This is a genomic window from Curtobacterium sp. TC1, from assembly GCF_019844075.1.
Lineage (GTDB): Bacteria > Actinomycetota > Actinomycetes > Actinomycetales > Microbacteriaceae > Curtobacterium.
This window is the reverse complement of sequence record NZ_CP081964.1, coordinates 339,897-393,453: the sequence shown is the minus strand read 5'-3', so window position 1 is coordinate 393,453 and position 53,557 is coordinate 339,897. Positions and strand designations below refer to the sequence as shown.

At 71.6% G+C, this 53,557-nt stretch carries 62 protein-coding genes (2 of these 62 only partly in view); 22 read left to right on the top strand and 40 right to left on the bottom strand.

The features are described from left to right. From KZI27_RS03040 to KZI27_RS03000, 9 genes are all read right to left on the bottom strand, one after another. Positions 1–359 carry the 5' portion of an MDR family MFS transporter gene (locus KZI27_RS03040; protein ID WP_222659268.1) on the bottom strand. It extends 1,345 nt beyond the left edge of the window, so only the first 359 of its 1,704 coding nucleotides appear in the window; its start codon is at positions 357–359; its stop codon lies beyond the left edge, outside the window. After that, the gene (locus KZI27_RS03035; protein ID WP_261784041.1) at positions 356–976 is read right to left on the bottom strand and encodes a TetR/AcrR family transcriptional regulator; all 621 of its coding nucleotides are present in this window, start codon (positions 974–976) and stop codon (positions 356–358) included. The genes KZI27_RS03040 and KZI27_RS03035 overlap by 4 nt, the downstream gene beginning before the upstream one ends. Before the next feature lie 52 nt (positions 977–1,028). Further along, positions 1,029–1,511 (bottom strand): GNAT family N-acetyltransferase, encoded by a 483-nt coding sequence (locus KZI27_RS03030; protein WP_261784040.1) that lies wholly within the window; start codon positions 1,509–1,511, stop codon positions 1,029–1,031. Between the two features lie 40 nt (positions 1,512–1,551). Beyond that, entirely contained in the window at positions 1,552–2,241 is a 690-nt protein-coding gene (locus KZI27_RS03025; protein WP_222659267.1) for an HAD family hydrolase, read from the bottom strand. A 55-nt stretch (positions 2,242–2,296) separates the two neighbouring features. Next, positions 2,297–2,938, bottom strand: coding sequence for an MBL fold metallo-hydrolase (locus KZI27_RS03020; protein WP_222659266.1), 642 nt, complete (start codon positions 2,936–2,938; stop codon positions 2,297–2,299). 57 nt (positions 2,939–2,995) lie between these two features. Continuing rightward, entirely contained in the window at positions 2,996–3,421 is a 426-nt protein-coding gene (locus KZI27_RS03015) for a MarR family winged helix-turn-helix transcriptional regulator (protein WP_222659265.1), read from the bottom strand. Between the two features lie 78 nt (positions 3,422–3,499). Continuing rightward, entirely contained in the window at positions 3,500–4,072 is a 573-nt protein-coding gene (locus KZI27_RS03010) for a DUF3618 domain-containing protein (RefSeq protein ID WP_222659264.1), read from the bottom strand. After that, positions 4,069–4,515: a phage holin family protein gene (locus KZI27_RS03005; protein ID WP_258373306.1), complete on the bottom strand. Its 447-nt coding sequence runs from the start codon at positions 4,513–4,515 to the stop codon at positions 4,069–4,071. Before KZI27_RS03005 ends, KZI27_RS03010 begins: the two co-directional genes overlap by 4 nt. Further along, the gene (locus KZI27_RS03000; protein WP_222659263.1) at positions 4,512–5,306 is read right to left on the bottom strand and encodes a hypothetical protein; all 795 of its coding nucleotides are present in this window, start codon (positions 5,304–5,306) and stop codon (positions 4,512–4,514) included. The genes KZI27_RS03005 and KZI27_RS03000 overlap by 4 nt, the downstream gene beginning before the upstream one ends. A 148-nt stretch (positions 5,307–5,454) precedes the next feature. Here KZI27_RS03000 and KZI27_RS02995 point away from each other — a divergent pair, with 148 nt between their 5' ends. Both KZI27_RS02995 and KZI27_RS02990 read left to right on the top strand, forming a co-directional pair. Continuing rightward, on the top strand, positions 5,455–6,210 hold the full coding sequence (locus KZI27_RS02995) for a glycosyltransferase family 2 protein (protein WP_222659262.1): 756 nt from the start codon (positions 5,455–5,457) through the stop codon (positions 6,208–6,210). 94 nt (positions 6,211–6,304) lie between these two features. Further along, entirely contained in the window at positions 6,305–6,982 is a 678-nt protein-coding gene (locus KZI27_RS02990) for a hypothetical protein (RefSeq protein WP_222659261.1), read from the top strand. 50 nt (positions 6,983–7,032) lie between these two features. Here KZI27_RS02990 and KZI27_RS02985 read toward each other — a convergent pair whose 3' ends face one another. Continuing rightward, complete coding sequence (locus tag KZI27_RS02985; protein WP_222659260.1) at positions 7,033–7,650, bottom strand: helix-turn-helix domain-containing protein; 618 nt, start codon at positions 7,648–7,650, stop codon at positions 7,033–7,035. Between the two features lie 58 nt (positions 7,651–7,708). Between KZI27_RS02985 and KZI27_RS02980 the strand changes: the two genes are divergently transcribed. Then, positions 7,709–8,686, top strand: coding sequence for an NAD(P)/FAD-dependent oxidoreductase (locus KZI27_RS02980; RefSeq protein ID WP_222659259.1), 978 nt, complete (start codon positions 7,709–7,711; stop codon positions 8,684–8,686). Here the strand turns inward: KZI27_RS02980 and KZI27_RS02975 are convergent. The 6 genes from KZI27_RS02975 to KZI27_RS02950 form a co-directional block, all read right to left on the bottom strand. After that, positions 8,671–9,336 (bottom strand): pentapeptide repeat-containing protein, encoded by a 666-nt coding sequence (locus KZI27_RS02975; protein WP_222659258.1) that lies wholly within the window; start codon positions 9,334–9,336, stop codon positions 8,671–8,673. The genes KZI27_RS02980 and KZI27_RS02975 overlap by 16 nt on opposite strands. A 34-nt stretch (positions 9,337–9,370) precedes the next feature. Continuing rightward, positions 9,371–9,781 carry a DUF6314 family protein gene (locus tag KZI27_RS02970; RefSeq protein ID WP_222659257.1) on the bottom strand — a complete coding sequence of 137 codons (411 nt, stop codon included), beginning with the start codon at positions 9,779–9,781 and terminating at the stop codon, positions 9,371–9,373. 9 nt (positions 9,782–9,790) lie between these two features. Next, positions 9,791–10,144: an SHOCT domain-containing protein gene (locus tag KZI27_RS02965; RefSeq protein WP_222659256.1), complete on the bottom strand. Its 354-nt coding sequence runs from the start codon at positions 10,142–10,144 to the stop codon at positions 9,791–9,793. Between the two features lie 183 nt (positions 10,145–10,327). Continuing rightward, a complete protein-coding gene (locus KZI27_RS02960) occupies positions 10,328–11,416 on the bottom strand; it encodes an NAD-dependent epimerase/dehydratase family protein (RefSeq protein ID WP_222659255.1) in 1,089 nt (362 codons plus the stop codon). Next, a complete protein-coding gene (locus KZI27_RS02955; RefSeq protein WP_222659254.1) occupies positions 11,416–12,609 on the bottom strand; it encodes a zinc-dependent alcohol dehydrogenase in 1,194 nt (397 codons plus the stop codon). Before KZI27_RS02955 ends, KZI27_RS02960 begins: the two co-directional genes overlap by 1 nt. A gap of 124 nt (positions 12,610–12,733) precedes the next feature. Further along, complete coding sequence (locus tag KZI27_RS02950; protein ID WP_222659253.1) at positions 12,734–13,621, bottom strand: aminoglycoside phosphotransferase family protein; 888 nt, start codon at positions 13,619–13,621, stop codon at positions 12,734–12,736. 22 nt (positions 13,622–13,643) lie between these two features. Here KZI27_RS02950 and KZI27_RS02945 point away from each other — a divergent pair, with 22 nt between their 5' ends. Beyond that, the gene (locus KZI27_RS02945; protein ID WP_222659252.1) at positions 13,644–14,012 is read left to right on the top strand and encodes a nuclear transport factor 2 family protein; all 369 of its coding nucleotides are present in this window, start codon (positions 13,644–13,646) and stop codon (positions 14,010–14,012) included. Between the two features lie 36 nt (positions 14,013–14,048). On the opposite strand, the gene KZI27_RS02940 is transcribed toward KZI27_RS02945, so the two are convergent. The 8 genes from KZI27_RS02940 to KZI27_RS02905 all read right to left on the bottom strand — a co-directional run bounded on the left by KZI27_RS02940 (position 14,049) and on the right by KZI27_RS02905 (position 19,877). Then, a complete protein-coding gene (locus KZI27_RS02940; RefSeq protein WP_222659251.1) occupies positions 14,049–14,699 on the bottom strand; it encodes a DNA alkylation repair protein in 651 nt (216 codons plus the stop codon). 110 nt (positions 14,700–14,809) lie between these two features. Further along, positions 14,810–15,907: a type I restriction endonuclease gene (locus KZI27_RS02935; RefSeq protein WP_222659250.1), complete on the bottom strand. Its 1,098-nt coding sequence runs from the start codon at positions 15,905–15,907 to the stop codon at positions 14,810–14,812. Between the two features lie 148 nt (positions 15,908–16,055). After that, positions 16,056–16,457: a helix-turn-helix domain-containing protein gene (locus KZI27_RS02930; protein WP_222659249.1), complete on the bottom strand. Its 402-nt coding sequence runs from the start codon at positions 16,455–16,457 to the stop codon at positions 16,056–16,058. Beyond that, entirely contained in the window at positions 16,454–16,663 is a 210-nt protein-coding gene (locus tag KZI27_RS02925) for a ribonuclease PH (protein WP_261784038.1), read from the bottom strand. Before KZI27_RS02925 ends, KZI27_RS02930 begins: the two co-directional genes overlap by 4 nt. Before the next feature lie 170 nt (positions 16,664–16,833). Beyond that, positions 16,834–18,030: a peptidoglycan DD-metalloendopeptidase family protein gene (locus tag KZI27_RS20350; protein ID WP_315971206.1), complete on the bottom strand. Its 1,197-nt coding sequence runs from the start codon at positions 18,028–18,030 to the stop codon at positions 16,834–16,836. A 123-nt stretch (positions 18,031–18,153) separates the two neighbouring features. Further along, a complete protein-coding gene (locus KZI27_RS02915) occupies positions 18,154–18,630 on the bottom strand; it encodes an SRPBCC domain-containing protein (protein ID WP_222659248.1) in 477 nt (158 codons plus the stop codon). Next, the gene (locus KZI27_RS02910; protein ID WP_222659247.1) at positions 18,627–19,043 is read right to left on the bottom strand and encodes an ArsR/SmtB family transcription factor; all 417 of its coding nucleotides are present in this window, start codon (positions 19,041–19,043) and stop codon (positions 18,627–18,629) included. Before KZI27_RS02910 ends, KZI27_RS02915 begins: the two co-directional genes overlap by 4 nt. Before the next feature lie 78 nt (positions 19,044–19,121). After that, positions 19,122–19,877: an AraC family transcriptional regulator gene (locus KZI27_RS02905; RefSeq protein WP_222659246.1), complete on the bottom strand. Its 756-nt coding sequence runs from the start codon at positions 19,875–19,877 to the stop codon at positions 19,122–19,124. 76 nt (positions 19,878–19,953) lie between these two features. Here KZI27_RS02905 and KZI27_RS02900 point away from each other — a divergent pair, with 76 nt between their 5' ends. Next, complete coding sequence (locus KZI27_RS02900) at positions 19,954–20,772, top strand: sulfite exporter TauE/SafE family protein (RefSeq protein ID WP_222659245.1); 819 nt, start codon at positions 19,954–19,956, stop codon at positions 20,770–20,772. Positions 20,773–20,876: 104 nt separating this feature from the next. Then, positions 20,877–22,679, top strand: coding sequence for a gamma-glutamyltransferase family protein (locus tag KZI27_RS02895; protein ID WP_222661135.1), 1,803 nt, complete (start codon positions 20,877–20,879; stop codon positions 22,677–22,679). Between the two features lie 117 nt (positions 22,680–22,796). Here KZI27_RS02895 and KZI27_RS02890 read toward each other — a convergent pair whose 3' ends face one another. Beyond that, positions 22,797–23,840 carry an NAD(P)-dependent alcohol dehydrogenase gene (locus KZI27_RS02890; protein WP_222659244.1) on the bottom strand — a complete coding sequence of 348 codons (1,044 nt, stop codon included), beginning with the start codon at positions 23,838–23,840 and terminating at the stop codon, positions 22,797–22,799. Positions 23,841–24,127: 287 nt separating this feature from the next. Here KZI27_RS02890 and KZI27_RS02885 point away from each other — a divergent pair, with 287 nt between their 5' ends. The 3 genes from KZI27_RS02885 (at position 24,128) to KZI27_RS02875 (ending at position 26,490) form a co-directional block, all read left to right on the top strand. Then, positions 24,128–24,568, top strand: a complete 441-nt coding sequence (locus KZI27_RS02885; protein ID WP_111085865.1) for an OsmC family protein — start codon at positions 24,128–24,130, stop codon at positions 24,566–24,568. A 94-nt stretch (positions 24,569–24,662) separates the two neighbouring features. Next, positions 24,663–24,911 (top strand): hypothetical protein, encoded by a 249-nt coding sequence (locus KZI27_RS02880; RefSeq protein ID WP_222659243.1) that lies wholly within the window; start codon positions 24,663–24,665, stop codon positions 24,909–24,911. 58 nt (positions 24,912–24,969) lie between these two features. After that, a complete protein-coding gene (locus KZI27_RS02875) occupies positions 24,970–26,490 on the top strand; it encodes a threonine/serine exporter ThrE family protein (RefSeq protein WP_222659242.1) in 1,521 nt (506 codons plus the stop codon). 8 nt (positions 26,491–26,498) lie between these two features. Here the strand turns inward: KZI27_RS02875 and KZI27_RS02870 are convergent, their stop codons facing one another. Beyond that, entirely contained in the window at positions 26,499–27,182 is a 684-nt protein-coding gene (locus tag KZI27_RS02870) for a TetR/AcrR family transcriptional regulator (protein WP_222659241.1), read from the bottom strand. Between the two features lie 173 nt (positions 27,183–27,355). On the opposite strand from KZI27_RS02870, the gene KZI27_RS02865 reads away from it, so the two are divergent. Further along, entirely contained in the window at positions 27,356–27,673 is a 318-nt protein-coding gene (locus KZI27_RS02865) for a hypothetical protein (protein WP_222659240.1), read from the top strand. A gap of 91 nt (positions 27,674–27,764) precedes the next feature. Here the strand turns inward: KZI27_RS02865 and KZI27_RS02860 are convergent, their stop codons facing one another. Then, positions 27,765–28,706 carry an SDR family oxidoreductase gene (locus KZI27_RS02860; protein ID WP_222659239.1) on the bottom strand — a complete coding sequence of 314 codons (942 nt, stop codon included), beginning with the start codon at positions 28,704–28,706 and terminating at the stop codon, positions 27,765–27,767. A 198-nt stretch (positions 28,707–28,904) separates the two neighbouring features. Here KZI27_RS02860 and KZI27_RS02855 point away from each other — a divergent pair, with 198 nt between their 5' ends. Further along, positions 28,905–29,636, top strand: a complete 732-nt coding sequence (locus KZI27_RS02855) for a hypothetical protein (protein ID WP_222659238.1) — start codon at positions 28,905–28,907, stop codon at positions 29,634–29,636. A 1-nt stretch (position 29,637) separates the two neighbouring features. Here the strand turns inward: KZI27_RS02855 and KZI27_RS02850 are convergent, their stop codons facing one another. The 4 genes from KZI27_RS02850 to KZI27_RS02835 form a co-directional block, all read right to left on the bottom strand. Further along, the gene (locus KZI27_RS02850; RefSeq protein WP_222659237.1) at positions 29,638–30,420 is read right to left on the bottom strand and encodes an endonuclease/exonuclease/phosphatase family protein; all 783 of its coding nucleotides are present in this window, start codon (positions 30,418–30,420) and stop codon (positions 29,638–29,640) included. Between the two features lie 35 nt (positions 30,421–30,455). Further along, the gene (locus KZI27_RS02845; protein ID WP_222659236.1) at positions 30,456–31,949 is read right to left on the bottom strand and encodes an LCP family protein; all 1,494 of its coding nucleotides are present in this window, start codon (positions 31,947–31,949) and stop codon (positions 30,456–30,458) included. A 174-nt stretch (positions 31,950–32,123) separates the two neighbouring features. Next, positions 32,124–32,774: a GntR family transcriptional regulator gene (locus KZI27_RS02840; protein ID WP_222659235.1), complete on the bottom strand. Its 651-nt coding sequence runs from the start codon at positions 32,772–32,774 to the stop codon at positions 32,124–32,126. A gap of 12 nt (positions 32,775–32,786) precedes the next feature. After that, complete coding sequence (locus tag KZI27_RS02835) at positions 32,787–34,913, bottom strand: MMPL family transporter (RefSeq protein ID WP_222659234.1); 2,127 nt, start codon at positions 34,911–34,913, stop codon at positions 32,787–32,789. 92 nt (positions 34,914–35,005) lie between these two features. Between KZI27_RS02835 and KZI27_RS02830 the strand changes: the two genes are divergently transcribed. Next, positions 35,006–35,419: a MarR family winged helix-turn-helix transcriptional regulator gene (locus tag KZI27_RS02830; protein ID WP_222659233.1), complete on the top strand. Its 414-nt coding sequence runs from the start codon at positions 35,006–35,008 to the stop codon at positions 35,417–35,419. Positions 35,420–35,497: 78 nt separating this feature from the next. Further along, complete coding sequence (locus KZI27_RS02825; RefSeq protein ID WP_222659232.1) at positions 35,498–36,538, top strand: LCP family protein; 1,041 nt, start codon at positions 35,498–35,500, stop codon at positions 36,536–36,538. An 88-nt stretch (positions 36,539–36,626) separates the two neighbouring features. Here KZI27_RS02825 and KZI27_RS20345 read toward each other — a convergent pair whose 3' ends face one another. The 6 genes from KZI27_RS20345 to KZI27_RS02795 all read right to left on the bottom strand — a co-directional run bounded on the left by KZI27_RS20345 (position 36,627) and on the right by KZI27_RS02795 (position 41,762). Further along, on the bottom strand, positions 36,627–37,319 hold the full coding sequence (locus KZI27_RS20345; RefSeq protein ID WP_222659231.1) for a transglycosylase family protein: 693 nt from the start codon (positions 37,317–37,319) through the stop codon (positions 36,627–36,629). A 302-nt stretch (positions 37,320–37,621) separates the two neighbouring features. Further along, positions 37,622–38,773 (bottom strand): 23S rRNA (uracil(747)-C(5))-methyltransferase RlmC, encoded by a 1,152-nt coding sequence (gene rlmC, locus KZI27_RS02815; protein WP_222659230.1) that lies wholly within the window; start codon positions 38,771–38,773, stop codon positions 37,622–37,624. 7 nt (positions 38,774–38,780) lie between these two features. Then, the gene (locus tag KZI27_RS02810) at positions 38,781–39,659 is read right to left on the bottom strand and encodes an SMP-30/gluconolactonase/LRE family protein (protein ID WP_261784035.1); all 879 of its coding nucleotides are present in this window, start codon (positions 39,657–39,659) and stop codon (positions 38,781–38,783) included. A 37-nt stretch (positions 39,660–39,696) separates the two neighbouring features. Then, positions 39,697–40,317, bottom strand: coding sequence for a DedA family protein (locus KZI27_RS02805; RefSeq protein WP_222659228.1), 621 nt, complete (start codon positions 40,315–40,317; stop codon positions 39,697–39,699). Between the two features lie 66 nt (positions 40,318–40,383). Beyond that, on the bottom strand, positions 40,384–41,043 hold the full coding sequence (locus KZI27_RS02800) for a FadR/GntR family transcriptional regulator (RefSeq protein ID WP_222659227.1): 660 nt from the start codon (positions 41,041–41,043) through the stop codon (positions 40,384–40,386). Beyond that, positions 41,040–41,762: an SDR family oxidoreductase gene (locus tag KZI27_RS02795; RefSeq protein ID WP_261784033.1), complete on the bottom strand. Its 723-nt coding sequence runs from the start codon at positions 41,760–41,762 to the stop codon at positions 41,040–41,042. The genes KZI27_RS02800 and KZI27_RS02795 overlap by 4 nt, the downstream gene beginning before the upstream one ends. Before the next feature lie 45 nt (positions 41,763–41,807). On the opposite strand from KZI27_RS02795, the gene KZI27_RS02790 reads away from it, so the two are divergent. After that, complete coding sequence (locus KZI27_RS02790; protein ID WP_222659226.1) at positions 41,808–42,557, top strand: SDR family NAD(P)-dependent oxidoreductase; 750 nt, start codon at positions 41,808–41,810, stop codon at positions 42,555–42,557. A gap of 4 nt (positions 42,558–42,561) precedes the next feature. Here the strand turns inward: KZI27_RS02790 and KZI27_RS02785 are convergent, their stop codons facing one another. Beyond that, positions 42,562–42,969: a MarR family winged helix-turn-helix transcriptional regulator gene (locus tag KZI27_RS02785; RefSeq protein WP_261784259.1), complete on the bottom strand. Its 408-nt coding sequence runs from the start codon at positions 42,967–42,969 to the stop codon at positions 42,562–42,564. Positions 42,970–43,050: 81 nt separating this feature from the next. Between KZI27_RS02785 and KZI27_RS02780 the strand changes: the two genes are divergently transcribed. The 7 genes from KZI27_RS02780 (at position 43,051) to KZI27_RS02750 (ending at position 50,387) form a co-directional block, all read left to right on the top strand. Continuing rightward, a complete protein-coding gene (locus KZI27_RS02780; protein ID WP_222659224.1) occupies positions 43,051–43,995 on the top strand; it encodes a zinc-binding alcohol dehydrogenase family protein in 945 nt (314 codons plus the stop codon). A gap of 109 nt (positions 43,996–44,104) precedes the next feature. Further along, a complete protein-coding gene (locus KZI27_RS02775; RefSeq protein ID WP_222659223.1) occupies positions 44,105–47,017 on the top strand; it encodes a Na+/H+ antiporter subunit A in 2,913 nt (970 codons plus the stop codon). Beyond that, the gene (locus KZI27_RS02770; protein WP_123310844.1) at positions 47,014–47,424 is read left to right on the top strand and encodes a Na(+)/H(+) antiporter subunit C; all 411 of its coding nucleotides are present in this window, start codon (positions 47,014–47,016) and stop codon (positions 47,422–47,424) included. The genes KZI27_RS02775 and KZI27_RS02770 overlap by 4 nt, the downstream gene beginning before the upstream one ends. After that, the gene (locus KZI27_RS02765) at positions 47,421–49,112 is read left to right on the top strand and encodes a Na+/H+ antiporter subunit D (RefSeq protein WP_123310846.1); all 1,692 of its coding nucleotides are present in this window, start codon (positions 47,421–47,423) and stop codon (positions 49,110–49,112) included. The genes KZI27_RS02770 and KZI27_RS02765 overlap by 4 nt, the downstream gene beginning before the upstream one ends. After that, positions 49,109–49,693, top strand: a complete 585-nt coding sequence (locus KZI27_RS02760; protein WP_123310848.1) for a Na+/H+ antiporter subunit E — start codon at positions 49,109–49,111, stop codon at positions 49,691–49,693. Before KZI27_RS02765 ends, KZI27_RS02760 begins: the two co-directional genes overlap by 4 nt. Further along, entirely contained in the window at positions 49,690–50,034 is a 345-nt protein-coding gene (locus tag KZI27_RS02755; protein ID WP_222659222.1) for a sodium:proton antiporter, read from the top strand. The genes KZI27_RS02760 and KZI27_RS02755 overlap by 4 nt, the downstream gene beginning before the upstream one ends. Further along, positions 50,031–50,387 (top strand): cation:proton antiporter, encoded by a 357-nt coding sequence (locus KZI27_RS02750; protein WP_123310850.1) that lies wholly within the window; start codon positions 50,031–50,033, stop codon positions 50,385–50,387. Before KZI27_RS02755 ends, KZI27_RS02750 begins: the two co-directional genes overlap by 4 nt. 3 nt (positions 50,388–50,390) lie before the next feature. On the opposite strand, the gene KZI27_RS02745 is transcribed toward KZI27_RS02750, so the two are convergent. Next, entirely contained in the window at positions 50,391–51,656 is a 1,266-nt protein-coding gene (locus tag KZI27_RS02745; RefSeq protein ID WP_222659221.1) for an MFS transporter, read from the bottom strand. Positions 51,657–51,862: 206 nt separating this feature from the next. Between KZI27_RS02745 and KZI27_RS02740 the strand changes: the two genes are divergently transcribed. Then, positions 51,863–52,909 carry an aldo/keto reductase gene (locus KZI27_RS02740; protein ID WP_222659220.1) on the top strand — a complete coding sequence of 349 codons (1,047 nt, stop codon included), beginning with the start codon at positions 51,863–51,865 and terminating at the stop codon, positions 52,907–52,909. 9 nt (positions 52,910–52,918) lie between these two features. On the opposite strand, the gene mgrA is transcribed toward KZI27_RS02740, so the two are convergent. After that, on the bottom strand, positions 52,919–53,557 hold the 3' portion of the coding sequence (gene mgrA / locus KZI27_RS02735; RefSeq protein WP_222659219.1) for an L-glyceraldehyde 3-phosphate reductase. It continues 405 nt past the right edge of the window; only the last 639 of its 1,044 coding nucleotides appear in the window; its start codon lies beyond the right edge, outside the window; its stop codon occupies positions 52,919–52,921.

The window sequence follows — 53,557 nt, the reverse complement described above, 5'->3', positions numbered from 1 at the left end:
ACGAGCTGCGTGAAGTCAACGGCGAAGGCACACCCGGCCGACGCGATGGTGAACAGGGCGATCGCGATGAGGAACAGGTTGCGGCGCCCCAGGACGTCACCGAACTTGCCGTACACGGGCATCACGATGGTCGAGGCGAGCAGGTACCCGGTCGTCAGCCACGCCTGGTGTGCGACGCCGCCGAGTTCGCCGACGATGGTGGGCATCGCCGTCGAGACGATGGTCTGGTCGAGGCTGGAGAGCAGCATCCCCGCGATGAGCGCGGAGAAGATGATCCAGATCCGGCGCTGCGTCAGCAGCAGCGGCCCGTCGGTGCCGGGGCGGGCACGCTTGGTGGTGCCCGGCGCGGTTGCGCTCATGAGGTGTGTTCCCGTTCGGTCGTGGTGACCGCCCTGAGCAGGCGGAGGTTCTCGGTGAGCAGCGCGTCGAACGTCGGGCCGGTGGCCTCGTCGAAGGCGTCGTCGAAGTAGGTCTCCGCCGTCACCTTGAGCAGCCCCGCGGCAGCCTCGGTGACGAGGCGCGCACGGCGGTCGGCGGGATCATCCCATCCGAACCGCAGCCGCACGGCGTCCGTGATCCGGGCGAGCTGCACGTCGGTCGCCGACAGGAACCGCGCGACGAGCGCCGGCTCCCGCTCGAAGACCCGGCGCACCAGGACCTCGTCCGCACGATCGATGCCCACGCGGTGGAACTGGTCGATCGCCAGCGCGACGATCGAGTCGAGCGGGTCGAGTCCGCCGGCCACGATGCCGCCCGCGGCGTACCGGTCGATCGCCTCGACGTCGGCGTGCAGCTCGATGCCGAGCACGGCGTCGTCCTTCGATGCGAAGTGGTTGAAGAACGTGCGACGCGACACTCCGACGCTCTCGCAGAGCTGTTCGATCGTGAAACCGCTCAACCCGTGCTCGACCGTCGCCCGACGTGCCTCGCCGATCATGCGTCGGCGCAGCGCGCGGGTGCGTTCGGTGGTGCTCACCGAGCAAGAATTGCACTATCCACCTGAAAGTGCAATCGGAAGAGCCGTACCCCTACAGCGCCTTCTCGAAGCAGAACGACCACGGCATCGTCGCCGCGTACGGCGCGTAGACGGGGATCGGGTTCCACCCGGTCTTCTCGTACAGGGCGACCGCGTCGGGCTGCTTGTCGCCGGTCTGCAGGATCAGCCGGGGCGCACCGAGCTCGCGACCGATGCGCTCGCACTCGTCGAGCAGCGCGGTGGCGGCACCCTTGCCACGGGCCGAGGTCAGCACGATCAGGCGCTTCAGCTCGACCTCGTCACCCAGGCGCCGGATCGCGATGTGGCCGACGGCGTCGCCGGACTCGTCGAGGGCGAGGACCGAGGTGACGACGGTCGACGGGTCGACGGACAGCGCACGGCCCCGCTCGGCCGTGATCGCCGGGTCCTCGTCGCCGTTCGACGAGCCGTAGCGTTCGTGCATCTCGTCGTCCATGCGGGCGCGGAGCACCACGCCTCGGGGGTCGTCCCAGGACACGCGTTCGATCGTGATCACGGTCGACGATCCTGTCACGGATGCCGACCGCGGTGCACGCTCACGCACGCCTGCCCAGCGCGGCGATCGCACCGTCCCCGGACCGCAGCGCGGCGAGCACGGCAGCGGCGTCGTCGTGGACCTCCGCAGCACCGGCGCCGCGGAGTTCGTCGCCGCCGATGCCGCCGGTCATCACCGCGACGGAGGTCACGCCGACGCGTCCGGCCGACTCGACGTCCCACATCGCGTCGCCGACCATCACGGCGGCGTCGGCACGCACTCCAGCCCGGTCCAGCGCCACCTCGATGATCCCCGGGTCCGGCTTCGCCTGCTCGACGTCCTCGGAGCTCGTCACCGCGGTGAGCCACTCCTCGGCGTCGAGCAGTTCACGCAGCCGCGTCAGCTCGTTCTCCGGCGCACTCGTCGCCAGGACGACGGCGTGCCCCGCCTCGGCGACCGCACGGAGCAGGTCGCGGGCCCCCGGCAGCAGCCGCAGCTGGGGCATGTGCTCGGCGAAGTAGGCGGTGTTGAACTGCTTGACGGTCTCGCGCGTCTCGTCGGAGGCGTCCGGCAGCAGCGTCTCGAGCAGCTTCGCCGAGTCCATGCCGATCGCTCGGTGGATGCGCCACGCGTCGACGGACTCGCCCGCTGCGCGGGCAGCGCGCCACCAGGCGTCGATGTGGGCGTAGTTCGAGTCGACGAGCGTGCCGTCGATGTCGAAGAGGACTGCGGTCGAGGGAGCGTCGGACATCCCTCCATGCTGCCCGGGAGGCACGGATCGCCTCCCAGGAGCACGGTCGGGTCCGTCAGACGGTGATCGATTCCCCCGCGGGCAGGATCAGGACCGGCACCGGTCCGAGTCCGTCCGAGCCGAGGAACCGCGCGGTGGACTGCTGGCCGAGGTCGCTCAGCATCGCCTCGTGGATCTGGACGGCACGCTCCGGCGCCACCGATCGGACGTAGTCGACCGCGGCGGCGGTGCTCGTCCACGGACCGCTGGTCGGCAGGAGCAGCGTCTGCACGGGGACACCCGGCTCGAGGTACGCATCCCCCGGGTGGAACACGGCACCGTCCACCAGGTAGCCGACGTTCGCGATCGTCGGGATGTCACGGTGGATGACCGCGTGCTCCTCGCCGAAGGCCCGCACCGAGAACGAGCCGATCTCGAACGCGTCACCGGCGTGCACCGCCCTCACGCGACCGTCGTGGTCGCCGAGCTGTTCGACGACCGACCCGGGAGCCCGGACCACGAGGGCGTCGTTCGCGTCGAGCCCGGCACGGACGGCCTCGACGTCGAAGTGGTCGGGGTGCTCGTGGGTGATGAGGACGGCGGCGGCTGCGCGGACGAGGTCGGCGGCCTCGGGCGTGAACACCCCCGGGTCGATGACGAGCGTGGTGCCGTCCTGCTCGAGGACGACGGTGGCGTGGTTGTACTTCGTCAACTCCATGTCGACAACAGTACAACCATGTTGTACTTCTGATCGGGGATCTCGGTGAGGAAGCGCTCAGTCGGCGCGCCGGGCCAACCGTTCGAAGATGCCGGGCAGGCGTTCGAGGGCCGCACGTTCCTCGTCGTCGAGTTCCTCACGGATCGCCGTCGCCAACCAGTCGGCCCGCGCCGTCATGTCCCGGCGGAGGACCTCACGGCCCGTGTCGGAGATGCGGATGACCGACACGCGCCGATCGGTGTCCGACGCCGTCCGCTCGACGTACCCGAGGTCCGCGAGCTCCCCGACCGTGCGCGACTGCCCCTGGTGCTTCACCGCTCGGCGACGAGCCAGCTCCGCGATCGGCATCGGCCCCTCGCGCTCGAGGAACCCGAGGGTCGTCGCGTGGGCGGTCGGCAGCGAGTCCGCCTCGCGCTTCGCAGCGCGCACGACGCGACCGATCGCGTGGCGGAGCTCCACGGCGAGTTCGTCGGTCCGGTCCATGCCCGGAACGCTACCGCGTGACGGACGGGCGGCCCGTGGCGGAGTCGCCACGGGCCTCCCGTCCGTCTCCCGATCGCGTCAGCTGCTGCGGACGTCGTCCGCGGCGCCCTTCGCGTGCTCCTGCACGTCCGACGCGGCGCCCTGCGCCTCGTCCTTGACGGTCTGGGCGGCGTCCTGCGCAGTGCCCTTGAGATCCTGCGCGTGCCCCTTCACGGCGTCCCCGAGCTGCGACCCGGCGTCCTTCGCCTGCTCCTTGACCTCGTCGACCAGGGGCGCTGCCTTGTCCTTGAGTTCGACGGCCACCTCCTCCTCCTTGTCGCTCGCGGGGATGAGCGACGACACGAGCCAGCCGGCACCGAACGCGATGAGTCCGATCGCCAGCGGTGCCCCCTTGGCCTGCTCGACCCCGCGCTGGGCGACGTCCTTCGCCTGGTCCGCGGCACTGGACGCCGAGCCCGAGGCGCTCGACTTCGCGGAGTCCGCGGCGCCCATCACGGATTCGCGGACGCCCTGGAACCGGCTCTTCACCTTCTCGGTCTGGCGGTGGGCGATCGACGACGGGCTGACCTTGTCGGCCAGGGCGTCGACGTCGGAGCCGAGTTCGCCGCGGGTGCGCTCGATGTCGGCGCGGATCTCGTCTGGGGTGCTCATGGCTTCCTCCCGGTGGTGGTGGGCTTGAGTGTTTCGGGGACTTCCTTGGCGGTGGCGACCGTCTGGGGCAGGCCCGTGATCTCCTTGGCCGCAGCGCGGCCACGGAGACCGAGGACGACGGCGACGATCGCGTAGACCGCAGCGACGATGAGGGCGGACCACGCGTTGCCGACGGCGTACCCGATGGCCCACCAGGCTGCGATCGAGACGAAGAGCAGCGAGAAGAACGCGGTGAGTCCGGCGCCGCCGAACATCCCGCCCGCCTTGCCGGCCTTCTTCGCCGAGTCGGTCAGCTCCGCCTTCGCGAGGGCGATCTCCTGCCGGAACAGGCTGGAGAGGTCGCGCGAGACGTCGGACAGGAGTTCGCCGAGCGGTGTCGTGGCGGCCCGTTCCTCAGGTGTCGGCTCACCCGGCGAGGTCGCACCCGGCACGGTGTGGCTCACAGGGCGCTCCCGGGGCCGGTCCCGGTGCCGGTGTGGGTCGCGGTGGGCCCGTCCCCGGCTTCCTTCTCGTGCTTGGCGTCGGCGGCGAGCGCCTTCGTCAGCCGACCGGCGAGGATGCCGGCGCCGGCGGCGATCGCGATGAACGTGCCAGGACGCTTCGCGGCGAAGGTCTTGACCTCGTCGAGGAGCGAGCCCGGGTCCCGGTTCTCGAGGAACCCGGCGGCCGAGGTCGCACGACCGGACAGGTCGCGGACGACCTTCGCCGCCACGCCCTGGTCCTCGTCGTTCTCGGCCATGCGGCCGAGCTGCTCGCCGAGGCTGCGGAGGCCTCCGGCGGCGCGCTCCTGCTGCTCGCCGGCCTGCTGCTTGAGGTTCTCCGACGCCTGGCCGTAGAGCTGCTTCGCGTGGTCGGTCGCCTCGGAGGCGACTTTCGCGGCCTGCTCCTTGGCGGTGCCGGCGACGTCGGAGGCCTTCGCCTTCGCGTCACCGGCGACGTCCTGCGCGGCACCCTTCGCCGCGTCGGCCTTGCCGGAGCCGGCGTCGGCAGTGGTGCTGGCGTCGGAGGTGGAGCCGGCGTCGGCGGTGGTGCCGGTGTCGGCCCGGCCGGGGCCCTCGTCGTCGCCGAACGGGTCGTACGCCTGCGCGACGTCCGGGTCCGTCGGTCCGGCTGCGGGCACGCCGCTCGCGAACGACGGCACGGTCACGCCGGGACGGACCTCGTGGCCGTCGGAGGCGGCCGTGCGGTCGTGGATGGGCGTCCCGGAGTCGTTCCCGGGTGGGTTCGTGGTCATGGTCGGCCTTCCGGTTGTCCGTCACCACCGGCGTGCACCGGCGGCGTTGCGTGACCGAAGGTGCGCGCTCCGCGGTGTGCCCGAGCGCAGGAACGCCACGGAACGCGGACCGGCTGTCCGCACAGCGAACCTCCGGTTGGATCGGAGGATGGTCCGCGTCTCCGTCGTCATCCCCGTGCGCGACGACTCCGCACACCTGCGACGCTGTCTCGACGCCCTCGCGGTGCAGACGCTGCTCGCCGACGAGGTGGTCGTGGTCGACAACGGCAGCCGGGACGACAGTGCAGAGGTCGCCCAGGCAGCGGGGGCGGTCGTGCTGACCGAACGCATCCGTGGCATCGCCCGGGCATCGGCGCGCGGCTACGACCGGGCCTCCGGGGACGTCCTCGTCCGGCTCGACGCCGACTCCGTGCCGCCGCCGGGGTGGATCGCCGACGCGCTGCGACTGCTGGCCGATCCGGAGGTCGTCGCGGTGACCGGTCCCGGACGCCCGCACGACGGTGGTCCGCTGATCGGTCAGCTGTGGGACGCCGTGTACATGCGGCCGTACTTCGCGCTCATGTGGGCCGCGCTCGGCCGGCCACCGTTGTTCGGGTCCGCGATGGCCATGCGGCGGTCGACCTGGGACGCCATCCGTGGCCGAGCGCACCGCGAGGACCCCGAGGTCCACGACGACGTCGACCTGAGCATGCAGCTCGACCCGGCCTGGCGGGTGGTGGCCGACCCCGCGCTCACGGTGCAGGTGTCCGCGCGACCGTTGTCGGGCCTCCCCTCCGCCCTGCTGCGGACGCGACGCGCCTTCCACACGTTCCGCGTGAACGGGCGACGCGCGAACCCGGTGCGCCGGTGGGCGCGGCGGGTGCGCGCTGCGCTGCGCGTGCGGCGCGGGTGGCGCACCCGCTGACGGGTCACGGAACGGTGACGCTCGCGGACGCCATCGGCTCCGCCGCCTATGTTCGGATGCGCGGCGACGTCCGCACGACGAACGAGGGGGAACGATGCCGCGACGAGCGCGCACGACGACATCCGGGATCACGGCGACGCTGACGGCGGCGCTGGCGATCGGACTCGCCCTGTCGGGCTGCGCCCAGAGCGCTCCAGCGGGGCCGGGTACGCCGTCCGCGACGACGGCGGAGGGCACGGGCACGCCGAGCGCCAGCCCGAGCAGTACGCCGGAACCCACCTCCACGATCACGCAGGTCCCCGGGGTCGACTACGACGGCGGCACGGTGCCGGCGAGCTGCACCGATCTCATCACCCCCGGCAAGTGGGACAAGGCCTTCGCCTCCGCTCCGCTGAACGACCCCTCGGTCGTCGGCGACCCGGTCGCGATCCCGAAGAGCGCCTTCACCCCCGTCCTGCAGGCCGACGGCAAGCGTCTGTACTGCGTGTGGCGGGACCCGCAGGCCGACATCTCGTACCTGTCGATCGCGGTCGACGTCGTGGACTCGGCAACCGCGAGCGCAGCGCTGCAGAAGCTGCCGGACGACGGCTACGACTGCGGCAACGAGGCCGAGGGCTACCAGTGCCAGAAGGTGTCGAAGAACGAGCAGTACCCCGTCACCGACGGGGACACCTACTTCACGCGGGGTGACATCGGCATCCACATCCAGCAGTCGAACATCGAGACCTCGGGGCTCCTCGACGACGTCATGGACCACGTCTTCACGGCGTAGACCGAGCGGGCCAGCGGGCCAGTTGGCGCGCGGCCGCGCTGGCCTGCCGGTCAGCGCGCCGGCCTCGACCGCACGTGCGCGCGCTCGCCCTGCGGCCCGTACAGGCACAGCACCTCGGTGACCGAGTCGGTGACGTTGCCGATCCAGTGCGGAGTGTGCGTGTCGAACTCGGCGACCTCACCCGGCCCGAGGTCGAGGTCGTGCTCGCCGAGCACCAGGCGCAGCCGACCGGACAGCACGTAGAGCCACTCGTACCCCTCGTGCGTCTTCAGCGAGGGCTCGCCGCCGGGCTCGTGCGGCGGGAAGAGCTGCTTGAACGACCGCACGCCACCGGTGCGCTTCGTCAGGGGCACGACGACCCGCCCGCCGTGCACCTCGGGCTTCATGTGCACCCGGGGGTCGCCCGTCTGCGGCGCTCCGACCAGGTCGTCGAGCGGCACCTGGTACGCCCGCGCCAACGGGAGCAGCAGTTCGAGGGTCGGCTTGCGCTGCCCCGACTCGAGCCGCGAGAGCGTGCTCACCGACACTCCCGTCTGCTCGGACAGCGCGGCGAGCGTGACGTCGCGGTGGGCACGGAGTGCGCGCAGCCGGGGACCCACCCCGTCGACGACCTGCGCGGTCGTGCGGGGGACGACGGGTTCCTGCGGGCCGTGGGGCATGCTGCCCATGTTGCCACATCAGCAAGGTTCTTTGCCGTCCGTACCGCAGGGACCGCATGCTCCTTCCATGCGTGATCACTACGACGTCATCGTCATCGGCGGAGCAGCCGCCGGCCTCTCCGCCGCCCTCGTCCTCGGGCGTTCCCGCCGTTCCGTCCTCGTCGTCGACGCGGGCGAGCCCCGCAACGCGCCGTCGGCCGGCGCCCACAACTACCTCGGACGCGAGGGCATCGCACCCGCCGAGTTGTCCGCGATCGGTCGCGACGAGGTCGCCGCCTACGGAGTCGAGGTGACGGCCGGGAGGATCGTGGCCGCGTCCGCCACGACGGGCGACGGCACCGACCCGGTCGGCTTCTCGGTCACGCTGGACTCCGGCGCGGCCGTCACCGCCCGCAGGCTCGTCGTCGCCTCCGGCGCCGTGGACGTCCTGCCGCAGGTCCCGGGGCTCGCCGAGCAGTGGGGGCGCGGGGTCGTGCACTGCCCGTTCTGCCACGGGTGGGAGATCCGCGACCAGCGCATCGGCGTGCTCGTGACCACTCCGAACGGCGTGCACCACGCGCTCATGTTCCGGGCGCTGAGCGAGCACGTGACCGCGTTCGTCACCGATCCGGCGCTCGTCGACGACACCGCCCTGGCCGGTTTGCGGGCCCGCGGGATCGAGGTCGTGGACGACACCGTCACGCAGGTCCGCTCGTCGGACGGCACACTGACCGGGGTCACGCTCGGCTCCGGCGAGGTCGTCGAACTCGATGCCCTGGCCGCGGCGAGCACCGCCGAGGCGCGCGTGGACTTCCTGTCCGACCTGGGTCTGGTCGCGACCGACCAGTTCACGGGCGACTTCCGGTACGCGAGCGCGCTGGCGATCGACCCGGCCGGGCAGACGTCGGTGCGCGGGGTGTACGCGGCCGGCAACGTCGCGAACCCGATGGCGACGGTCATCGCGTCCGCAGCCGCCGGAGTCCAGGCCGGAGCGGCCGCGCACGGCGACCTGGTGCAGGCCGACCTCGCCGCCGCGCTGGCTGCGGGCGGTCAGTCGACGCGGTAGCCCGCCTGCGCCGCCAGCAGCGGGGCGAGCGTGTACAGCTGGTCGGCACCGATCGTGGCGCCGCGGAACCCCTCGAGGCGCTCGACCCGGTCGAGGTCGGCGCCGCGCAGGTCCACGTGGTCGATGCGCGTGTTCGACCCCTCGGCGTCGCGGATGCTGCTGCCCTCGAACGACACCCGGAGCAGCTTCGCGTCCGCGATGTCGAGCTCGTCGATGACGCAGTCGCGGAACACCACGTCGGTGAGCGTCGATCCGCGCAGGTTCACGAACCCGAACTTCATCCCGACGAACTCGACGCCGCTCAGCCCGGAGTCGTACAGCTCACCGGAACCGATGCGACCGCCGGACACCCGGACCTCGCGCCACGAACTGCTCGATGCCCGCAGCACCGGGGCGTCGAGCGTGTCGATGACCGAGTCGTGGACCCGCAGCCCGCGGAAGTCGGCGCCGTCGCCCCGCAGGGTGTCGATGACGCACTCCTCGATCTCGAGGTCCGGCAGCCGCTCGCCGGCCAGGTCGAGCACGTCGATGCGCTTGCCCTCGATGCGGTCACCGGTCAGGACGTCGCCGGGAGCCGGGGCCCAGTCCTCGAGGTCCGTCGGTTCGGTCAGGGTGATGCGCGGGGCGTCGGTGCCGGAGGAGCGTGCCATGGACTCAGTCTGGCGCGTGCCGCTGACGTCGTGGTCACGCCGGCGACCGCGTGAGCACGCTGTCGAGCCGGTAGTCCTTCGCCGGACCCCGGGCTTCCCAGCGTACGGTCCACCGCTGCTCGTCGCCGTCCAGTGCTCCGGTGTAGTCGTCCGGTGCACAGGCGTGGGTCACGCTCGTACCCCACACCCAGTCGTGGAACACCCGGCCGTCGGCGAAGTGCACGGTCCACGCGTGGTCATCGGCGCGCCGGACGGTCAGCGTCCGAGACACCGGGGTCGTGCGGCCGTCGAACGCCATCACGCCCGCTTCGTCCCAGCGGACCTCGTCTGCGGCGACCGCGGTGAGGGTCGTGGTGCCTGCGACGACGCCCCGCACACCGGCACGCCGGTCGTCCAGGGTCCGGCGGAGCACCCACTCCCCCAGCAGGTCCGTCGGCAGCAGCACCGACCCAGGTTAACCGCGCAGGGCCTCGGCTCGCGCCGCCCGGTGTTCCTCGTCGGAGATCACACCGCGAGCGTGCAGGTCGTCGAGTTCGGCGAGCCGCTGTTCGAGCGGCTTCTCTGGCGCGAGGGTGCGGCTCCGCATCGCCTGGTACGCGATGTCCTTCTGCAGGGTGAGCGGGTTCTGACCACGGTCGGCCATCCGCTTGCCGCGGTAGAGCGACAGGACGACGATCGTCAGGGTGGTGAGGATGGCCAGGGCTGCGACGACTCCGAACGCGATGCCGAACCAACCGCCGAACAGGTCGGACATCCCCGAGCCGCCCGGTCCCTCGAGTTCACTGAACGCCGACCAACTGAGCACCATGGCGCTCCCCCTTCTCACAACGACGAGCGAATCGTAGCGCGCCCCGAGCGCCCGTTCCTTCCCAGAACACCCGCGATGGAACGTGGAAACGGGCGTACCTGGTCGAAACTTCCGACCAGGTACGCCCGAAAACACCCGGTACGCCCGAACCGACCCGGCAGCGCCAGCCCCCGCCCAGCCCAGCTACCCCCGGAGCGGGTCCGACGCGGCCACGTGCGCACCGTCCGCGAACCCGGCCACGAGCGCACGCAACGCGTCTTCGGAGGTGTGCCGGGCCTCCCATCCGAGCACCGACCGGGCTCGGTCGGTCCGCATGATCGGCACGCCGGCCGCGATGTCGATCCAGCCGACGTCCGTCGGCTGCAACCGCAGCCGCCACGTGAGCGTCACGATCCCGCGCAGCAGTCCGAGCGGCATCCGGACGGCACCGAGCATGCCGAAGGCCCGGGCCAACCGCGGCGGGTTGAGCACGGGCGACGCGGCGATGTTGAACGCACCGCCGGCCCGCTGGTCGACGGTCCGCCAGTAGGCGTCCGCGACGTCGTCGGCGTGCACCGCCTGGAACACGAACGGGTACGGCAGGGGCAGCACCAGCCACCGGATCCACCGCACGATCGACATCGGCACGAGGTGCCCGAGGAACAGCCCGCGGATCTCGGCGGCGGCGTCCCGCTGGAAGATCAGGCCCGGGCGCAGCCGCGTGACGACCACGGACGGATGGGCTGCTTCGAAGGCGTCCATCGCCGACTCGTTCGCGGCCTTGTGGATCGAGTACGTCGCCGTGGGGATGCCGTCGGTCGGCCAGCTCTCGTCGACCGGGGTCCGCTTGCCCGCGGCGTCGACGCCCCGGTAGGTCCCGACCGACGACGCGACGACGACCTGCGGCACCCCTGCTCGCGCCACGGCCGACAGCACGTTCGCGGTGCCCGTGACGTTCGTCCGGTACTGCGCGGGGATGTCGTGCGTCGGTTGGAGCGCCCACGCCAGGTGGATCACCGCGTCGGCGCCGGTGAAGATCGCGGTGAGCTGGCCGATCGCGTCGGAGGCCCCGACGTCGACGGCGTGCCAGACCGCGGAGCCGTACGGCTCCGCGTGCACGTCCGGCAGCCGCCGGGCGACGCCGACGATCTCGACGCTGCCGTCGTGCCGGCCGTCGTCGGACGCGGGTGCTGCCTCGCCACCCGCCGCACGCGCGGCGGCCCGGGCCTCGGCGAGGCGGCGGAGCACCGCCGTCCCGACGTTGCCGGTCCCGCCGACGACGACGATCCGCATCAGGCGGCGGCCAGGGCGGGGTCGAGTACGACCTTGACGCAGCCGTCCTGCTTCTTCTGGAACACCTCGTACATGTGCGGGGCGTCCTCGAGCGACACCCGGTGCGTGGTGAGGTCGAGCGTGCCGAGCGGGTCCGAAGGGTCCTGCACGAGCGGCATGATGTCGTCGATCCAGTGCTTCACGTTGCACTGTCCCTCGCGGACGGTGATCTGCTTGTCGAACATCGTCATCATCGGCATCGGGTCGGCCATGCCGCCGTAGACGCCACTCAGGGACACGGTGCCGCCGCGGCGGACCAGGTCGATCGCGGCGTGCACAGCAGCGAGCCGGTCGATGCCCGCGGTCTCGATCGCCTTCTTCGCCAGCGCGTCGGGCAGCAGACCGGCAGCCCGCTGGGCGAAGCCTGCGACGGGGTTGCCGTGCGCCTCCATGCCGACGGCGTCGACGACCCCGTCGGGGCCGCGACCGTCGGTCAGGTCGACGAGCTCCGGCACGGTGTCCTTCGACAGGTCGAAGACCTCGGCGCCGTGCTTCGCCCCGAGGTCGCGTCGGACCTGTTCGGGCTCGACGGCGAGCACGCGGTAGCCCAGGTGCTTGCCGATGCGGGCGGCGAACTGGCCGACGGGGCCGAGGCCGAGCACCGCGAGCGTGCCGCCCTCCGGCACGTTGGCGTACTGCACGGCCTGCCACGCCGTCGGCAGGATGTCGCTGAGGAACAGCCACCGGTCGTCGGGCGTGCCGTCGTCCGGGATGACGATGGGGCCGTAGTCCGCGTGCGGGACGCGGAGGTACTCGGCCTGGCCGCCGGGGACCTGGCCGTACATCTTCGTGTAGCCGAACAGCGCCGCACCCGATCCGTACTCGGTGACCTGGGTGGTCTCGCACTGCGACTGCAGGCCGTTCTTGCACATCCAGCAGTGGCCGCACGAGATGTTGAAGGGGACGACGACACGGTCGCCGACCTTCAGGTTCGTGACGGCGCTGCCGACCTCCTCCACGATGCCCATGGGCTCGTGGCCGAGGACGTCGCCCTTGTCGATGTACGGGCCGAGGACCCGGTACAGGTGCAGGTCTGAGCCGCAGATCGCCGTGGACGTGATCCGCACGATCGCGTCGGTCGGTTCCTGGATGGTCGGGTCGGGGACGGTCTCGACGGACACCTTCTCGGTGCCCTGCCAGGTCAGTGCGCGCACGTCGCGTTCCTCTCGTGGTCGCTTCGAGCCGGCCGGGAGGCGCGGTTCGCTTCTGCCTCCTCGGTACGCGCCCGTCCCGTGGTGCGTTCACAGCCCCACGCACGGCCCCGGGCGCGCCGCCGCGTCAGAGGACGGGATCCGCGAGCACCGCGGCGAGCACGCGTTCGTGCTCCGTGCGGTCGCCGGGCCCGGCACTGCCGGCGAGCATGATGAGTGCCTTCCACAACGCCCAGCCACGAGCCCGCGCCCACGCATCGGCGTCCAGTCCCACCGCCTCGCGGAACACCGGGCGCGCCGCCGGGTCGAGGAACGTCCACGCGAGCACCAGGTCACAGGCCGGGTCGCCGACCCCGCACGTGCCGAAGTCGATCAAGGCGGTGAGCCGTCTCGCGTCGTCCACGAGGAGGTTGCCCGGCGCCACGTCCCCGTGGAACCAGACCCCCGGACGGGCCCACGCGGTGGCGACCGCGTCGTCCCAGATGCGCTCGCACGCGGCACGGTCGACCTCGGGTCCCAGGGTGTCGAGTGCCGCGACGACCTCGACGCCGTACACCGACGGGTGCTCGCCGCGGTGGAACGAGTGCGCGCCGGCGGTCGGCCCCCCGGTGGCGGGGAGACTCCGGAGCTGCCGGAGCACCGCACCCACCTCGGCGGCGAAGCGCTCGTGGTCGAGGTCGACCGCACGCGCGGCCACCGTCCCGTCGAGCCACCGCATGACCGACCACGGGAACGGGTACCCCTGGCCGGGTTCGCCCAGGCCGACCGACTCGGGCACCGCGAGGTCCAACCGTCGGGCCAGGTACGGCAGGACGGCCTGTTCCTTCTCGACCGCGGGCACGTAGCCGGCGGCGCTCGGCAGCCGGACCGACAGCGCGTCACCGAGTCGGTACGTGCGGTTGTCCCAGCCCTGGTGCTCCACCTCGTGCACGGGCAGGCCGCTCCACTCGGGGAACTGCGCCGCGACGAGTCGTTCCACGAGTGCGACGTCGATCCGGGGCACCTCGGTGTGCATCGCCCCAGGTTAGGCTCCGGGCATGGCCACCGTGTCCGAGTTGCTGACCGCGAACCTCCACGACGTCTTCGGCAACCGAGACGCCACCTCCCGCCGTGCCGCGATCGAGCGGACGTACTCCCCCGATGTCGCCTTCACCGATCCGGAGGGCACCGCCGTCGGCTGGGACGCCCTCGACCAGAAGGCCGGCGAACTGCTCGATCAGGTGCCCGGCGCGTTCCAGTTCGTCGAGGAGGGCCGCCGCTACGCCTCCGAGACGCACGGCGCCCTGGCGTGGGGCTTCGGTCCGGTCGGCGCCCCTGCGGTGCGCGGCATCGACGTGATCGAGGTCCGCGACGGCGTCGTGGTCTCCCTGACCACCTTCTTCGCCGAACCGCTCGAGACCGACTGAACCGCGGGGGCGGCCGGCCACCTGCTCCGGCTGCTGTCAGCCGCGCAGGCGGTCGCGATCGGGCGGAGACAGGTGCTCGGTCGCCGTCTGGCGAGCCGCAGGGGTCAGGAACCGTCCGCTCTTCTCGAGGAACGCCACGAGCGCCGGCTCCGACGCCCGCTTGCCGGTCTCCCGCAACACCCACCCCAGCGCCGACTGCACGGTGTCACTCCGCTCCCGCACCAGGCGTCCGGCGATCCCGAGCGGCACCTCGGCGTCGCCCTGCTTCACGAACGCCAGGGTCGCCACGATCGCGATCCGCCGCACCATCGCCACGTCGGACTTCACGAGCGCGAACAGCGGGCCCGTCGAGCTGCCCACGAGCGGTGCGCCGACGAGCTCCTCGGCCGCCAGGTCGACCAGTGCGGGGTCGTCGAACCGCTCGGCCTTCGCCGCCGACAGGTACTCGTCGGTCAGCTCCGGATCGGGGTGCTCGCGCATGGCCTGCACCAGGAGCAGCACCGCGATGAGCTTCGCCCCGTCGTCCTCGCTCCACAGCAGCGCCGACCGCTCACCGTCGTCGAGCCCCTGGAACTGCCGTACGACCCGACGCGCCGCCGCGACGTCGCCGTCGGTGCGTGCGAACGCCGCGAGTACGGCTTCCGCATCGGCCCCGTCGCCAGCCCCGGTCCCGCCGCGCGATGTCATCCCGTCAAGCGTATCCGCGCCGCCTGGCCCGCACTTCGTGAGCAGGAACGGTCGGATGCCCGAAGGCGACCCGACCATCCCTGCTCACGAAGATCGACTCCGACTGCTCGTCAATTCGCGAAACGCTGAGCAGCTCCTCGGATCGTCTCGGCGTGGAGGTAGATGTCGTCGAGGTTCTCGATCGGGTGCTTCGTCTCGACCTTGTTCTCGTCGAACAGGCCGAGGTACTTCTGCTTCTTGCCGTTGAACCACAGGCGGGCGATCGGCTTGCGGTTGTTGTCGTCGAGCAGCACCGCGAAGTACGACTTCTGGTCACGGTGTGCGATGCGGTCCGGCTTCACCTCGCTGCAGGCGATGGCCTTGACGATCTGGTAGCCCTCGAGCTCCTCGAGTGTCGTCTCGATCTCAGTGTCGCGATCGAGGTCACCCTCGGCCACAGCGGCGCTCGTGACCGACTCAGCCGGTGCCTCTGCGCCGATGGGCGCGCTGTACGAGGCACCGAGGGCGGTCTTCAGGCGGTCGTTGACCTGCTCGTTGAGGAACTGCTTCGAGGCCTTCGCGACGAGCGCCGTGAACTGCGTCCGCGCCTCCTGCGTGAAGCGTCCGTCGTAGACACGCGATGTGAAGAGACGCACGAAGTCCTCTTCCGGCTCGCGGAACTGCGCAGCGATTGCTCGCTTGATCGAGCCGACGTACTTGAGTTCCTCCGCAGCACTGATGACGGAGTCCAGGTCGAAGACGTCCTTCGTGAGCTTGCTGAGCTCGGGAAGGAGGGTCTCATCAATGTCGGCGAGGTCCAGCACGAGGAACGGACGATCGTCCATCTTGTTCGGCGCGTCGAGGTCCGTGTAGAAGTTGTAGACCTCGCCGTTCGTCAGGACCGCGATTCGGGCGTTCGTGACGGAGAAGTAGCGGAACAGCTGCGAGGCGTGCTCGATCTTCAGCGGCTCGGTCGACTTCTTGCACTCGATGAGGATCTGCACCTCGCCGTCTCGCATGATCGCGTAGTCGACCTTCTCGCCGCGCTTGACGCCGACGTCGGCCGTGAACTCGGGCACGACCTCGAGCGGGTTGAACACGTCGTACCCAAGGATCGTGGAGATGAACGGCATGACGAACGCGTTCTTCGTCGCCTCTTCGGTCTGGATGGCCTCGCGCTGGTTCTGCACCTTGGTCGCGAGCGCAGCGAGACGTTCTTCGAACTCCATTGTTTCTCCCCTGTGATCAATCCAACGCTAGTTGACGACCTGTCATCAAACGACGGCTCGTTCGCCCCACTTCGTGGGTCGCGAGCTGAGCTCGTCACGAGAAACATCAGCATTGCACACTGGGGAGCCGCCGCGCCGAGCGCTGCGGTCAGGAGGCCGCGAGCGCCACGGGTTCCCCCTCGCGCACGAGCTGGTGCACCCGTTGGTACGAGACCCCCAGCACGACCGCGATGTCGCGCAGGGTCATGCCGTCGTCCTTGAGGGAGATCGCTATGGCCCGCCGAAGCGACAGCGCCCTCGCTTCCTTGACCTCAGCCTCGGCACGGAGTGCTACCGCTTCGTCGAGCGACTGGGCGAGCTCCGGTTCAAGTTCCACTCGGATGACTACCACGACCTCGTCCTGGTCGACCTCGGCGACGAACGCGATGGCTTCACGCTGGGCATCAGCAGCGAGGTCGAGCCGGCGGACCTGTGAGATCGCGCCGGGGAACTGATCGTTCTGCACGATCCACCAGTTGCCCTCACGATGTGCACGTGACGTGTAAGTCATCGCCACCACCCCTTTCCGAGCTCCTGCTCGTACTGCTTGAAGAACGCGCGGGCCGTGCCTTCTGCGATCTCGGAGTGCCGACCGATCGTGCTCCGAGTCCGGCCGACGATCACGCCGGTGTGATTCGTCAACTCGACCTCGCGGTACTCGAGGCCCGCAGCACGCGCCGCGATCTTGATGCGCTTCAGCACAGCCTGCCTTTTCACAGGCTATGTCTAGAGCGGTTGATCTTTCAAGTCAAGCGTTATAGACAGAGCGGTATGGGCTGCGATGTCGAGGCCGCCGCTTCCGCCCTTCGTGAGCAGAAATGGTCAGGTGCCCGAAGGCGACCCGACCATCCCTGCTCACGAAGCGGAACGACGCCACCGGCCCCGGATCAGCGGAAGTGCATGTTCTTCAACGGGTCGACGAGCGTGCCGTTGCGCCGCGTCTCGACGTGCACGTGCGGGCCGGTCGACTGGCCGGTGTTGCCGGACTTCGCGATCTCGGTGCCGAGCTTCACGATCTGGCCCTTCTTCACCTCGATCTTGCTGAGGTGGGCGGTGAGCACCGCGGTCATGCCGTAGGTCACGACGATGTAGTTGCCGTACGAGGCGTCGTTCGCCACCGTCTTGGTCACCTCACCGGTGCCGGACCCGTACACCGGGGTGCCCACCGGCACGGGGGCGTCGGTGCCCTGGTGGTAGCGCGGGACGTGCCCGGCACCGCGGTCGTCGCCGTACTTGCCGGTGATCTTCGTCCCGTTGACGGGCCATGCCAGTCCGGTGACGGGCCGGCTCGACCAGACGCGGGTGTCCTTCGACCCGTAGAGCACGACGTTGCCGTCGACCTGCACGAGCAGGTTGCCGGAGCCGGCCGTGCCGGTGCGCGAGGTCCAGAGCGCGACCTTCTTGCGCGATGCGTCACGGGTCCAGATGACGAAGTTGCCCTTGGGCTGCAGCTCGGCCCAGGCGCCGGGGTGCCCGCCGGTCCGCGACTGCCAGACGACACGGCCGCTGACCTTCTGCACGAGGTTGCCGTCGGTGCGCATGTTGAGGATGCGCGTGTTCGTGGTGTCGGAGCGCAGCACGGTGCCGCCGAGCAGTGTGTTCCCCGATGGGACCCGGTCCTGGTAGGTGGTCCAGTTCACGACGACGGACCTGCCGGCGAGCAGCGCCATGGTGCCGTCCGCGCGGATCTTCAGTGCCGTCGAGTTCGCGGTGCCGGCCGAGGCCCAGCGCGCCAGACGTTTGCCGTTCTTGGTGATGTCGAGGGCACGGTTCTTGCCGACGACGGCGATCGCGCCGGGCGAACCGGCGGTGTTCGAGGCCCAGAGCACGCGGTTGCCGATGCCGTACTCGACCAGGTTGCCGTCGCCCTGCATGATGAGCTTGAACTGGCCGTTCGGCGACGTCACCTGGTCGCCCGGGTTGATCTTCGTGCCGGCGGGTGCCGATCCGACCCACACCGCCGACGCTGCGGCGGGTTCAGCCGTCGCGACGAGGGCACCGGCTGCGAGGGCCAGCACCGTGAGGGCGCCGGCGAAGCGTGGGAGTCGGCGCGCACGTGCGACGGTCGACGGAGTGGTGGTCATGGATCCCCTGACTCGGAACCGACCACGCCACTGCGCGGTCGTTCGGCGCTCGCCCTGTACGAGTCACCGAACGATGTTCGCTTTTCTGCGCGGGGCGCACAACCCCTTGACAGGGGGGTGCGACTACGGCTGCTGGAAGAACTCCTTCGGTGTCGCCAGCAGTGCTTCGAGCTTGTGGAACGACTGCGTCCAGCCGGCGATGTTCATGTCGCGCATGAACTCGGGGAAGGGTCCCTGCGTCAGGGTGACGATCGTCCCGTCGCCGTCCTCGGCGAACTCGAGCGTCAGGGACAGCGCGGTGCCGTCCTCGACCCCGGGGATGCCGTGCGCCGTGGAGGTCCCGACGATGATCCGGTTCTCCTCGATCTGCTCGAGGGTCGAGGTGACGGGCGACGACCACTCGGCGTCGTCGTTGCTGACCATCGTGAGGTTCCAGGCGCCACCGACCCGCGCGTCGACCTCGACGGTGGCGACGGGGACGTGGAAGCCGAGGGGGCCGAACCAGAGCGCGAGCAGCGCCGGGTCGACGAACGCCCGGTAGACGTCGGCGACGGGGTGGGCGAAGCGGTGGGTGGCGTGGGCGGTGAAGTGTTCGGTCATGACTGCTCCTGCGGATCGACGGTGAAGGCGGAACTGGTGGAACTGGTGGAACTGGCGGGTGGGGCGGTGGACGGGCTGCCCACCGGGGCGGGCGTGCGCTGGGCGGCGAGCAGGGCCTCCAGGCGGTCGAACCGGCGGTCCCAGTCGGGACGCAACCGGCCCAGCCAGGCGCCGAGCTCGTCGACGGCCTCGGGCCGGAGACGGCACGTGCGCCACGTGCCGTGCCGCTCGCGCGTGATGAGGCCGGCGCGTTCGAGCACGCCGAGGTGCCGCGAGATCGCCGGGGCGCTGACGTCGAACGGCTCCGACAGCTCGGAGACGGTCGCCTCACCCTTGCCGAGCCGTTCGACGATGCGCCGTCGGATCGGGTCGGCGAGCGCCGACAGGACGACGTCGGTGTGGTCGGGTTCCATCGTCGCCTCCTCGGTGAACCAGACGGTTAATTAACCGCTGCGTTCAGTATGCGCGCCCTCCCGCGGGGGCGCAAGGCCTCACCGGAACCGGGACGGCGGGGCCCCGAACGCCTTCGAGAAGGCGGCGGTGAACGCAGCAGGGGTGGCGTAGCCGAGTCGGCCCGCCACCTCCGTCACGGTGCCGCGTCGCAGGGCCGGGAGGCTCGACAACAGTCGCGCACGCACCCGCCAGCTCGCGGGCCCCACCCCCGTGGCCGCACGGAAGTGGCGGTCGAGGGTGCGTTCCGAGACGGCCACCGCACGCGCCCAGTCGGCGTTCGTCACGTGGACGTCGGGCTCGGCCAGGTACGCCCGACACAGGTCGCGCAGGACGCCCCGTGGCGGCAGCGAGATGCTCAGCGGGATCGGTGCGACGCGCTGCAGCTCGTGCAGGGCGAGCCGGACGAGGGTGCCGTCCCGGCCGCCGTCGTCGTACGGCACGTCGAGGGCGTTGGCGGCGCGCAGCACCTCTCGCAGCAGGGGCCCGACCTCGACGACGGCGCACCGGCTCGGCCACCAGGGCACGGCGTCCGGCTCGACGTACAGGCTCCAGGTGCTGACGTCGAGCATCCGGACCTCGTGGGGCACCCCGGGTGGGATGAGCACGGCCCGGTCGGTCGGCACGGTCCACGAGCCGTCGTCGGTCTCGACGAGCATGACGCCGCTCGCGCCGTAGAGCAGCTGCGCCCGTCGGTGCTCGTGCCGGGCGAGCAGGTGGTCCGGCGGGTAGTCGGTGCCGATCGGCAGGACGTCGAACGGCTGGTGGTCGAACTCGGAGACCGGGACGTTGCGCACACGACGAGGCTAGGTCTCGAAGGAACGTGCCGCACACCCGATCGTCCGCCGTGGTGATCCCCGCTGGGATGGAGGCATGTCGTTCATCGTGCTCGTGGTCATCGGGGTCCTGGTCGGGGTCACCACCGTCCTGTTCGGGTTCGGGGGTGGGTTCGTCACCGTGCCGATCATCACCGTCGCCGACGCAACCCTCGGTGGCGACGCCGTCCGGGTGGCCACGGCGACCTCGGCCCTCGTGATGCTCGTGAACGCCGCCGTGGCCACCGTCTCGGCCCGGCGCGGCGCGCTCGCACCGCTCCGGGGTCGTTCGTCGCTGTTCGTCCTGCTCGGGGTCGGCGGCGCGGTCGGGGTGCTCGCCGCACGAGGGGCCCCGGACGCGCTCCTGCGCTGGGGCTTCGTCGCCTACCTCGGGGTCACGGTCGCCGACCTGCTCCTGCGCCCGGGGTTCCTGCGCAGCTCGGCGAAGGATCGCGCCGTCGCGACCCGCGGCGGTGGACGCGACCACGGACCGACCCGCACCGGCGTGCCGACCGCCACGGGCCTCCCGATCGGTGCGGTCGCGGCGTTCCTCGGGGTCGGCGGCAGCGTGATGACGGTCCCGATGCTGCGCCGTGCCGGTGCCACCATGACGTCGGCGACCACTCTGGCGAACCCCCTCACGCTGGCGATCACGCTGCCTGCCGCCGCCGTGACCATGCTGCTGCCGGCGGTCGTCCCGCACGCCGCGGGGCTCGTCGGCGCCGTCGACGTCCGGGCAGCCGTGGCCCTGCTGGTCGGCGCGATGCCGGTCATCGTGCTGCTCCGACGTCGCCCGCCGCACCTGCCCGAGGTCGTGCACGCCTGGGGGTACGTCGCACTGCTCGTGGCAGCGGGGGTCGTCGTGGCCCTGGGCTGAGCAGCGAGCCCCGGGGAGAGGATGGGTGCATGCCGACGCCGAACCCCGCCTTCGTCCCGCCCGCCACGCAGACCTCGCGCCCGGACCTCCAGGGCACGTTCGGCATGGCGGCCGCGACGCACTGGATCGCGACCGCCACCGCGCAGTCGGTGCTCGAGCGCGGGGGCAACGCCTTCGACGCGGCCGTCGCCGGGGCCTTCGTCCTGCACGTGGTCGAGCCGCACCTGAACGGTCCGGGCGGCGACCTGACGGCGGTGTTCGCGACGGCGTCGGACCCGACCCCGGTCGTGCTCGTCGGGCAGGGCCCGGCACCGGCGGGCGCGACGCCCGAGCACTACCGCGCCGAGGGTCTCGAGCTCGTCCCCGGCTCCGGCGCGCTCGCCGCCACCGTCCCGGGTGCCGTCGACGCGTGGCTCCTGCTGCTCCGTGACCACGGCACGTGGGAGCTCGCGGACGTCCTCGCGCCGGCGATCGGCTACGCCCGTGACGGCCACCCGATCGCAGCCGGGGTGGTCCGGACGATCACCGCCGTGCAGGACCTGTTCCGTGACCACTGGCCCACGTCCGCCGCACAGTGGCTGCCGGGAGGCACGGTGCCGGTCCCCGGGGACCTGGTGCGCAACGAGGCGCTGGCCGCAGTGCTCGACCGGCTCATCGACGCCGGTGACGGCTCCGGCAGTCGGACCGCGCGCATCGACGCCGCACGGAGCGAGTGGGCCGAGGGCTTCGTCGCCGAGGCGATCGACCGCTTCGTGCGGGAGCCGCACCGACACGCGTCGGGCACCGACCACGCCGGGGTCATCCGCGCGTCGGACCTGGCGGCGTTCCGGGCGTCGTACGAGCCCGCGGCGACGGCGGAGTTCCGCGGCTGCACGATCGCGAAGACCGGGCCGTGGGGCCAGGGGCCGGCGCTGCTGCAGACGCTGCGGCTGCTCGAACCGCTCGACGACGCACTGCTCGACCCGTCGACGTCGGTCGGCGCACACACCGTCGTCGAGGCGCAGAAGCTCGCGCTGGCCGACCGCGAGGCGTTCTACGGCGACGGCGACGTCCCGCTCGACGTGCTGCTGTCCGACGCGTACACCGACGAGCGGCGTGCGCTGATCGGCGAGCGGGCATCGGCCGAGCTGCGACCGGGCTCGGTCGCTGGCGTCGAGCACGCGCTGCCGCCGGTCCGGACGTCGTACTCCTCCGGCGGCGGCGCGGGTCTCGGCGAACCCACGGTGCAGGTCGCGCGGGACGCCGACCGCGCGCCGGCCACCCCCGTCGTCCCCGTCGAGGACCGCGGCGAGCCGTTCGTGGCCCCGGACGGTGATACCCGGGGCGACACCTGCCACATCGACGTCGTGGACCGCTGGGGCAACATCGTCAGCGCGACGCCGTCCGGCGGCTGGTTGCAGTCGTCGCCGACGATCCCCGAGCTCGGGTTCTGCCTGGGTACACGGCTGCAGATGACCTGGCTCGAGCCGGGCACGGCATCGACCCTGCGCCCCGGCGAGCGGCCCCGCACGACGCTGACGCCGACCCTGGTGCTCCGTGACGGCGTGCCGGTGGCGGCGCTCGGTTCACCCGGCGGCGACCAGCAGGACCAGTGGCAGCTGCTGTTCCTGCTGCGGTGGATCGTCGGTGGGTACACCCCGCAGCAGGCGATCGACGCCCCGGCGCTGCACACGACGTCGTTCCCGGGGTCGTTCTGGCCGCGCACGTGGGAACCGGCCGGGCTCGTGGTCGAGGACCGGCTCGGCGACGACGTCATCGCGGAACTCGAGGCACGCGGTCACGTCGTCACCCGCGCCGGCGACTGGAGCCTCGGCCGTCTGACGTGCGTGACGCGGGACCCGGCGACGGGTGTGCTCGGCGCCGCGGCGAACCCCCGCGGTGCGCAGGGCTACGCCGCCGGCCGCTGACCCGCGCTCGTTCCTTCCCAGGACACCCGCGCTGGAAAGCGGAATCGGGCGTACCTGGTCAGAACTTCCGACCAGGTACGCCCGATTCGACCAGGTACGCCGCGAGACGACCCGTGGTCAGAGCGTCGGGACGACGACCGCGCGGCCCGAGAGCTCGCCGGCCTCGAGCTTTCGGTACGCCTCGAGGGCGTCCGACAGCGCGTAGCGCTCGACGTCGGGGACGATCTGCCCGGCGCGGTACATCGCGACGACCTCGTGCAGGTCCTCGATCGTGCCCCAGTAGGTGTTCGTGATCGTCGACTCGTACGGCGTCGCGAAGAAGTTCCACTCGGTGGTACCGCCGGCGATCCCGACGACGGTGAACCGGCCACCGACCGCCATCGAGGCCTGCGCGACCTTGATCGTGGGGGTGGCACCGACGAAGTCGAACGCGGCGTCGACGCCACGACCGCCGGTGATCTCGCGGATCGCGGCGGCCTGGTCCGGTCCTCCGGGGACGGTGATCGCGCCCCGGGCGGCAGCGCGGTCCATGGCGTCCTGCTTCATGTCCGTGGCGATGACCGTGGCGCCGGTGAGCGCGGTGAGGATCTGCACGGCGATCTGCCCGAGGCCGCCGAGCCCGACGACGAGGGCGAAGCGACCGCCACCCGCCAGGTTCGGCAGGGAGTTCTTGATCGCGTGGTACGGCGTGAGCGCGGCGTCGCTGAGCGGTGCGGCGGCGATCGGGTCGGCGTCGCCGAGCGGCACGAGGTTGCGGGCGGGGACGCTCACGTACTCCGCCATGCCGCCGTCCCGCCCGAGACCGATGCCCATGTACGGGTTCGTCGCGGCGTTCTCGCAGTAGGTGTCCTGCCCCTTCGAGCAGTACGAGCAGTGCCCGCAGCCGACCGGCCCGTAGACCAGGTAGGCGTCCCCCTCGGTGAACCCGGTCACCCCGTCGCCGACGGCCTCGACCCAGCCGGAGTTCTCGTGGCCGAGGACGAACGACGGGGACTGCGCGCCCGGCTGCCCCTCCTGGAACTCGCGGTACACGGCGACGTCCGAGTGGCACGCACCGGCACCGGCGACCTTGAGGAGCACCTCCCCCGGGCCCGGCGTGGGCTTGGGGACGTCCGTGAGGGACGGGAAGGTCTGGTACTGCTCGAACACGACGGCGCGCATGGTGGGTCTCCTTTGAACGCCATTCAGGCTACACCTGTCGTTTAACACGACACCTGTCGCCCAGCCTCCGGAGTTCGGTTCTTCCCAGAGCGCCCGCGATGGTACGAAGGGTCGGGCGTACCTGCCAGGAAGTTCCGACCAGGTACGCCCGAACGCACCAAGTACGCGCGGACCACCGGCGAACCCTGCGTCTTCGCCGTGAGCCGGTTGCGAGAACGCGCGTTCTCCGCTTGACTCGACGGCGACGGTCCCGCTCGGGACCGATCCCCCACACGAAAGGAGCGGCCATGCCCACGCGCACCGCACGCACCGCCTGGAACGGCGGGCTCAACGACGGTTCCGGTCAGGTCGAGCTCTCCAGCTCGAAGGTCGGCACCTACGACGTCTCGTTCCCGAAGCGCGCCGCTGACGAGGCCGGTGGCAGCACCAGCCCCGAGGAGCTCATCGCGGCCGCACACTCGGCCTGCTACGCCATGCAGTTCTCGGCCGTCCTCGGCGAGGCCGGCGGCACGGTCGAGGCCCTCGACGTCAAGGCCGACGTCTCGCTCGGCCCGGATTCGGCCGGCGGCTTCAAGCTCACCGGCATCGCCCTGACCGTGCACGGCGAGGTCACCGGCATCGACGAGGCGACCTTCCTGAAGGCCGCCGAGGACGCCAAGGCCACGTGCCCCGTCAGCAAGGCACTCACCGGCGTCGACATCACGCTCGACGCGACGTTCGAGCAGTAGGCGAGCGACGCAGGCGACGTCACCACGTGACGGACGGGAGGCCCGGTGCCAGCTGGCACCGGGCCTCCCGTCCGCCGGCACGTACGCTGGCACCATGCGTCGCGCGACCTGGACCCACGTGACCCTCTGGGTCGGCCTGGCCGGCGTCGCCGCCGGCATCCTCCTGAACCTGCTCACCCCGCCGTCCACGTTCGGCTTCGCCTCCTTCGCACCGGAGGCCGACTACGCCTTCGTCGCGGGGAGCCGCCCCTGGCAGGCAACGGTGGGACCGGTCCTCGTGCTGGTGGGCGCGGTCGTCGCGGCGTTCGCACTCGGCCGGCTCAGCGTGCGCCGCCGGAGCTGATCCGAGCGCGTCCAGCGGACCTCAGGACTCGGGGTCCGCGGACTGGCACCATGGCGGGATGGCCGAGCAGCACCACCCGGGCCCGCACAAGCCGGGCCGCCCACCCCGGCCACGTCGCCGCAGTCTCGCGCAGCACGACCTGCGCGATGCGCGGGCCCGCCTGCGCGGGACGATCTACGAGCACGTGGAGCCCGACGCGAAGGGGCGCGATCAGTACACGGCGACGCAGATCGTCGACTTCTGCCTCGACCTGGCCGAGGTGATGCTCGCCTCCGGTGCCGACACCCGCAGCGTCGAGACGGCCGTCGTCGCGGTGTCGACGAAGTGGAACCTGGCGCCGCTCGACCTCGACTTCTCCGGCAGTTCGGTGACGATCCAGTACGCGCCGGCCGACATCCCGCCGCTCGTGAAGGTCCGGACAGTGAGTTCCGACGGCTCCGACCTGGACCGCTTGGCGCGCGCGAACCAGATCGTCGACGACCTGGTCCACGACGAGCGCGACATGACCTCGGCCGTGAGCGCCCTCGTCGCGGTGCTGCGGATGCCACCGCGCTGGCCGACGTGGCTCGCCGACGTGGGGCTCTCGATCCTGGGGACCTCGATCGCGATGCAGGCCGGTGGCGGGTGGCGAGCGGGCATCGGGGCGTTCGTGCTGATGTTCGGGATCATCCTGTCCGGGCGCTGGCTGACGGGCCGTGGCTACCCGCAGTTCTTCGTGTCCGGGGCCCAGGGGGCGGTCGCGTCCGTGATCGGCACCCTGGCGATCGGTGCGGGCGTGCTGCACCCGGCGGGGGCCGCCACCATGGTCGCCGCGCTGGTGGTGCTGCTCCTGCCGCACGTCTCGCTCGTGACCTGGGCCCAGGACGCGATCTCCGGCTTCCGGGCGATGGCGGTCGCCCGTGCGTTCTACATCGGGCTGGTCATCGCCGCGATCGTGGTGGGGGTGCCGGCGGGGATCGCGATGACGAAGTGGCTGCACCTCGAGGTCGACCCGTCCGGCATCGTCACCCAGGCGCTGCCGCTGTGGGCCTCGCTCTCGCTCACCGTGGTGTCGGCCGGGGCGAACTGCTTCGTGCAGCAGGCCAGTGCGCGGGTGATCCCCGTCGCCGTGGTGTTCTCGGTGGCCGCCGGTGCCTCGCTGTGGGGGCTGCGGCAGTTGGGCCTGCCGCTGCTCGGCGCGACGTTCCTGGCCGCCGTCCTGCTGGGTGTGCTCTCGACCTACGCGGCGGCACGGATGCGGACGGCGGTCGCGGCGATCGCGGTGCCGGCGTTCTGCGGGGCGCTGCTGCCCGGTGTCGCGGTGTCGAACGCGCTGCTGAACTTCATGTCGGGGTCGTCGAGCGCGGCCCTCGACTTCGTGGCGGCGGTCTCCGTGGCACTCGGGATCGGCGCCGGGCTCGTGCTCGGCGGCCTGTTCGCGACACCGGGCGCGCGCCGGGCGCTCCGTCGGACCCGCCGGGTCGTCGTGCACTCGGTGCACAACGACACGACGGCGCTCCGGGTCATCCGGGACACCGGGTACGACCCCGGCGACGGCTCGGTGCCGCGCGGGTCGCGGTCGGGGTCCGACGGGCGCTGACGGTCGGGTCAGATGTCCCAGCTGCCGTCGTCGCCGTCGCTCCACGTGGCGTGCCGGCGTGCGGCGTGCGGTTCGTAGCGTTCCATCCAGCCGCGCTCGAGACGGGCCACCGCACGGTCGAACGCCGCGACGAGGTCGAGATCCGAGCGGAGCAGGGCCTGCAGCTGCAGCCCCTCGTACAGCGCGATGAGCTGTTCGGCGCCGCGACGGGGATCCATCGTGTGCGGTGCGCGACCGACGGCGATGTCGCGCTCGAGCCCGCGCTTCACCTGGGCGTAGAAGAGCTGGTACCGCGACCGCAGGTACGTCGCCATCGGGTGCTCGGGGTTGCCCGCGACGGACAGCAGCGCGACCAGCAGGCGCATGAGCGCGGGGTCCTCGGCGTTCGACGCGACGATCGCGCGCAGGAGCTCGACGGTCGAGCCGTCGCCGACCTCCCGGGTGACCTCGTCCATCCGGCCACCGTTCCAGCGGTCGACGGCGGCGAGCACCAGGCCGTCCCAGGACGGGAAGTGCTGCTCGAGCTCCTCGACGGAGATGCCCATCCGTTCGGCGACCTGCACGGCGCGTGCTTCGTGGAAGGGGACGTCGCGGAGCAGGTCGACGGTGGCCCCCACGATCGTGATCCGGAGGTGCAGGGTCGCCGCCGCGGCCGCTGCGGCCTGCGTGTCGGCGCTGGTGTGTTCGAGCATCGTGCCCTCCGTCGTTCCACGGACGTCCTGTCCGGGGTCGCCCCGACGCCGGGGCACGTCCATCCAAACGCAGAACGGGCCACAACAGAATCCCCGGTACGGGTGTCGGCACATGGGGGGACACGGGAGCGACGCCCAGCGGGTTCGCACGGATCCGTGTGACCATGCCGGGCATGACCCCGAACGACCCCACCGCACAGGGACTCGCGACGATGGCCTCGGCCGGCTTCGAGTTCGGCGGCGACCCGGAACAGGTCGCGCACGACGTCCGCGCGATGTGGGAGCAGCTCGGCCGCCCCACCGGCGCGTTCGACGCCGCCGCACGGGCCATCGCGGTGCTGCCGCAACGCCCCGAGGTCCCGATCGTCGACCAGGCACGCCGACGCGCGTTCGAGCACGCGATCGGCATCAACCCGGTCGAGGTCGAACTCGCCGCCGCGCTCTCCGCGCGGGAGCTCCTCGAGAAGATGGCGCGCGCCGTCACCTGCTGACGCGACCAGGCGCCGTGGACCCGACCACACGGACGACGGGAGGCGCGGTACCCACCGGCACCGCGCCTCCCGTCAGCCCGTCAGCGACGCGTTACGGCGTCGGCATCCCGCCGTCGACGTGCAGCGTCTCACCCACGACGTAGGACGACTCACCGCTGGCCAGGAACACGTAGGCCGGCGCGAGCTCGGCGGGCTGCCCCCAGCGGCCGAGGTAGGTCTGCTCTCCGGCGGACGGCAGCGCCTCGGGCGGCTGGCCACCGGCCGGCTGCAGCGGGGTCCAGATCGGCCCCGGTGCGACGGCGTTGACGCGGATGCCCTTGGGCGCGAGCTGCGCCGCCAGGCCCTTCGCCAGGTTGTTCACGGTCGCCTTCGTGGCCGCGTAGTGCACCAGGTGCGGCGACGGCGCGTAGGCCTGGATCGACGTCGTGTTGATGATCGTGGAGCCCGGCTGCAGGTGCGGCACGGCGGCCTTGGTGATCCGGAAGGTCGCGTAGGCGTTCGTCTTGAAGGTCTCGTCGAACTCCTCGTCGGAGATCTTCGTGATGTCGTCGACGTTCTGCTGCTTGCCCGCGTTGTTCACGAGGATGTCGATCCCGCCGAGCTGCGCCACGGTGTCGGCGACGATCTGCTCGCACACCGCGAGGGACGTGATGTCGCCGGGCAGTGCGACCGCCTTGCGGCCGGCGGCCTCGATGAGCGCGACGATGCGGTCGGCGTCCTCCTGCTCCTCGGGCAGGTACGAGATCGCGACGTCGGCGCCCTCGCGTGCGTAGGCGATGGCGACCGCTGCGCCGATGCCGGAGTCGCCACCGGTGACGAGTGCCTTGCGGCCCGCGAGTCGGCCGGAGCCGCGGTAGGTGTCCTCGCCGTGGTCGGCGGGGACGTTCTCCGCCATCTCGGCGTCGGTACCGGCACCCTCGAGGTACTGCTCGTCCGGCTTCTTGTCGGCGTACATCTTCGTCGGGTCCTGCATGGAGTACTGGTCGAGCGCTGCCTGGTCGAGCCCTGCCTGGTCGTTCTGCTGGTCCGTCATGCCGCCGACGGTACGCAGGGGCGCACCACGGGCCGTCCAGGAGGCTGTCCCCCGGCGGGCGGACCGGCTGACGTCCGCCGGCCCCACCGGTCCAGGGCCGCACCTGCGTCTTCCTCGATTGTCACGGTCCGGTGACGGCCAGGACCCGATTCGGTAACACCTGTCGTTCTGGACGGGTCGGGGTCGTACCGTCGAACGGTGACTCCTCGGACCCTGTTGGCGCTCGGCGCTGCCGTGCTCGCCTTCTCGGCCGGCGCGCTCGCGTTCGACGGCACCACCGGGATCGGTACCGATGCGGCCGTGGCCGCCGAGACCACACACGACGCCGCTCCGGTGCACGTGTCGAACGCGAAGCTCCGTCGGGTCGACTCGATCGAGCTCGACGCCGAGTCCCTGGTGCTCCGCAACGGCGGGAAGACCGTCGTCGAGTCGTCGATGCGCGACTCCCGGTTGACCGTGAGCCTGCTCGACCGCCTGCTCGGCACCCCGACACGCACCCAGACCGCCGAAGGCGTCGGCGGCGCGTGCTTCCCGGCCGGCACCACGTCCACGTGGGGCGGTGCGATCCGGGTCGCGGCCCTGACCACCGAGGCGCGCGCGGGCAACGCCGTCGAGATCCGCGTCCTGCGCGACCAGGTCCGCAGCCGACTCGGTGCACGGATCGAGCTGACCGGCCCCGACGGCGTGCAGGTCGGCGACGACATCGCCGACGAGATCGCCGACGCTCCCCGCTCCGAGCGGGTGTCCTACGGTTCGGACGACTCGCGCGCGTGGCAGCTGCTGCTGCGCGAGGGCTGGGCCGACGACACCTCCGGCGACGACCACCCGGCCGACTCCGCCGGCACCAACGGGGTCTCGGCGCTGACGGACGAGACCACGGTCACGGTGCTCGGATCCCCGATGCCCGTGCACGCGCAGCGGAGCTGCTGACTCACACGCGGATCGTCGCGATCACCGGGAAGTGATCGCTGGCGAACCACGTCTCCGGACCGTCGTGGTCGATGACGACGCGATCGACGCCGGAGACGCCGCGGGTCAGCACCCAGTCGATGCGTTCCGCGGTGTCGACCGGTGGCTGCCAGTCGTTGAACGACGCGGTCCGGTCCTCCGGGTCGCCCGCGAGCAGCCAGGTGTCGTCGAACCCGGCCTCGGCGAAGACCCGTGAGGCGGGGCCGGCGCCGGCCGGCTCGTTGCAGTCCCCGGCGAAGACGACGGGACCGGTCTCCCGCGCGAGCCGTTCGACGATCAGCGCCGCGCTCTTGCCGCGCACCTCGTCACCGTGCTCGCCCGGCTCGTGGTCCAGGTGCGTGGTGAGCACCGTGACGGCCGGGCCGTCGGTGTCCAGGAACACCGCGTGGTTCGCGATGCGCGGGTACAGGCTGTCCCACGTGTTCGAGACCGGTTCGTCCGGGGTGTCCGACAGCCAGAACGAGCCCTCGTCGGTCGGCCGGAACCGGTCGCGACGGTAGAACACCGCCGGGTGCTCGCCAGCGGTGCCGCCCTCGCGGCCCTGTCCGACGTCCGCGTGGTCCGGCAGGCCGGCACGCAGGTCGTCGAGCTGGTGCGCGAACGCCTCTTGCACGCACACCAGGTCGGGGTCGTGCCGTCGGATGACGTCGAGCAGGACGGGGAGCCGGGCCGGCCAGTCGTGCTCCGGGTCCGGGTTCTTGATGTTGTAGGTCATCAGGACGATCGGACGCGCTGCGTTGCTCACCCCTCGAACCTAGCGAGGGCGTCCCGGCCGTGGCCTCAGTTGATGCAGGTGCCCTCGGTGCCGTAGTTGTGCACGTCGGTCGACTTCGGCGCGGGCTCCTTCGTCGCCTGCTTGGTCGGCTTCGACCCGGAGCCGGTGCTGGCGGGCTTCGAGGCGGTCGCGCTCGGCTCGCTCGCGGGCTTCGCGGTCTTGCCGTCGGTGCCGAGCACGAGCGTGACACCGGTGACCGCGCTGGTGCGGACGGCGACGGCACCGGGCACGGCCGCCGCGATCGCCTTCGCCTGTGACTCCTGCCCGGCCGGGTACTGCACCTGCGTGACCTTCGTGGTGGCGGAGGAACCGGCCGGTGCGACCTGGAACCCGCGGCTGGTCAGGACCTGACCGGCCGTGGTCGCGGCACCCTCGACACCGCTGCCGTTCAGCACGGTGACCGAGGTGTTCGCCGGCTGGGCGCGACCGGCCTTGGCGTAGGCCTCCGGCTCGCCGACCAGGCCCTGCACGAAGGCCGGCAGCCCGACGGTGTCGACCTCGACGATGGACAGCGCCGAACCGTTGACGTAGACGGTCGGCGTGCCGAGGGTCGGGATCGTGGCCGACTGGATGTTCGCGGGTCGCAGGTTGCGCATCTGCGAGGCGAGGTCGATCAGGTTCGTGTCGGTCTGGATCGACCCCCCGACGGCCTTGAGGATGTTCCCCATCTTGACCGGGTTGAGCAGCGTGCCGGCGGAGGTGACCTTCCGGGCCTCCTGCGACAGGAAGTACTGCTGCCGGACGTTGCGGTCGAGGTCGCCGTTCGGCAGGCCGTGGCGCTGACGGACGAAGGACAGGGCTTCCTTCGCGTTCAGCGAGGACTTGCCGGCCGGCAGGTCGACGCCGGAGTACGGGTCGTTGGTCGCCTGGTTCAGGCAGACCTCGACCGGCCCGAGCTCCTTGACGACCTGGTAGAAGCCGAGCAGCGAGACACGGACGTAGTGGTCGATCTGCAGACCACTCAGGTTCTCGATGGTCTTGATGAGCATCTTCGCACCACCGGTGTCGCCGCCACCGTTGAGCGTGCCGTAGTAGAAGGCACTGTTGAGCTTGCCCTTGCCCACGTCCGGGATGTCGACGTACGAGTCACGCGGGAACGAGATCATCGTCGCCTGCGAGCCGTCGGCGTTGATGTGCAGGACGATCATCGTGTCGGTGTTGGTCGCACCGCCGTCCGACGTCGTGCTGAGTTCCGCCATCTGCTCGGGGGTGGCGTTGTCCGGCCGGTGGTCGTCACCGACGAGCAGGATGTTCTGCGCCTTGCCGTCGACGTCGTCCTTCGTGTCCTTCTTGCCGGTGATCGCGTTGACGATCGTGACCCCGCCGGACAGCTGGTTGTACGCGTACGCCGTGTACCCGACGCTCAACACGACAGCCATGGTCAGCACGCCCGCGATCGCCGGGAACACCACTCCCGCTCGTCGCTTCTGGCGCCCGTGGCGCGGCGTCACGGCACCGCGGCGCGCGGGCTCCGTCGTCTGCTCGGGTTCGTTGCTCACCGGGAAACCATAACCGCAGCGCGCGCAGGGGACATGGAATCCGCCTGGAAGGTCACTCCACAGCCCCTGCGACCGCGTCGCGGCTCGAGACGCGCGTGACGGCGGACGGGAGGCCCGTGGCGGGATCGCCACGGGCCTCCCGTCCGTCTCCTGGTCGCGCTGGGCGACGGGGCGCTACGCGCGCGACGGCAGCAGGTGGATGGCCTCCATCGCGAGCTCTGCCGCGATCGGGTCCTTCGCCAGGACGGCGGCCTTGAGCTTCTCGATCTCGGGCAGGACCACCGCGGCCGGCACCAGCTCGGCGAGCTCGGGGACCCGGAGCTTGAAGGACAGCCCATCGGTGGTCGATCGGCAGAGCTGCACGAGCGACGGGTTGCCGCAGGCGTCCGCCCACTGCGAGTAGATGTCCGCGCCATCGCGGGCGACCTGGTCCTGCTCGTCGGCACCGACCCGCGCGATGACGTCGTCGAGCATCTTCACGATCTTCTTGCGCTGCGGCTCGGTGAAGTTGGGCACGGCCAGGCGCACGACGCCGCCGTAGATGACGCCGAGCGTGCGGTAGGCGTCGAGGAGCTCGTCCTTCGTCGGGGCCGCCACGCGGGTGTAGCGGTTCGGCGCCATCTCGATCAGGCCGGCGCGGGCGAGTTCCGCGAGCGCTTCGCGGATCGGGGTGCGTGAGACCCCGAGCCACGCGATCAGGTCGTCGTCGTTGAGCCGTTCGCCGGGTTCCAGCGTGCCGTCCATGATCGCGTCGCGGATCTTGTCCTGCACGGTGTCACGGAGGAGCTTGCGCTCGGCGGCGGGCTGCGTCGAAGGAACTGGCATGCACCCAGCGTGTCACATGTCATGGTTCGCGCGCGAGAGGCGCGACGGCCACCAGGCCCGCCGCCCGACGTCGTACGCGAGCGCCGGCACGAGCAGCGAACGGACGACGATCGTGTCGAGCAGGACGCCGAAGGCCACCACGAACGCGATCTGCACGAGGAAGAGGATCGGGATGACGCCGAGGGCCGCGAACGTCGCCGCGAGCACCACGCCAGCCGAGGTGATGACCCGGCCGGTGACGCCGAGTCCTCGCAGGACCCCCTCGTGCGGGCCGTGCCGCAGCGCCTCTTCCCGCACCCGCGTCATGAGGAAGATGTTGTAGTCCACCCCGAGCGCGACGAGGAACACGAACGAGTAGAGCGGCACGCTCGGGTCCGCACCGGGGAAGTGGAACACGTGGTCGAAGACGAGCGCCCCGACGCCGAGGGCTGCGGCGAACGACACGATCACACTGCCGATCAGCACGAGCGGGGCGACGATGCTGCGGAGCAGGAGCATCAGGATGAGCAGGATCACGACCAGCACCACGGGGATGATCAGCGTGCGGTCACGGATCCCGGTGTCGTTCGTGTCGACGGCGGTCGCGGTGACGCCGCCGACGACCGCGTCGGGATCGACCCGTTCGACGGCGGTGCGGAGGTCACGGACCGTCTGCTCGGCCGCGTCGGAGTCGGCTGGGTCGGACAACGTGGCCTCGAGCAGCACGTCCCCGCGCGAGACGGTGGGCTCGGCGGCGACGCCGCCGGCGGAACTCGTGTCGCTCGTCACGGGCACGGTGCCGGACGGGGTGTCCTTCGCGGCGGCGACGACCCCGTCGACACCGTCGACCGCCGTGACGGCGTCGACGAGGGCGGCGAGGTCACGCTCCGACCCGATGACCTGCGCCGGGCTGCCGGAGCCGCCCGGGAAGTGGTCGGCGAGGACGTCCTGCCCGTCGCGTGCCTGCGACGCCCCGATGACGAGGTCGCTCTGCGGGACCCCGTCGGCCTTGAGCCCGACCAGGCCCGTGCCCATCGCGACCAGGCCCACCGTGCAGACGATCCACACGACCCGGGAGCGCTTGGCGACGAGCCGACCGACCCGGGCCCAGACGCCGCGGGCCTCCGGACCGGTGAGCACCGGGTGGGCGCTGCCGTACGCGGGACGCAGCGGCCAGAACGCCGCTCGACGGAACGCGAGCAGCAGTGCGGGCAGGAGCGACAGGGCGGCGAGCAGGCTGAACGCGATGCCGATCGCCGCGACCGGACCGAGCGCCTTGTTCGAGTTGAGGTCGGAGAGCAGCAGGCAGAGCACGCCCACGATGACGGTGCCGCCGGAGGCCAGGATCGGTTCGAGGCTCCCCCGCATGGCCGCCTTCGTCGCGCCCCAGCCGGTGCGGTGGTCGCGCAGCGCCTCGCGGAAGCGCGCCGTGTAGAGCAGGGCGTAGTCCGTCGCCGCACCGATCACCAGGATCGACAGGATCCCCTGCACCTGGCCGTTCACGGTGACGATCCCGGCCTTCGCGAGCCACCACACCACCAGGATCGAGGCGCACAGTGCGAACGTCGCGGTGCCGAGCACGAGGATCGGCAGCAGTGGTGAGCGGTAGACGACGATCAGGATCACGAACACCGCGGCGAGCGCGACCCCGAGCAGCAGGCCGTCGATGCCGGCGAACGCCTCGGTCAGGTCGGCGGTGAACCCGGCTGGTCCGGTGACGTGGCCGCTCACACCGGCGGGCAGGGCGTCCTGGACGTCGGTGCGGATCGCCTCGACGGCGTCGCCGGTGTCGGCTGCCGTGGTGAGGGTCGCGACGATCTCCACCGCGTCGCCGTCCGCACTCGGGATCACCGGGCTGACGGACTCGACGTCGTCGCGGTCGCCGAGCTGCGTCGCGAGGCCCTTCGCCGCGGACAGGTCGGACGACGACATCCCGCCGTCGCGCTCGAGCACGATGATCGCGGGTGCGCCCGACTCCTGCCGGAACTCGGACGACCGCTCCTGCACCGTCGTGGCGTCGGCCGACGCGGGCAGGAACGAGGTCTGGTCGTTCGTCGACACCTCGGAGATCTTGCCGAAGTACGGACCGCCGACGGAGGCGATCGCGAGCCAGACCACGATGACGAGCGCGGGGAGGACGATGCGGAGGAAGCGGGACACGTCGGTGAGCGTACACCGATCGTCAGCATGCTGATTACTAGACGGACGGGACAGCCGACAGCCGCGGCCGGTGTCGACCGTAGACTGCGGCCATGGACGACACGACCGAGCAGTGGCCCCTCGGTCGGCTGCTCTCGGCCGCCGCACGCTCCGTCGAACGGGACTGGGACGAACGACTCCGCGCCATCGGACTGCCGCACGCAGCCCTCATCGCGGTCGACATCCTGATCCGGACGGGGCCCACCGGTGCCGACACGATCGCACGGACGGCACGGGTGCAGCCGCAGACCATGTCACGGACGCTCGAGCGGATGGAGCGGGACGGCCTCGTCGAGCGCACCCCGCACCCCGACGACCGACGTCGCCGGCTCGTGACGGTGACGGAGCACGGACGCCGGGCATGGGAGACCGCTCGACACATCGAGCGCGAGGTCCTGCCGGACGATCCGACACTGCGAGCTACCCTCAACGGACTCCTCAGGAAGCCGTCGCAGCCCGATCGGTGACACCCAGTACGCGACATACCACATGCGGTAGGATTGGTCGGTCGGTGGCACGGCCGACCGAATCCGCAGGAGTCCCGCATGTCCGAACGACGGGCGGCCCGTCAGGCCGCCGAGACCGCAGCACGGACCGCCCGCCGCCCGAAGCGCCGACGACCCTTCCTCGTCGCGCTGCTCGCGACGGTCGGATCACTCGTCGGCATCGCCACCGTGGTCGCCGTCGTCGCGAGCATCTTCGTCGGCGGGCTGGCGCGCAGCTTCGACGCCGGCCGCGACGTCATCGCGAACCCGTTCCCGAGCGGGACCCGCCCGACCGCCTCCGGTGGCGAGAACATCCTGCTCATCGGTTCCGACTCACGGGCTGCCCGGGGACCGGACGGCAAGCCTTCGGACGCCGGTGGCCGCTCCGACACCCTGATGCTCGCGCACATCCCTGCCGACCGGCAGGCGGTCTACCTCATGTCGATCATGCGCGACTCGTGGGTGGACGTCCCGGGTCACGGGCGCGCCAAGATCAACGCCGCGTACGCGTGGGGCGGTGTCCCGCTCACGGTGCAGACCGTCGAGCAGCTGCTGGACGTCCGCGTCGACCACGTCGCCGAGATCGACTTCACCGGCTTCACGGGCATGACCGACGCACTGGGCGGCGTCCCGGTCGACTCCAGCCGGGCGTTCTCCGCGCGCGGCCACGACTTCGTCGCCGGCGCCAACCGACTCGACGGCGACGCCGCACTCGCCTTCGTCCGCGAGCGGTACGCCTTCGCCGACGCCGACCACACGCGCGTGCGGAACCAGCAGGCGTTCATGCGCGGCATCGTGGACGGACTGCTCTCCCGTGGCACGATCACGAACCCCGGACGCATCCAGGACTTCGTGACCGCGACGAGCGAGCACCTCGCGGTGGACGCCGGGCTCTCGTTCCCCACGCTGATCGGCCTCGGGTGGTCGCTGCGCGACGTCCGGACCGACGACCTCGAGACCTTCACGGTACCGACGGCGGGGTCCGGGACCTCCCCGGACGGGCAGTCCATCGTCATGCTCAACGACCTGGCGGTCGGCTCGCTGTCGCAGGCGTTGCGCTCCGACGACGTCGCGGCCTGGCTGTCCGACAACCCGCAGTAGCACTCCCGTCCGTCTCGACACGCGCCACGCACGACGACGCCCCGCGACCGAGGTCGCGGGGCGTCGTCGTGTTGGTCCCGAGGGACGATCAGGCGGGGAGCTGCAGCTCCTGGCCCGAGTAGATCAGGTTCGCGTCGTCGATGGTCGACGTGTTCGCGGCCCACAGCTTGTTCCAACCACCGTCGATCCCGAGCTTGGTGGCGATGGTGTCGAGCGTGTCGCCCGAGGCGACCGTGTACGTCTTGCCGCTCGTCTTCACGGCGGCGGGCTTGCTCGGCGTCGTGGCGGCCGGTGCGGTCTCCTGCGCGGGCGCCGGAGCCGGAGTGCTCGGCGCGGCCTGCTCCGGGGCAGCCGGGGCCGGTGCGGCCTGCTGCGTCGGGGCCGGAGCGGCGGGGGCTGCCGGAGCCGGTGCGGCGGCGGCCGGTGCGGCGCCGCTCGTGCCGCTCAGTCCGAGCTGCGCGGAGCAGGCGGGCCAGGCACCCCAGCCCTGCGTGGCCAGGACGCGCTCGGCGACGGCGATCTGGGCCTCGCGGCTCGCGCCGGCGGGGCTGCCGACACCACCGTTCGCCTGCCAGGTGCCGAGGTTGAACTGCAGGCCGCCGTAGTAGCCGTTGCCGGTGTTGATGGCCCAGTTGCCGCCGGACTCGCACTGCGCGAGGGCGTCCCAGGTCGAGCCGGACGCAGCGTTCGCGGGGGTTGCCGCGAGGCCGACACCGGTCGCGGCGATGCCGGCGAACGCGAGGCCGCCGACGATGGTGCGGGTACGGGAAAGCTTCTTCATGTGATTGCTCCACCGGGGTCACGAGCCGCTTCGAACGCGGAATCCACTGCCCACCCCGACCGATCGCGGTCAGTTGTGGGGTGCGCCACCGGGGGCAGTGGTCATCGGGCCGGCGGCACCTCGGTCGGCAACCATAGGAAACTCTTCGTCGTTATCAAACCGAGACAAACGGTTCTACCCGTTGGTGCTATGTCCCCCGGTGGCGAACCTGTACGCCGCGATGCCCATGGCCATGGTGATCGCCCCGTACCCGGGTACGTCACCTTGGCAATTCCCTGGCAATGCCGACCGGGAGGCCCGGATCACGTCCGCGACAACAGGGTGACGGCCTCGAGATGGCCGGTCTGGGGGAACATGTCGAGCATCCGGACGCGACGCAGTCGGAACGACGGCATGCGCGCCAGGTCCTTGGCCAAGGTCACCGGGTTGCAGCTCGAGTAGACGACGTGCTGCACGTCTGATCCCTCGAGCCAGGTCGACAGCGTCTCGCCGATCCCGCGTCGCGGTGGGTTCACCAGGACGAGCTCGGGCACGGCGTCGGGTCGGGCGCGGAGTGCGTGTTCCGTGGCGTCGTCGGCGGCGAACCGGAGGCCTTCCAGCCCGGCCTCGCGCGCGGACTGCTTCGCCGAGCGGATCGCCTCGGCGCTCGTCTCGATGCCGGTCACCACTCGGCCCGGCCGTGCGGCGTGCAGGGCGAACCCTCCGACGCCGCAGTACAGGTCCCACATCGACGCCGGGTCGAGCTCGTCGATCCACGCCGAGGCCTGGGCGTACAGCTCGGTGGCGACGCCCGTGTTGGTCTGGAAGAAGCTCTGCGGCCGCAGGTGCATCGTGATCCCGCCGAGGCGCATCGGCAGCGTCTCCTGCTCGGTGAGCACGATCTCGCGGTCGCCCTCGGTCACGGCCTTGTGCTCGGGCAGCAGGTTCGCCGTGACCACCACGACGTTCGGCAGGGCGTCACGCAGCGCACCCAGGTGCTGGCGGAGCCGCGTCACCTGCCCCTCGGACCGCAGGACGAACCGGACCATCAGTTCACCGTCGGGCGACTCGGTGACCAGGACGTACTTCAACTCGCCGCGTCGGGCCGCGACGTCGTACGGGATCAGCCCCGCGGTCGTGACGAAGTCGGCGAGCAGGGGCAGCGCGTGCCGGATGCCGGGCGTGCAGATCCCGCAGTGCCGCAGGTCGACGCCGCGCTGCCGGTGGTCGAGGATGCCGACGGTCGGGTGCTCGGTCGAGCCGCCGACGACCATCTTCGCCTTGTTCCGGTACCCGGCCTCGGGACTCGTGATCGCCGGCGACCACGCGACCGCTCCGGGGCCGCCCGCTGCCTCGACGGCGTCGTGCAGGAGTTCGCGGGTGCGCAGTTCCTTGTCGAGGACCTGGTCGGCGTAGGGCTGCCCCATGAGTGTGCACGACCGGCACACCCCGCGGTCGAAGTAGTCGCACTGCATGGCCGAGTCAGGATACGGCAGCGTCCCGCGTCGTCGTGGCGATCCGGTACACCGAGGTCGTCGCGGTGAGGAACAGCGTGGTGCCGTCGTCACCGCCGAAGCACAGGTTCGACGTGACCTCCGGGACGGCCACCTCGCCGATCCGATCGCCGGACGGGTCGATCACCACGACACCCCGGTGCGACGACGACCACACGTTGCCGTGCACGTCCACCCGGATCCCGTCCGGTACCCCCTCGCCCGGCGCGAGTCGCGCGAACACCCGGCCGTTCTTGAGCAGGTCGCCGCTGTCACCGCGGCGGTCGTAGGCCCGGATGACCGGTTCGTCCGCCGACGAGCTCGCGATGTAGAGGACCTGCTCGGACGGGTCGAACGCCAGGCCGTTCGGCTCGTCGACGTCGGTCGCCACGGGGCGCAGGTCCTCGCCGGACGGCCCGCAGCGGAACGTCCAGTGGTCGCCGTACTCGCGCGCACCGGGGTGCCCCTCGCGCGGCTGCGTGATGCCGTAGGCCGGGTCGGTGAACCACACACTGCCGTCGCGGGCGACGACGACGTCGTTCGGCGAGTTCAGCCGGCCGCCGTCCCAGGCGTCGACGATCGGCGTGACCGTGCCGTCGCGGTCCCGCTCCACCCGCCGGAGCCCGTGCGAGCACTGGACGACGCTGCCGTCGCGGTCGAGGGTCCGGCCGTTGGTGAACTCGACTCCGTCGGCGTACGAGGTCGTCTCGCCGGAGTCGGCGTGCCACTGCAGGATCCGGTCCCCGGGGATGTCCGACCACCGCAGGGTGCGGGTCGCCGGGATCCAGCAGGGGCCCTCCGCCCAGGTGCTGCCGGTGGCGATGCGCTCGAGCGCGTCAGGATTCGGTACGAGGTCGTCGAGCAGCACGGGCTCTCCTTCGAACGGTGTGCCCACCCTACGTTCGTCAGGCCGCGGCCGCCGCCTCGTTGCGACGTCGCACGGCTTTCTCGATCGCGGAGATCGCGAGGCCGAGCAGGATCGACGCCACGACCGCGAGGGTCGTGACGAGGAAGGGCTGCTCGCGGCTCCAGCGCCCGGTGGCCGAGGCGATGCCGACGCAGTACGCGGCCCACACGACGTCGGCGATCACGCAGCTGGCCAGGAACCGCCGGAGGTCGAGCCCGCTGTCCGCGCCGACCAGGTTCGTCGTCAGCCGGCCCATCGGGATGAAGCGTCCGAGCACCGCGATGCGTCCGGGAGCGGCACGGTAGCGGCCGTCGATGGCGTCCCGGGCCGCACGGACCTTCGGACGCGCGAACCACGACCGCGAGCCGAGGTCGACCGAGCGCGCCAGGTGGTACAGCCCGAGGTCGCCGAGGACCATGCCGATGGAGGCTGCGACGACGAGGAAGAGGACCGACAGGAGGCCGCCGTCACCGCCCACCAGGAGCGTGCCGATCGCGACGACGAGTGCCTGGCTGGGCAGGAAGACCGCGACACTGCCCACGGCGAGCACGAGGCCGACCACGAAGAACGCCCACGGGGTACCGACGAGCTGGACCACCAGGTCCTGTGCTGCGTCCACGACTCACCCTCCACGGGCACCGGAGGGGCGCGCCGGGTCCATCCTCGCAGGTCCGGGGCGCTCCGTTCACGTGCGGTCGACGATCGCCCGCATCGTCGAGGCCGCATCGTCCGGGCGACCGTCGAGGACGGCATCGGCGAGTGCGAGGTGGAGGCCGACGTCGTGACGGTCCGGGCGGACGCTCCCGCGTTCGCGCAGCACCTGGCCGACGACCTGGTGCAGTCGTCGGTACAGCGCGTTGCCGGACAGGTCGAGCACGAGCGCGTGGAACCGCACGTCCGCGATCACGAACCCGAGGCGGTCGTCGCGGGTCGCGGCGGCGGCGAGTTCGTCCGCGGTGGTGCGGAGGGCCTCCCGTCGGTCTGCGCACTCGTCGAGCGCTGCCCGCTGGGCCGCTGCGGCAGCGGCGACGGGTTCGACCGCCGCACGCAGCTCGCGGAGCTCGACCGCCACGCGGTCACCGTCGGGACCCTGCAGTCGCCACCGCACCACCCGCGGGTCCAGGACGTCCCACTCCTGCACGCCGAGGACGGTCACGCCCACCCGGCGCCGCGCGGTGAGCAGGCCGAGGGCGACGAGGACGCGGACGGCCTCGCGGACGATGCTGCGACTGGCGTCCGTCCAGGCCACCAGGTCGTCGACGCTCCGGCGGCTGCCCACGGCGACCTCACCGGAGACGACGGCGGCCCCGACCTGGTCGAGGACCCGTTCGAAGGTGCTCGTCACCGCTGCGAGACCGGCGACAGCACGAGCTCGTCGATGCGCACGTGCGCCGGCGCCCCGAGCACGAAGGCGACCGTGCGCCCGACGTCCTCCGGCTGGAGCATGCGCTGCCGGGCGGCCGCGTCGGGGACCTCCGGCCGCTGGTCGAGGAAGTCGGTCGCGACGTCGCCCGGACACAGGTGCGTGGCACGCACGCCGTGCTCGGCCTCCTGCTGGTTGAGCGTCCGGACGACCGACGCGAGCGCGGACTTGCTCGCGGAGTACGCGACACCCGCCCCCGGCTGGAAGGACCACCCGGCGTACGACGACACCACCACGATCACGCCGCCGGCCGCGCGGAGCGCCGGCAGCGCGGCGTCCACCAGCGTGACGACGGCGGTGAGGTTCGTGTCCACGATCGCGCGGAAGTCGTTCAGCGACTGGTCGGCCCACCGGCGTCGTGGGGCGTTGAGCCCGGCCGCCAGCACGAGCCCGTCGAGTCGGCCGTGCCGTTCGAGCACGGTGTCCCGCGCGGCTGCCACCGCGTCGGGGTCGTTCGCGTCGAGGGGCAGGACCTCCGCGGTGCCACCGGTGTCCCGGATGGCACCTGCGACCTGCTCGAGCCGGTCGACACGACGCCCACTGAGCACCACGGACCAGCCGTCACGTGCCGCTGCCTCGGCACTCGCGGCCCCCATGCCGCTGCCCCCACCCGTGACCCAGAGCACACGCTGATCCGTCATGCTCGAATAGTATGCCTATTGAAGGCACCGACGACAGGAGCAACGATGCACCTCGACCTGACCGACCGCGTGGTGGTCGTGACCGGAGCAGCACGCGGGATCGGGCGGACGCTCGCCGACCGGTTCGTCGCGGAGGGCTGCCGCGTCGTCGCCCTCGACCTGGGCTTCGAGCCCGACTTCCCGCTCGACCACGTCGTGTGCAACGTCGCCGACCCGGCGTCCGTCCGCGCCGCCGTCGACGAGGTCGTCGCGCGCCACGGCACCATCGACGTGCTCGTGAACAACGCCGGCATCAACGTCGAGGGCACCGTCGCCGAGCTGCAGTGGGATGCCTGGCGCCGCTGCATGGACGTCAACCTCGGCGGCACCTTCCTGATGAGTCAGGCCGTCGCGCCGGTGATGCAGGCCGCGGGACGGGGTCGGATCGTCAACGCCGCCTCGTTCGCCGCGATCGTGCCGAGTGTCGGCAGTGCGGCCTACGCGGCGTCCAAGGCGGCGGTCGTCTCGTTCACCCGGGTACTCGCATCGGAGCTCGGTCCATGGGGCATCACGGTCAACGCGTACGCGCCGGGCATGGTCCCGACCGCGATGAACGGGTTCGCCACCATCCCGACCGAGGCGCAGGACCGCCTGCTCGACACGCTGTCGCTGCGCCGGTGGGAGACCGCCGACGACGTCGCCGACCTGCTCGTGTTCGTGGCGAGCGACGCCTCGGCGTACATCACCGGCACCCTGCTCGACGTCTCCGGCGGCAAGCTCGCGACGCAGATCCCGTCGCGCGCGCACGGCCGCTGAGGGTTCAGCGCAGCATCCGCTCCAGGAGCCCGCGCAGCTGCCGCCGATCCCGCTCCGGCAACCGAGCGGTGAGCGGCAACAGGGCATCGCGGATCGCGCCCTCGAGCGAACGCGCCACCTCGAGGCCGGCGTCGGTGATCACGACGTCCACCGCGCGGGCGTCGTCCGCGTTCGGCTGCCGAGCGAGCAAGCCCTTCTTCTCCGCGCGCGCCACCAGCCCGGTCATCGTCGACTTCTCGAGCCCCAGGTACTGCGCCAGGTCACCGATCCGCAGACGACGGTCGCGCAGGATAGCGAGGACCCGCAGCTGCGTCAGCGACAACCCCGCATCGGCCGCGAGCCCCGTCAGCGGGCCCATGGTCCGGAACGCGGACTCGCCCAGGGCATCGACGAGCTGCTCGTCCTCGGTCATCTCCTGCACGGTTCCAGCCTAGTTGACGAACTTCGTGATGCGAACTACTTTGTTCGTAACACGAAGCAAATGGAGGACACCATGCACGCAGCAGTCGTCACCGGGTTCGGTCAGACTCCGACCTGGCAGGAGTTCGACGAACCGACCCCCGGAGCCGGCGAGGTCGTGGTCGACGTCGTCGCCGCCGGCCTGCACCCGCGGGTCCGGTCGCAGGCCGACGGTTCGCACTACACGAGCGAGGGTGCGCTCCCCCTGGTCCCCGGCGTCGACGGGGTCGCCCGGTTCCCCGACGGCACGCTCCGGTACGTCGCCGTCGCGAGCGACACCCGCGGCACCATGGCCGAGCGCGTCGCGGTCGACCCACGATCGAGCGTCATCCTGCCCGACGGCGCCGACCCCGTCACCGTCGCCGCGGGCGTCAACCCGGTGCTGTCGTCGTGGGTGGCCCTGCGCCGGCGGATCGACCTCGCCCCGGGCAGCCGCGTCCTCGTGCTCGGCGCGACCGGGGCCTCGGGCACCGCGGCGGTGCAGGTGGCGAAGCACCTCGGTGCCGCGCACGTCGTCGCGAGCGGTCGCAACCCGGAGCGGTTGGCCGGCCTCACCGCGCTCGGTGCCGACGTCGTGCTGCCACTGGGCGACGTGGATGCCCTCGGCGCAGCGGCGGCGGACGTCGACGTGGTCATCGACTACGTCTGGGGCCAGCCCGCGGTGGACGTGATGCGCGCCGTCGTCACCGCCCGCACCGACCCGGGCCGCCGACTCGACTGGATCGCGATCGGTTCCACCGCGGGCCACGAGGCGACGATCCCGTCCGCCGCGCTGCGCTCCTCCGGCCTGACGCTCGTCGGCAGCGGCCAGGGTTCGGTCGGTCGCGCCGGGTTCGTCGCCGAGCTCCCGGGCATCGTCGGCGCGATCGTGGACGGGACCATCCGGGTCGACGCGACGGCCGTGGCGCTGTCGGACGTCGGGGCGACGTGGGCCGGACAGCCCGCCGGGAGCACGGGCAGAGTGGTGTTCACAGTGTGAACCGAGCGCAGGCAGCCTGTCCGGTCGCACAGGTTCTCCACATGCCGCTCTTCGTAGGCTGTGAGGGCCCAGTGAGCCGGACTGCAGCCCGACCCCGAGGAGGTGCCCGATGGTCCTCGTCCTCGTCGCGTTCGCGATCGTCGCCCTGATCGTCCCCGCCCTGACCCCCGTCCTCGGCCGCCGCGTGTTCTACGTCGCGGCCCTCGCACCCGCAGCCGCCGCCGTGCTGACGGTGCTGCAGACGGATGCGGCCCTGCACGGCAGCGTCGTCGAACGGCACCGGTGGGTCCCGCAGCTCGACCTCGAGATCACACTGCGGATGGACGCCCTGTCGTGGGTGCTCGCACTCGTGGTGTCGATCGTCGGGGCGCTCGTGCTCGTGTACTGCGCCGCGTACTTCGGGCGGGACGAACCGGGGATCGGCCGGTTCGCGGGCGTGCTGACCGCGTTCGCCGGATCGATGTTCGGCCTCGTCCTCGCCGACGACGTCATCGTGCTCTTCGTCCTGTGGGAAGCCACCACGGTCTTCTCGTACCTGCTCATCGGACACGACGCCGACAAACGCGCGAGCCGTGCCGCCGCGATGCAGGCACTCGTCGTCACCACCGCCGGCGGCCTGGCGATGCTCGCCGGCCTGGTGGTGCTGTCGGTCACGGCGGGCACGACCTCGCTCTCCGGAATCATCGCCGCCCCGCCGACCGGTCCGATCGTCACCGTCTCCGTGGTCCTGGTCCTGCTCGGTGCGCTCACGAAGTCGGCCATCGTGCCGTTCCACTTCTGGCTCCCGGCCGCGATGGCCGCGCCGACCCCGGTCAGCGCGTACCTGCACGCCGCGGCGATGGTGAAGGCGGGCATCTACCTGGTGGCCCGGCTCGCCCCTGTCTTCGCACTGCTCGACGGCTGGCGCGAGACCATCACCGTGCTCGGTGTCCTCGGCATGCTCATCGGCGGTTACCGCGCGCTCCGCCAGACCGACCTCAAGCTCCTGCTCGCCTACGGCACCGTCGCGCAACTGGGGTTCCTCGTGCTCACAGCCGGGTGGGGCGCGCCCGCGGTGGCGCTCGGCGGGGTCGCCCTGCTCGTGGCGCACGCCGCGTTCAAGTCCACCCTCTTCCTGGTCGTCGGCGCGATCGACCACACCACCGGCACGCGCGACCTCGGACGCCTGAGCGGCCTCGGCCGGAAGGCACCGTGGCTCGCCGTCGTCGCCGCGCTCGCACTCGTGTCGATGGCCGGCATCCCGCCGACGATCGGCTTCGTCGCGAAGGAAGCCGTGCTGACCGGCTTCACCGAGTCCCTGCACGGCCCCGACGCCGGCTGGGCGTGGTTCGCCCTGGTCGGTGTGACGCTCGGCTCGGTGCTGACGGTGGCGTACTCGCTCCGCTTCTTCTGGGGCGCGTTCGCCCGCAAGCCCGACATCGCCCAGACCGAACCGCACGCCCTGCACGGCCTGGGCGTGGTGCCGTCGATCCTGGCCCTGACCGGTCTCGCCCTCGGCCTGCTGACGCCGGTCGTCGCGCACGGCCTCGAGCCCGCGGCGACGGTGTCCTCGCTCGCCGGCGAGGAAGTCCCCCACCTCGCGCTCTGGCACGGCCTCGAACCCGCACTCGGCATCTCGGCCGTCACCCTGGTCGGCGGTCTCGCGCTGTTCGCCCTGCGACGACCGGTCGAAGCACTGCAGCACCGGCTCGCCGGGTTCCCGAGCGCCTCCGGCACGTACCGGCACCTCATGCGGGGCCTCGACCGCTTCGCGACGGGCTTGACCGCCGGAGTCCAGCGCGGTTCGCTCCCCTACTACCTGACGGTGATCCTGTCGGTGTTCGTCGCGGGAGCGTTGGCGAACCTCGTGCTCGGCGGGCCGTGGGAGTTCCACGTCCGGTTCTCCGACTCGTGGGGCCAGATCCCGGTCGTCATCGTGATGTCCGTCGGCGCCATCGCCGTCCTCACCGCGAAGACCCGCTTCGCCGCCGCCGTCCTGGTGGGCGTGACCGGCTACGGCATGTCCGTCCTGTTCGTCCTGCACGGCGCCGTCGACCTCGCGCTCACCCAGCTCGTGGTCGAGACCGTCACCCTCATCGCGTTCGTCCTGGTGCTGCGGCGGCTCCCCCCGCGCATCGCGACGACGAACCCGAGCCGGTTCCGCATCGTCCGTGCACTCTTCGCGGGTCTCGCCGGCCTGACCCTGGCGATCGTCGTCATCGTCGCCGCGTCCGCACGCACCGCCGACCCGATCTGGCCGGACCTGCCGGCGCTCACGAGCTCGTTCGGGCACGGCCTCAACGTCGTCAACGTCGCCCTCGTCGACCTGCGCGGGTGGGACACCCTCGGGGAGCTCACCGTCGTCGTCGCCGCGGCGACGGGCGTCGCGAGCCTCATCTTCGTGAACTCCCGCGAGGACACGCTGCCGCGCCTCCGTGACCTGCCGGAGAAGCTCACCGCCGACGGCCAGCGCACCGACGGCGAACCGCGCGCCTGGCTGCCGACGAGCGCCGCGATCCCGACCGGCCGCTCGGCACTCCTCGACGTGGTCGTCCGGCTGCTGTTCCACGGGCTCATCGTCCTGTCGGTGTACCTGCTGTTCGCCGGGCACAACGCGGCCGGCGGCGGCTTCGCCGGTGGCCTCGTCGCCGGCATCGCCCTGGCGGCCCGCTACCTGGCCGGCGGCCCCGCCGAGCTCGGAGCCGCAGCACCGGTCCGCGCCGGTCGACTGCTCGGGCTCGGCGTCGCGACGGCGGCGATCACCGCGATCGTGCCGCTGTTCTTCGGTCGTGAGGCGCTGTACTCCGAGTTCTTCGAGGCGACCGTCCCGATCCTCGGCCACGTCGAGTTCGTCACCGCCACGTTCTTCGACATCGGCGTGTACCTGGTCGTCGTCGGCCTGGTGCTCGACGTCCTCCGCAGCCTCGGCGCCGAGGTCGACCGGCAACGCCTCGAGGACGCCTCGACGCCCACGCGCGACACCACCGAGGGGTCCGTCCACGACACCCTCGAGGCACCCACCCCGGAAGGGAGCGCCACATGACCGTCACCCTCGTCCTCGTGATCGCGATGGCCGTGCTGTTCTCCTGCGGCGTCTACCTGCTGCTCGAACGGTCCCTGACCCGGATGCTGCTCGGCTTCCTGCTGCTCGGCAACGCCCTGAACCTGCTCCTGCTGGTGATGTCCGGAGCGGCCGGCAACCCACCGATCGGCAAGTCCGCCGAGGGCATCACCGACCCGCTCCCCCAGGCCTTCGCCCTGACCGCGATCGTGATCACCTTCGCCGTCAGCGCGTTCCTGCTCGCCCTCATCCACCGCTCATGGCAGCTGTCCCGCGCCGACGAGGTCGAGGTCGACGAAGCGGACGCCGCCATCGGGCGCGATCGCGACGAACCCGCCGACGAAGACCCGGAGACCACCACCGACGCAGAACAGGAGGCGACCCGATGACCTGGCTCGTCCCGCTCCTCGTCCTCGTCCCGCTGCTCGGCGCAGCCGTCGCACTGGGCCTGCTGCGTCACCAGAAGCTCCAGCGGGCGATCACAGTCGTGGTGCTCGTCGTCGCCCTGGCCGTCGCCGCGACCCTCATGGTGCTCGTCGACCACCACGGCACCATCGTCGTGCAGGTCGGCGGCTGGGACGCCCCGTACGGCATCTCACTCGTGGTCGACCGCCTGAGCGCCCTGCTCCTCACGGTGAGCGCGAGCGTGCTGCTCATCGTCCTGCTGTTCTCGATCGGTCAGGGGCTCGCGGCCGACGACGGCGAGGCACCGGTCACGATCTTCTACCCGACCTACCTGGTCCTCGCCGCCGGTGTGCTGGACTCGTTCATCGCCGGTGACCTGTTCAACCTGTACGTCGCGTTCGAGATGCTCCTCGTGGCGAGCTACGTGCTCATCACCCTCGGCGGCAGTGAACAGCGCGTCCGGGCCGGCACCACGTACATCGTGACCAGCCTGATCGCGTCGGCGATCTTCCTCGCCGCGATCGGCCTGGTCTACGGCGCGACCGGCACCGTCAACATCGCCCAGATCAGCGAGCGCGTCGCCGAGCTGCCCGAGCACGTGCAGCTGCTCCTGCACACGATGCTGCTCATCGGGTTCGGCATCAAGGCGGCGGTCTTCCCGTTGGCGTTCTGGCTGCCGGACTCGTACCCGACCGCTCCCGCCCCGGTCACGGCCGTCTTCGCCGGCCTGCTGACGAAGGTCGGCATCTACGCGATCATCCGCCTCGAGACGGTGATCTTCCCCGGGCCGCAGTTGAACACCGTGCTGCTCGTGGTGGCGGTGCTGACGATGGTGGTCGGGGTGCTCGGCGCGGTGTCCCAGACCGACGTGAAACGGCTGCTGTCCTTCACGCTCATCAGCCACATCGGCTTCATGGTGATGGGCGTCGGACTCGGCACGGTCACGGGGACGGCGGCCGCGGTGTTCTACACGGTCCACCACATCGTCGTGCAGACCACGTTGTTCCTGGTGTCGGGCCTGATGGAACGCGTCGGCGGGACCACGTCGACCCGGTCGCTCGGCGGCCTGCTGAAGGCTGCTCCGCTGCTGGCGGCGCTGTACCTGGTCCCCGCGTTCAACCTGGGCGGCATCCCACCGTTCTCGGGCTTCATCGGCAAGCTCGGGCTGTTCCGCGCCGCCGCCGAGGACGGCTCCCCGATGGCGTACGTCACGATCGCCGCCGGTGTGGTCACGTCGCTCCTGACGCTCTACGCGCTGATGCGCGTGTGGGACGCCGCCTTCTGGCGACCGAAGCCCGCGGCCGAGGCCGCGGCGCCGCACGCGACGACCGCCGAGCCGCACGCCCACCTGCGGTCGCCGGAACCCGCCCCCCTGACGGTCTCCGAGGAGACGGGTGAGGCCTTCCACCCGGGAGGCTCGGTGACGGTCACCGACGCACCCCACGCGAGCAGTGCCTCCCGTCCGACCACCGGGTCGACCGCCACGGTCGGCGAGGCGCCGACGAAGGTCCGGTTGCCGCGCATGCTCGTCGGTGTGACGACGGTCGCGGTCCTCGGATCCGTCGCCCTGACCGTCGTCGCCGGCCCGCTCTACGGCTACGCGACCCGCGCAGCGGAGTCGCTCGAGTCACCGGACCGGTACGTGCAGGCAGTCCTCGGGGGTGACCGGTGAACACCGACACCCGACACGTCGCGAACGCCCGCCGCATCGCGGTGGCGTGGCGGTACGACGTCCCGCTCGTCGCAGGCCTGACCGTCCTGTGGGCGCTGCTCTGGGGCTCGTGGACTCCGCTGACGCTGCTGTGCGGCATCGTGGTCGCACTCCTGGTCACCCAGGCGCTGCCGCTCCCGCCCGTCCCGTTGTCGGCGCGGTTCTCGATCGTGCACGCGGTCCGGTTCCTGGTGGTGTGGTCCGGCCTCGTCGTCGTGGCGTCCTTCCGGGTCGCCTGGGTCGCGTTCCGGCCGCGGGGCGTCCGCCGCAGCTCGATCACGCTCGTCCAGCTGCACTCCACCGCCGAGATGACCTTCACGCTGGCGACGCTCGCGATCTCGCTGGTGCCCGGCTCGTACGTCGCCGACGTCGACCTCCGGCGCCGGCGCCTGCTGCTGCACGTGCTCGACACCGAGCGGGTCGAACAGGTCGAGGCGGCCCGACGCGAGGCCGTCGGCATCGAGGCGATGGTCATCCGCGCCCTGGGGTCGAAGCAGGACGTCGCCGAACTGTCCGAACCGCTGCCGGAGGTCACCCGATGAGCGCCGCCGTCGTCGTCATGGGGATCGGCATCGCCCTCGTCCTGGCGTTGCTCGGCGCCACCCTGGCACTCGCGGTGTTCCGGATCGTGCGCGGCCCGACGATCCTCGACCGGATGATCGGATCGGACATGGTCCTGACGACCGTGCTCGTCGTGATCGCCGCGTCGATGGTGGTCCGGCGCGACCTGACCGGGATCCCCGTGCTCGTGGTCATCGCCGCGACGAGCGTGTTCGCCACCATCGCGGTGGCCCGAGCGGTCACCCCGTCGTCGGACCCGTCGGACGAGGGGCTCACCGCCACCACCCCCGAGCACGCCGTCGAAGAAGAGGAGCAGTCGTGACCGAGATCATCCAGGCGTTCCTCGACGGTGCCGGCGTGCGGGCGTGGATCGCACTCGCCCTGCTGCTGGTCGGCTCGGTGCTGTCCCTCGGCGCGGGGGTCGGCATCGTCCGGTTCCCGGACCCGCTCGTCCGCCTGCACGCCATGGCGAAGCCGCAGGTGCTCGGGCTCGCGTTCGGGCTGGCCGCGATCGTGGTCGCGGTGGGGACCTGGACGGCGTTCTGGGTCGTCCTGCCCATCATGGTGTTCCAGCTGTTCCTGGTGCCCGTCTCGACGCACATGATCGCCCGCGCCGGGCTGCGGGCGGACGACTACCGGCACGAGGACCTGCTGGTCGACGACACCGAGTCCTGACGGTCAGGCGGCCGTCCGGCGACGCAGCAGCAGGTTGACGACGGCCGCCAGCACGACGACCGCTGCCGAGGCCGCGGGGAGCACCATCGCGACGGGCGTGCCGTGCTGCTCCGCCAGGTCGCCCGTGACGGCGGAGGCGATCGACTGCCCGACGATCACGGCGGACCCCAGGATCGTCATCGTGGTCGCGGAGCGGCCGACCGGTGAGCGGTCCGAACCGAGGCTGTACTGGGCGACCAGGGTCGGGCCGATCCCGACGCCCATGACCGCCAGGACGATGCCGACCGCCACGACGGAGTCCGCCTGCGAGAACGCGATCGCGCCGCCGAGCAGGACGACCCCGAACACGAGCCAGCGCCAGCCGAGGCCGAACGACCGTGGGAACGCGGCGGACCCGAGGGCGAGCCCTGCCGAACCGATGCCCATCAGGCCGTAGAGCAGGCCCGCCTGGGACGCCTCGCCGTGGGTCTCCATGAACGCCGTCAGCGACGTCAGGGTCGAGCCGAAGAACAGACCGATGCCGAGGATCCCGACGACCACGACGACGAGCCGCGGGCGCAGGAGCTGACGGGCCGGAGCCTGGGCGACCTCCTCGTGCTGCCCGAGCACGAGCTTGCCGGTGGGGTGCAACGCGAACGCGGTCACGAACACGAACGTCAGCGCCGACGCACCGGCGACGGCCACCCAGGGGGCGATCGCGCTGGCGAGGATGCCCACCAGGAACGGTCCGATGATGAAGACGGTCTCGTCGGCGGCCGACTCGTACGCCATCGTGCCGCTGAGGGTCTTCTCGCGGCGGGCCGGCTGCATGCGCTGCGCGATGATCGCGACGAGCCGGGTGCGGGACATCGGCGCGACCTGGGGCGCGGACGCCCCGATGCAGAACGCCATCGCGAGCACGGCCAGGTCGGGAGCGCTGCCGCTGACGACGAAGGGGAACGCACCGAGCAGCGCAGCGTTGACGAGGCCGACGGGGACGAGCACGGCACGCTGGCCGAACCGGTCGGCGGCGGCGCCGACGAGCGGCCCGAAGACCGCGGCACCGATGCCGACCGAGGCGGAGTTGACGCCGCCGAGGGCGACGGAGTCACGCGCGGCGACGACGAGGGTGAGGACCCCGACGACCATCATCGCGAAGGGCAGACGGGCGATGAACGCCACGGGGAAGTACCAGCGTCCGGCGAGGGAGACGAGCGAGGCGTCGCCGGCGGTCGTGGTGTCCGTGCGGTCCGCGGTGGGCGCGGACGGGGTGGGACTGGTGTGGAGCATGGGGGTGTGCCTTCTCGGCCCGGCCCGGTTCGGTGGGGGCGGACCCATCGGGTGCCGCCGTTGTCCGCCGGGGAGCCGGCGGCCGGTAGATACACACTGCGTGTTTCAGAACTGCGCCCATCGTACCAATCGTTCCGGTCCGGGCCAGGGGTAATGCTTCGTCACCGGAGGGTCCCGCGTCCCGCCCGGCCCATATCGTGGCGCGCATGGAACAGCGACGCATGGGGCGCACGGGGGCGCCCGTCAGCTCGCTGACGCTCGGGACGCGTGCCGTCGCCGGCGTCGCGGCCCACGACCCGTCGGCCGGCGTCACCCTCGTGCTCGAGGCCCTCACCCGCGGCGTGACGTCGGTCGACGTCTCGGACGCCGACGGTGCGGGCCTGGCCGAGACCGCGGTGGGTGCGGCGATCGCGGGTCGGCGCGAGGACGTGTTCCTGTCGGTGCGCTTCGGCGCCCCCGTCGACCAGGACCCGGCGCACCGGGGCAACGGGCGGCGGTGGATGTTCCGTGCCGTGGAGCGGAGCCTGCAGCGGCTCGGCACCGACGTCATCGACCTGTACCAGCCGGCGCTGCCGGACCCGGCGACGTCGCTCGACGAGACGCTCGACGCCCTCGCCGACCTCGTGGCGCAGGGCAAGATCCGCGCCTTCGGCATCCCCGGCTTCCCCGCCGAGGAACTCGTCGAGGCGCAGTGGCTCCGGTCCGGGTCGAAGAGCGCCACCGCGACGCACGTGCCCTACTCGGTCCTCACCCGCACGGCGGAGCGCACGGTGTTCCCGATCGCCCGTCGCTTCGGCCTCGGGGTACTGGCGGGAGCACCCCTCGCCGGCGGCTGGCTCGCGGGGACCTACCGCGCCGGCACCGTCCAACCCCGCTCACCGCACGTCGACGAGCACCCGGACGCGTACGACATCGGCGCACCGCGGAACCGTCGGAAGCTCGAGGTCGCCGACCGGCTCGGACGCCTGGCCGACGACTCCGGCTTCACCGTGTCGGAGCTCGCGGTCGCCTTCGCCCTGACCCACCCCGACGTGTCCTCCGTGGTGATCGGACCGCGCACCGTCTCGCACGTGGACGCCTACGTGCAGGCGTCCGAGATCGTCCTCGACGACGGGCTGCTCGACGCGATCGACGCCATCGTCGCGCCGGGCACCCACGTGCTCGAGCGCGACACCGGGTTCGCGCTGCCGGCGCTCAGCCGCGAGCGACTGCGCGGCCGCACGCCGGTGGGCGCGGGGCCGGACCGCCGGTAGCCCCAGCGGTCAGGAGACCTCGCCGGCGCGCGCTCCCGCCCACAGGTCGACGTCGGTGATGCCGACCGAGTGTTCGTCGATGGTGCGGAGCTCCTCGTCGGTGAACGAGGTGTTCGACAGCGCCGCGACGTTGTCCTCGAGCTGCGACACCTTCGACGCCCCGATCACGAGCGAGGTCACCCGCTCGTCACGCAGCGCCCACGCCAGGGCGAGCTGCGCCAGGGACTGCCCGCGGGCCGAGGCCACGTCGTCCAGCGCCCGGAGGTGCCCGACGACCTCGGGGGTGATGCTCGACGCGTCGAGCGACTTGCCGGCGGCGGCGCGCGAGTCCGACGGGACCCCGTCCAGGTACTTGCCGGTGAGCAGGCCCTGCGCCAGGGCGGTGAACCCGATCACGCCGAAGCCGAGCTCGCCGGCGGCGTCGAGCAGGCCCTCGGTCTCGATCCAGCGGTTGAGCATCGAGTACGACGGCTGGTGGATGAGGAGCGGGGTGCCGAGGTCGCGCAGGATCGCAGCGGCCTGCCGGGTCCGGTCGGCGTCGTAGGACGAGATGCCGACGTAGAGCGCCTTCCCCTGCTGGACGGCGGTGTGCAGCGCCCCCATCGTCTCCTCGAGCGGGGTCGAGGCGTCGAGTCGGTGCGAGTAGAA

What these genes read in the sequence shown, in the direction of transcription:
- KZI27_RS03025 (WP_222659267.1), bottom strand. Translation starts at nt 2,241, where the DNA reads ATGTCCGACGCTCCCTCGACCGCAGTCCTCTTCGACATCGACGGCACG.
- KZI27_RS02990 (WP_222659261.1), top strand. Translation starts at nt 6,305, where the DNA reads ATGCCGCGACGAGCGCGCACGACGACATCCGGGATCACGGCGACGCTG.
- KZI27_RS02840 (WP_222659235.1), bottom strand. Translation starts at nt 32,774, where the DNA reads ATGCCAGTTCCTTCGACGCAGCCCGCCGCCGAGCGCAAGCTCCTCCGT.
- KZI27_RS02880 (WP_222659243.1), top strand. Translation starts at nt 24,663, where the DNA reads ATGCGTCGCGCGACCTGGACCCACGTGACCCTCTGGGTCGGCCTGGCC.
- KZI27_RS02870 (WP_222659241.1), bottom strand. Translation starts at nt 27,182, where the DNA reads ATGCTCGAACACACCAGCGCCGACACGCAGGCCGCAGCGGCCGCGGCG.
- KZI27_RS02745 (WP_222659221.1), bottom strand. Translation starts at nt 51,656, where the DNA reads ATGCTCCACACCAGTCCCACCCCGTCCGCGCCCACCGCGGACCGCACG.
- KZI27_RS20345 (WP_222659231.1), bottom strand. Translation starts at nt 37,319, where the DNA reads ATGAAGAAGCTTTCCCGTACCCGCACCATCGTCGGCGGCCTCGCGTTC.
- KZI27_RS02890 (WP_222659244.1), bottom strand. Translation starts at nt 23,840, where the DNA reads ATGCGCGCCGTCGTGTTCGAGCAGTACCAGACCTTCCCGTCCCTCACG.
- KZI27_RS02785 (WP_261784259.1), bottom strand. Translation starts at nt 42,969, where the DNA reads ATGACCGAGGACGAGCAGCTCGTCGATGCCCTGGGCGAGTCCGCGTTC.
- KZI27_RS02950 (WP_222659253.1), bottom strand. Translation starts at nt 13,621, where the DNA reads ATGCACACCGAGGTGCCCCGGATCGACGTCGCACTCGTGGAACGACTC.
- KZI27_RS02775 (WP_222659223.1), top strand. Translation starts at nt 44,105, where the DNA reads ATGGTCCTCGTCCTCGTCGCGTTCGCGATCGTCGCCCTGATCGTCCCC.
- KZI27_RS20350 (WP_315971206.1), bottom strand. Translation starts at nt 18,030, where the DNA reads ATGACCACCACTCCGTCGACCGTCGCACGTGCGCGCCGACTCCCACGC.
- KZI27_RS02895 (WP_222661135.1), top strand. Translation starts at nt 20,877, where the DNA reads ATGGCGGCCGCGACGCACTGGATCGCGACCGCCACCGCGCAGTCGGTG.
- KZI27_RS02795 (WP_261784033.1), bottom strand. Translation starts at nt 41,762, where the DNA reads ATGACGGATCAGCGTGTGCTCTGGGTCACGGGTGGGGGCAGCGGCATG.
- KZI27_RS02980 (WP_222659259.1), top strand. Translation starts at nt 7,709, where the DNA reads ATGCGTGATCACTACGACGTCATCGTCATCGGCGGAGCAGCCGCCGGC.
- KZI27_RS03000 (WP_222659263.1), bottom strand. Translation starts at nt 5,306, where the DNA reads ATGACCACGAACCCACCCGGGAACGACTCCGGGACGCCCATCCACGAC.
- KZI27_RS02940 (WP_222659251.1), bottom strand. Translation starts at nt 14,699, where the DNA reads ATGACATCGCGCGGCGGGACCGGGGCTGGCGACGGGGCCGATGCGGAA.
- KZI27_RS02865 (WP_222659240.1), top strand. Translation starts at nt 27,356, where the DNA reads ATGACCCCGAACGACCCCACCGCACAGGGACTCGCGACGATGGCCTCG.
- KZI27_RS02875 (WP_222659242.1), top strand. Translation starts at nt 24,970, where the DNA reads ATGGCCGAGCAGCACCACCCGGGCCCGCACAAGCCGGGCCGCCCACCC.
- rlmC (WP_222659230.1), bottom strand. Translation starts at nt 38,773, where the DNA reads ATGCAGTGCGACTACTTCGACCGCGGGGTGTGCCGGTCGTGCACACTC.
- KZI27_RS02910 (WP_222659247.1), bottom strand. Translation starts at nt 19,043, where the DNA reads ATGGAACCCGACCACACCGACGTCGTCCTGTCGGCGCTCGCCGACCCG.
- KZI27_RS02935 (WP_222659250.1), bottom strand. Translation starts at nt 15,907, where the DNA reads ATGGAGTTCGAAGAACGTCTCGCTGCGCTCGCGACCAAGGTGCAGAAC.
- KZI27_RS02975 (WP_222659258.1), bottom strand. Translation starts at nt 9,336, where the DNA reads ATGGCACGCTCCTCCGGCACCGACGCCCCGCGCATCACCCTGACCGAA.
- KZI27_RS02885 (WP_111085865.1), top strand. Translation starts at nt 24,128, where the DNA reads ATGCCCACGCGCACCGCACGCACCGCCTGGAACGGCGGGCTCAACGAC.
- KZI27_RS02740 (WP_222659220.1), top strand. Translation starts at nt 51,863, where the DNA reads ATGGAACAGCGACGCATGGGGCGCACGGGGGCGCCCGTCAGCTCGCTG.
- KZI27_RS02790 (WP_222659226.1), top strand. Translation starts at nt 41,808, where the DNA reads ATGCACCTCGACCTGACCGACCGCGTGGTGGTCGTGACCGGAGCAGCA.
- KZI27_RS02995 (WP_222659262.1), top strand. Translation starts at nt 5,455, where the DNA reads ATGGTCCGCGTCTCCGTCGTCATCCCCGTGCGCGACGACTCCGCACAC.
- KZI27_RS02985 (WP_222659260.1), bottom strand. Translation starts at nt 7,650, where the DNA reads ATGGGCAGCATGCCCCACGGCCCGCAGGAACCCGTCGTCCCCCGCACG.
- KZI27_RS02915 (WP_222659248.1), bottom strand. Translation starts at nt 18,630, where the DNA reads ATGACCGAACACTTCACCGCCCACGCCACCCACCGCTTCGCCCACCCC.
- KZI27_RS02860 (WP_222659239.1), bottom strand. Translation starts at nt 28,706, where the DNA reads ATGACGGACCAGCAGAACGACCAGGCAGGGCTCGACCAGGCAGCGCTC.
- KZI27_RS02930 (WP_222659249.1), bottom strand. Translation starts at nt 16,457, where the DNA reads ATGACTTACACGTCACGTGCACATCGTGAGGGCAACTGGTGGATCGTG.
- KZI27_RS02770 (WP_123310844.1), top strand. Translation starts at nt 47,014, where the DNA reads ATGACCGTCACCCTCGTCCTCGTGATCGCGATGGCCGTGCTGTTCTCC.
- KZI27_RS02780 (WP_222659224.1), top strand. Translation starts at nt 43,051, where the DNA reads ATGCACGCAGCAGTCGTCACCGGGTTCGGTCAGACTCCGACCTGGCAG.
- KZI27_RS02960 (WP_222659255.1), bottom strand. Translation starts at nt 11,416, where the DNA reads ATGCGGATCGTCGTCGTCGGCGGGACCGGCAACGTCGGGACGGCGGTG.
- KZI27_RS02965 (WP_222659256.1), bottom strand. Translation starts at nt 10,144, where the DNA reads ATGGTGCTCAGTTGGTCGGCGTTCAGTGAACTCGAGGGACCGGGCGGC.
- KZI27_RS02900 (WP_222659245.1), top strand. Translation starts at nt 19,954, where the DNA reads ATGTCGTTCATCGTGCTCGTGGTCATCGGGGTCCTGGTCGGGGTCACC.
- KZI27_RS03010 (WP_222659264.1), bottom strand. Translation starts at nt 4,072, where the DNA reads ATGAGCACCCCAGACGAGATCCGCGCCGACATCGAGCGCACCCGCGGC.
- KZI27_RS02830 (WP_222659233.1), top strand. Translation starts at nt 35,006, where the DNA reads ATGGACGACACGACCGAGCAGTGGCCCCTCGGTCGGCTGCTCTCGGCC.
- KZI27_RS02825 (WP_222659232.1), top strand. Translation starts at nt 35,498, where the DNA reads ATGTCCGAACGACGGGCGGCCCGTCAGGCCGCCGAGACCGCAGCACGG.
- KZI27_RS02755 (WP_222659222.1), top strand. Translation starts at nt 49,690, where the DNA reads ATGAGCGCCGCCGTCGTCGTCATGGGGATCGGCATCGCCCTCGTCCTG.
- KZI27_RS03015 (WP_222659265.1), bottom strand. Translation starts at nt 3,421, where the DNA reads ATGGACCGGACCGACGAACTCGCCGTGGAGCTCCGCCACGCGATCGGT.
- KZI27_RS03020 (WP_222659266.1), bottom strand. Translation starts at nt 2,938, where the DNA reads ATGGAGTTGACGAAGTACAACCACGCCACCGTCGTCCTCGAGCAGGAC.
- KZI27_RS02945 (WP_222659252.1), top strand. Translation starts at nt 13,644, where the DNA reads ATGGCCACCGTGTCCGAGTTGCTGACCGCGAACCTCCACGACGTCTTC.
- KZI27_RS02765 (WP_123310846.1), top strand. Translation starts at nt 47,421, where the DNA reads ATGACCTGGCTCGTCCCGCTCCTCGTCCTCGTCCCGCTGCTCGGCGCA.